This window comes from Sphingomonas floccifaciens, assembly GCF_042681125.1.
GTDB lineage: Bacteria > Pseudomonadota > Alphaproteobacteria > Sphingomonadales > Sphingomonadaceae > Sphingomonas > Sphingomonas floccifaciens.
This window is the reverse complement of the sequence record NZ_JBHUFC010000003.1, coordinates 403170-460086: the sequence shown is the minus strand read 5'-3', so window position 1 is coordinate 460086 and position 56917 is coordinate 403170. Positions and strand designations below refer to the sequence as shown.

The window sequence follows — 56917 nt, the reverse complement described above, 5'->3', positions numbered from 1 at the left end:
AGCCTGTTTGATCGGAACCGAATCGCCAGGGCTTCGAAAACAAGAAGGGCGCGCCGCTCAGCCAGCGACGCGCCCTTCCTGCATTCACAACGCCGGACAGCCTCAGCCCATCCGGGTTCCCGTCATCGGGAAGCTGCCGAAGGCGCCCGCGGTGACCTGGCCGGTCATGCTGTCGCCGTCGACGGTCGCTTCCGCCGTCAGCGTCATCGGCATCGGCACCGTGATGTCGAGGCTCCACTGCAGCGTGTCGCCGTCGACCTTGCCGTTCTTGATCTCGGTCGTGCCCATCGCGCCCGAATATTGCCCGGTGAAGGTGTCGCCCGACGAAGTGATCGTCAGGGTCGCCTTCTGATCGCCCATCGGCGACTTCACGAGCGTATCCCAGCTACCGTCGATATTGGCCATGGTCTCTCCTCACTTCGCCGCGGTGGGAGCTGCCGCGGGGGTCGCGGCGGCCGGAGCGGCGCTTGGTACCACCTCGACAGGGATACCCAGCGTGTCAAGCTGCGGCTTCACCTTGGCGGCGTCGCCGACGACGACCCAGGTCAGCTTCGACGGGTCGATCGCGGCGCGCGCCGCCTGGTCGAGCGCCGCCGGAGTCAGCGCGCGGTAGCGGGCAGGAAGCTTGACGTAATAGTCGTCGGGACGGCCGTACTGCTCCATCCGGATCAGCGCGCCCATCAGTGCGCCACCCGTCTCGAAGCTGCCCGGCAGCGAGCGCACCGAATTGACGATCGCGTTGGTCGCCTCCTGCGGCGTCGTGCCCTGCGCGCCCAGCCAGCCGGTCAGGTCGCCGCGCGCCGCCTTGATCGAATCGCCCGTCTTGTCGGCCTGCACCGGCGCGATCAGGAAGAAGGGCATGCGCTCCTTGACGCCCTGGATCGCGGTGCCGGCGTAATAGGCCCAGCCCTTGGTCTCGCGCAGGTCCGTGATGATGCGCGAGCTCGCCATGCCGCCGAAGACGTCGTTGGCCGTATTGAGCGCCAACGGGTCGGACGTGCCCTTTACGGGCGTTACCTGCCCGGCGATGATCATCGACTGCGGGCTCTGCGGCTTGTCGATCAGCAGGATGCGCTCGGCACCCGCGGCAGCCGGCGCGCTGAACGTCTTGGTGCCCTTGGGCGTCGTGGGCGCACGCCATGACCCCAGCTTGGCTTCGAGCAGCGGCTTGATCTCGGCAAGCGTAGTGTCGCCGATGACGAAGATCGTGCCGTTGTCCGGGCGGATCCAGCGCGCATGATAGGCGACCAGATCGTCCCGCGTCGTCGCCTTCACGCCGGCCGGGGTGCCCGACCCGGTGAAGGGGATGCCGTAAGGGTGGTTCGGGCCGTAGATGATCGGCGGCAGCGTGCGGAAAGCGATGTTCTGCGGCTGGGTGTTCTCCGCCGCGATGCGCGCCAGCTGGGTGCCGCGCAGACGTTCGACGTCGGCGGGCTTGAAGGCCGGGTTACGCAGCACGTCGGCAAACAGGTCGAGCGAGGGGGCGAGGTTCGCCTTCAGCGCCGAGACGCTGACGGTCGACGCGTCCATGCCGGTCGAGGCGTTGAGCGAGGCGCCCAGACGCTCTTCCTCCTCGGCGATCTGCGCCGCGGTGCGGGTCGTCGTCCCCTCGTCCATCAGCGAGGTCATCAACGTGCCCGCGCCCAGCTTCGCGCGGTCGTCGGCAGCCGAGCCGGCGTCGAACGACGCGGCGACATTGACCACCGGCACCGTCGTGCGGCGGGCGAAGACGACCTTCATGCCGTTCGACAGCGTCGTGCGCTCGATCGCCGGGAACTGCAGCGCCGTGACTTCGCCGACCGGCGGCTCCTTGCGCGTCGCGGCGACGGGCGGCGTGGTTGGCGTCTGCGCCTTCACCGCCGGCGCTTCCTTGGCGGCGACGTCGCTGCCGGCCAGCGCCTGATCCTCGGCCGAACGCTCGCCCGGTTCCAGTGTGAGCTTGAAGACCGGACGGCTCAGCCATTTGCGGGTCACCGCACCGACATTGCCTGCGGTCGCCGACGCGATCGTCTGAAGATCCTTCTTATATTCGCCCGGATCGTTCGCGTAGACCGCCCCCTCGGCCAGCGCGACCGCCTTGCCGCCGAAGCCGCCGACCTGTTCCAGGCCCTTCACACGGCTGGCGAGCGCAGTGGTCGCGGCGCGGCGGACCTCGTCCTCGGTCGGGCCGGTCTTGATGAAATCGGCGATGATCTCGTCCATCCGCTTGCCGACCAGGGCCGGGTCGACACCGGGGCGAACGCGAACGTTGATTTCGATGAAGGACAGATTCTCGTGGCTCTGCTGGCCCGCGGACACGCCGACCGCCAGATTTTCCTTGCGCACAAGCGCGTCATACAGCCGCGAGCTGCCGAGACCGCCGAGGATGTCGAGACCCAGGTCGAGAGTCACGTTCTCCGGATCGGTCAGACCCGGCCCGGTCCATTCGCGCGCCAGCCGCACCTGGGCGACACGGTCGCGCATCACCTTTTCGACCGGCGCCGACAGCGTCGGGATGGTGACGGCCGGACGCGGCGTTTCCAGCCCGCGCTTGATGCCGCCGAAATATTGCGCGACCTTTGTCTTCGCGGTCGCCAGATCGATATCGCCGGCTAGCACGAGCACCGCATTGTTCGGGCCGTAATGGTCGCGGAACCAGGTCTTCACATCCTCCAGGCTCGCGGCGTTCAGGTCGGCCATCGAGCCGATCGTCGAGTGGCGATACGGATGCCCTTCGGGCAGCAGCGCCGCGGCTTCGGCATAGGACACCAGGCCGCCCGGCTCGTTCTCACCCATGCGCTTTTCGTTCTGAACGACACCGCGCTGGTTATCGAGCTTCTCCTGCGTCACCGCGCCGAGCAGATGCCCCATGCGGTCGCTTTCGAGGAACAGCGTGCGGTCGAGCGCGCCGGTCGGGACCGTCTCGAAATAATTGGTGCGATCGTACCAAGTCGTACCGTTCCAGTCGGTCGCGCCGATATCCTCCAGACGCCCGAAGAAGCCGCCCGGTGCGTTTTCCGAGCCGTAGAACATCATATGCTCGAACAGATGTGCGAAGCCGGTCTTGCCCTTGGGCTCGTTCTTCGACCCGATGTGATACCAGACCGATACCGCAACAACCGGCGCCTTGCGGTCGGTGTGGACGATGACGCGCAGACCGTTGGGCAGCGTGAACGTTTCGTACGGGATGTTGACCTGCGACACGAGGCTCTGGAGCGAGGCGGACGTCTTCGGGGCCTGGGCGAGAGCCGGTGTCGCCAGCGCGACGAGGGAGACGGCCGCCAGAGCAGAGAATTTGCGCATAAGGTAGAAACATCCATCGGGAGGAATGGGATGGTGTTGATCTAGGCGAAGGTCGGGCGGATCGGCAAGGACGGGGCGTGCAGTTCGTGGGACGCGGCTTGCGTCCGGCGGATTCTTGGCGATCATCGGCGTTCGAAGGTTCATTCCAAGGGGATTTCTCGTTGCGCCACCTGACCGCCCTGCTGCTGCTCTCCACCGTCGCCGCGCCGGTTGCCGCGCAGGACACCACCCCCGCCATCTCGCCGGCGGCGATGCGTGCGCATGTCGAATTCCTGGCCGACGACCTGCTGGAGGGGCGCGATGCAGGGACGCGCGGCTATGACATCGCCGCACGCTATGTCGCGTCACGCTTCGATGCGCTGGGGTTGAAGCCGGGGACGCCCGGTGGCTGGTATCAGACCGTGCGCTTCCAGTCGGCGCGGATCGACCCGGCCAAGCCGGCCGCGATCACCATCGGCGGCTCCCGCTTCGACAATGGCGGCGATGTCGCGATGGCACCGGACGGGCGCTTTCCGGATCAGCAAGTCGACGGCGGCGCGGTCTTCGTGGGCTACGGGCTCGACGCACCCAAGCAGGGCTATCGCGACTATCGCGGGCTCGACCTGAAGGGCAAGTTCGCGGTCATGCTGGGCGGTATGCCCGAGGGGCTGCCGAGCGAGCTCGCTGCGAGTCTGAGCGCCGAGCGGACGCGCGTTGCGATGGCCAAGGGGGCGATCGGTGTCCTGACCATCCCGACGCCGGCGATGCTCAAGCGCTTCCCCTGGGCGCGGGCCAAGGCATCTGTCGGCAATGCCCGCCAGCGCGTCGTCGAACCGAACGGTCAACCGAACCTGCCCGCCCCCGGCATCCGCGCGAGCGGCTATGTGACCGGCGCCGCGCTCGACGCGCTGTTCGCGGGCAGCGGCGCGACCCCGGCTCAGGTCTTCGCTGCCATCGCCAAACCCGGCGGCAAGGTCCGCGGGCGCGCGCTGAAGCCCAGTGTCAGCTTCACCGCGTCCAACCTCGTCACGACATCGCAGAGCCCCAACGTCATCGGCGTCCTGCCCGGCAACGATCCCGCACTCGGGAAGGAATATGTGCTGCTGACCGCGCATCTCGATCATGACGGCATCGACCCCAGCGCGAAGGGCGACGACAAGATCATGAACGGCGCGATGGATAACGCCGCCGGTGTCGCCACGATGCTGGAGGCGGCGCGCGCATTCGTAAACAGCGGGACGCGTCCGAAGCGCAGCGTGATGTTCGTCGCATTGACGAGCGAGGAGGACGGCCTGCTCGGCTCCGACTATCTCGCGCGCCATCCGGTCGTGCCGGCGGGTGGCAAGGTGGTCGCCGACGTCAACCTGGACATGCCGGTGCTGCTCTACAAGCTCGACGACGTGGTCGCGTTCGGGGCGGAGCATTCGACCGTGGGCGAGGCCGCGGCACGGGCGGCGGCGAAGGTCGGACTGACCCTGTCGCCCGATTTCATGCCGGAGGAAAATGTCTTCGTCCGCTCCGACCATTATAGCTTCGTCAAACAGGGCGTGCCGTCGGTGATGCTCGCCACCGGGGTGAAGAACGGGGGCGACAGGATCTTCAAGGACTTCCTCGCCAAGACCTATCACACGCCCGCCGACCAGCCCTCGCTGCCATTCGACTGGGAGTCTGCCGCGAAGTTCGCCGCCGTGAACTACGAGATCGCGCGCGATTTGGCCGACGCTCCACAGGCACCGCGCTGGTATGTGGGGAGTCCGTTCGGCGAGCAATTTGCGAAGGACCAGCCCAAAGCCCCGCGGCCGGGCGCAAAGTGAGGCGTGTCTCCCACCGTTCGTGCTGAGCGAAGTCGAAGCACCTGACTCCCGCCCTTCGACTACGCTCAGTAGACTGAGACATTGAGTTTGGCGCTGACGTGAATACCGGGATTAACCGGGAAAAGGTGGGGATAGCCGGACGTGCCTCACCTCCACATGGGAGGCGCGGCTTCAAGGCGTTGCTCGTCTAGCGTTCCACTCAGCTTCGCAAAGCGTGACGGCCTCGGCGATCGAAACGTAATTACCTTCGCGCATTCGTTCTGACCGGTAGGCGATTGCCCGATCCGCGAGGCTCTTCGCACTCAAAACCGGCTCGCTGGTGGACAGGCTGCTGTGTATCGACGATGGCCCGGAGGTATTAGCAGAGCCGGTTTCAACCGCGCTGACTGCCTCTGCTATCGAAATGTGCACATCGGCGTTTGCCATTTGCGATTGAAAGGCGATCGCCCGATCGGCGAGTTCTTGAGCGCAAATAGCGACCTTTACGGATGGCCGCGCGCTGTGCAGCGAGTGCAAGCCGCTAAAATTCGGCAGGTTCGTCAAACTGGCCCGTAACAGCTTGGTTATAGCACCATCGCGCTTGTGAGCGATTACCGGTGAAACCCCGCGATAGTGACGCCACATGGCGGCAGATGGATCGACCCAATCGACCCGCCCCCAAACTCCGTCATTTCGAGATTGCAGTTCCACGATCCAGCCATGCGCTGGCGCGGCTCCGCCCTTCGGCGCGGCTAAATCGGTGGCGTGATTCACGTCTAAAACGAGTTTCTCACCGCGTCCAAGCGAAGCTGCAATCAGTTCTTGGGGATTGTCCAGCCGATAAGGCCCGCGACCATCGTTGGTCCGAATAGCGCCCGAGGGAATCAGATGGAGCCACTGCGGGATAATAGAGCCGGAGTGACCGATTTCGTTGGCCGCGCACAAGGCGATTGATGGATTAGGGTCAGGACTCATTTATCACAGCCAGAAGATGACGGTGGCAGCGAGGGCGACGGCGGAGAAGAAGGCCGTGGGGCAGCGATCGTAGCGGGTTGCAACGCGCCGCCAGTCTTTGAGGCGGCCGAACATCATCTCGATACGGCTACGGCGCCTGTACCGGCGCTTGTCGTATCTGATCGGTTCGTTGCGTGATCGCCGACCCGGGATGCAGGGCTGGATGCCCTTTGCCTGGAGAGCATCCCTGAACCAATCGGCGTCGTAGCCGCGGTCGCCGAGCAGCCACTGCGCTTTTGGCAGGTCGTCCGGCAGCGCTGCCGCGCCGGTGTAATCGCTGACCTGCCCGGCGGTCATGAAGAAGCTCAAAGGGCGGCCGTTCGCGTCGGCCACGGCATGGAGCTTGGTGTTCATGCCGCCTTTGGTGCGCCCGATCAGGCGGCCGAGATCCCCTTTGCAACCCGCAGGCTCGAAGCCGTGCGGTGCGCCTTCAAGTAGGTCGCGTCGATCATGACGGTCTTCGGCTCGGCATCGCCCGCAGCCAGCCCCTCCATCATGCGCGTGAATACGCCTCGCTCGCCCCAGCGCTTCCACCGGTTATACAGCGTCTTGTGAGGACCATACGCGCTTGGCGCATCTCGCCAGCGCAGGCCGTTGCGGTTGACGAAGACGATGCCGCTCAGCACCCGCCGGTCATCCACCCGAGGCTTGCCATGGCTCTTCGGGAAAAACGGTCGCAGCCGCTCAACCTGCTCATCCGTCAGCCAAAACAGATCGCTCATCCCGGTCTCCTTGCGGAGCCTGAATCAGATCGCGACGCTCGCATCAATGGGTCCTGACCCTAATAAGCTGCGGCCTCCCGCCTGTAATCGAAGCGGGATCGGGATACTTGGCCAAGTTCTCGTTGTTGATGTATTTCGCGAGCGTCTGTTCGAAGCTGGAAGCCGCAGCATTCAAGCCCCTGAGATATGCAGCTATAATATCATCCGAATGCACTGGCACCGCAGAAATCGCGCGTTGGCGCGATAGGCAATCGGCGATTTGGGTGTCCAGCTCTGCAACTCGCGCGCGCATAGCCGCAATGGTCTGAGCGAAATTTTTGATATCCATTGGGTCCCCACCAAGTCCGTGCGCACCCTCGGCTGCTGACACTTTTCGATATCAGCACGGTCGCTCAACCCGACCAATCGCCGCTTACCCAACGATGCCGAGGGTTCGCTTAGCTGTGATGAATGACAGCCGATGGAGTGTCGCCCTGACACACGTCAGGTCTGTCGGTCAGCGAATAAGTCTTGCTGTCGGTCATCCGGCTCGCGCAACAGCCTGTAGACTTGCCGCTCGGAATAGCCTGTTTCCAGTGCGATCCCTGCCACGGTTAGGCTCGACACGCGGCGCAATTCGCGAACTCTTGCGCGCCGTTCCGGCTGCTTTGGGATGCTAAGCCTTCCGCCACCATACCACGCCGAAAGCTTTGCTGCTATTTCCAAGCCCAACGCGATGCGCAAAGGATGATGGTCGCCAACCCTCCGCGGTACATAAATCGTGGTGCCGCCGAGCTTGCGGGCGAGTAGGTAGGCGGCGTCGGCACCGATCGCGTCGACCAGCTCTGCCATCATTTGGTCGCCGGCCGAAGGCATGGTATTATACCTCGCCAGCCGCTGCACGAGCCGCCCGGCCTGTAACCGGGAACGCTTCGGGCGTTAGGTCAAGGGGCGGCTGGCACCCCGCATAGCCGTAAGAAGCCATAAGAAGGCCCCTACAGCTTCGTTTGATCGGGGAGGGTATCTGCCGACCTCAAGGCGTATAGGACGCGTTCTAGCCGCCCCGCTGTGTCATCGACGTGTTTGAGGTAGGCAATGAGCGCGAGCGAGGCGGCGCCGATCGCGTCCGGATCGAGTTTTCTAGTCGGGTGTATCGCCAGGTCGTAGATCGTTTCGACCATCGAACCGGTGTTGCTGATCCCGACCTGAAGTTCGTTGATAAGAAGTTCGTGATCCACGGACTGCGAGCCGACCATTCGCGCGGCAAGGTCTTCCATGTAAGACATCTCAAATCCTTAACGAATATGGTTAATGCTGTAGGGTGCGAATGCCGATGCGTTCGGCCGATCAGGCGAAGGTTAGGACAGTTCGAACGACTTCCCGCGTGACCGGATTTCCGCCGGATTGATCGCGAACCTCGTCTAGGAAATCGGCAAGGCGTCGGAAGCTGCGTTGCGCATTCTGACTGCCGAAGGCTGAACCGATCGCGTCGATCGCCCCCTCGTCAGTAATTCCCCACGCTCGAACGAAGCGTTCAACATCCTCGCGCTCTACGTCGTCGTAGGAGAAGCGCTCGCGGTAAAGCAGTCGATCCTGCATTCCTTCGTCTAGAATACTCATTCCCGAGCCCTTCGCTTCTAGCGATAGCTCGTTATTGCCGACAAAAATCAGTCCGATAGGGAAGTGTCCGGCGCAAAACCCGTGGGGCTCGTTCCAATCACGAAGGGCGTCGATCGCCCCGTTAGTGAGGCGCTGAGCTTCATCAAAGACGATCGTCAGTTTGGGATATGTCGCAGGCAGACTATGTTTTCCCAGATGACCTGCCGCGTTCTGAATTTCGATCGCGATATAGCGCTGGACTTCCGAAGTAGCGTTGGTGACGTACCGCGTTTCCCGACCGGATAGTTGACGTAGGGCCAGAAGCATCGATTGCAGCGCCTGCGGCCCCGTCACTCCCCGCTTGTTGATCCGCGTCACCATCACGCCATCGGGGTTCGCAGCCTTGAACGCCGCCACCGCAGTGGATTTGCCGATGCCGGGCGGGCCAACGAAGAACGAAGCGCGGCGGCGATCGTGAGTCCGCTGCATCCGCGCCACCATGGTGCTCAGCACGCGCGTTTGTATCGGGTTATCCATTGGCCTGTTCCCTCAGCAAATTGCGGGTGATTTGATCCCGGCGAGCCCGGCGGCGCGCGGCCTCGTCCATTTCGTTGGACGCGCGGTCGATTGATTCGAGACGTGCTCCGGCGAATTGCTTCGCTTCGATCGACATGCCGAGGTCGATCAGCGGCGCGGCCGACGCGCGACCGGGCAGCGGCACGACGTTCGGAGACAGCGTTTCGGTTGGCGCGATCGGGCGGAGTTCGCGACGGCGCCGGCCGGCGGCGCGTTCGACATCGCGCTGTTCGCGAGAAGAACCAATCGCGCCCAAAATTTGTCCCGGCAGGAACGGCATGTCTTCCAGCAGCGCGGCCCAGCCAAGGTCCGGCAGGTTGATGAGCGGTGCGGCATCGCGTTGGTATGGCATCGCGATCTCGACCGATTGGCCGTTAAAGCGCGCCAGCTCGGGGTGCCGCCAAGCCGCTCCGTTGAGCGATATCGCGCCCTTGACGACGCGGCGGTCAGTCCGCTTGGCGAACGCAGCCTCCAGCGCGAACGTGTCGACGCGGACCGGACGCCACCCGTTCGCCAGCTTCGCCGAATACCAGTCGGCAGGCGACCGGCCGGCGAAAAAGCCCGTCTTGATTGGGTAGGATTCGAACTGGACGATCCGGGCTTCGGCTTCCGCCACGAAGTCACTGAAACTGCCGGGGTAGGGAGCGGGCGGCTTTCCAACCGTCTGCGTTTTCTTGTTCATGCGGTCGCCGCCGGCCCATCCCCGCATTTGCGAGAAAACGAAGCGGTCCAGCGTCGCGAACTTGCTCTCGATCGGCTTCGACGCGCCGGAATAGGGCTTGGCGTTGACGATCGTACGCGCACCAGGCGTGTTGATAAGTTCGAGGGCGGACCTGATCTTGTCGAAAACGGCGAATTCAGTACCGTTGTCGCGGTAGAGCTGACGGGGAAAGCCCCAATCACGGTGTGACACCATCGCCTTGAAGGCGTCGATGACGTGCTCCTGTCGGACGCCTTCGCCTTGCGCGAGTAGGGCATAGTGGCGAAAGACGCGGTGCGTCCCCCAATCCATGAACGCAATAAGCTTTGGCCAAGACGTTGTGCCGTCCGCGCGGCGAACGATGCAGTCGAGCGGCTTCACGTCCATCACGACGATTTCCATCGGCGATAGGCCAGTGGCGTCGCGACGGATGCGCGGCTTCGTGTCGTCCCAGCGCTTCCGGTCGTTCTCGCGTACGTCCAGGCGGCGATCGGCCTGGAACTGCATGACACGGCGCTGCGAGATCCGGATAGCCGCGTCGGGTAACTGGATGCCGCGTTCGCCGAGATCGCGACGAAATAGCGTCAGAGCGACGCGGCGCACCTGTTCCCATCCAGCCCGTTGCGCCGGGGACGCCCATGCGCGGCAAAGCAAATGATCGACTTCCGAGCCAATCGCCGGCAGCTCCGCCGGATCGAACCCGCATTCGACCCATGCAGCGTCGAATTGGCGAGACACCCAGGCGCGGCGTTGGCCGGCATCGCTCGGCAGCTTCCGCGCCAGCGCATTCATGTCGCCGCCGGCATCTTCCAGCCGCTTGATCCAGTTGTAGATCGTACGTTCCGGCTCGCGCCATTTCTTCGCCGCACGACGGACTTCGGCCTTGCGCTCCGCGGTGCCGGCGGGCGCCTCAATCGCCTCCTGGATCACACGGAAGCGGTATTCGATCCGCGCGGATTGGTTCGGCGCTGGACGATATCCGCAACCGGCGGGAGAGGGTTCAACGGCAACGATTGCCGTTTTATCGGTGCCTCTAAATCGGTTCTGAAGCTCCTCTGAGAGGCTGCTTAGCGCGACTTCATATCGCGCACCCGAGCGACCGCCACGGGCACCGAAAACCTCTCGCACTTGCAGTGGCAGCCCTTTCCACAGTCCGCCCTTGGCCGCTCGGCTTACGCCTTCGTATGCCGACTGTCGGGTTATATCGGCGAGCGCTGCGAACTCAGGGATCGAAAGGTAGACCTGTTTCAATTTAGATCGCCGAGCCGATACTGGCTTGAACAAGGCGATTGCGAAGCCGTCGCGCGCCGGGTCCATTAGTCTTGCCAGTCACAACATGGTGGGCATAGGCCGGGTCGATACCATTCGCTCGGCACCATCCTGTCATGGTAGTACCTTGAAGGATGAAGCCCGCTCGAACTTGAGGGAGTAGACTGACTTGAAGCGCCACGAGTTACCCGCCTTTCATGCCATTTGATAATGCGGGATATCTCAGAATATCAAACGGGGCAAGCGCTGACTGAATGGTCGGGCGACACTGCGTCATTGCTTGCAGAGATGAAGCGACGGGCGGGCGTCCGGACCGATCAGGAGCTGGCCCGCTTCATGGGTGCGGCCCAAAGCACCGTGTCAAATTGGCGGAAGCGTGACGCGATTCCGGAGGCTGCCATCCTCCAGTTTGAGAAGGCGGCATCTGATCCAGATGGTAATGGATTCTCACGGTCGCTTGCAGCGCGCACCATTGCTCTACGGCTTCCGGAACTTTGGTTTGCGCGGTTCCAGACCAAAGGTGCGTTGCCGGGCCGGTATGTTCCGTACGCTGCGATATCCTATAATCTCAATGCGATCGTGGCGGAGATTGCACGTCAAATGGAGTCGTTGGAAACGACGCACAACCTAAGCACCCATGAACTGGCAATGCTGCTTATTGAGGACGAGAAGTTTTTAAATGGCGTGCTTGATCGGGTTTCATCGACATCGATGTCGGACATGCTGACCCTTGAAATCGACGCCGAGCGTCGTGCCAGGCGAACCTGACCAATGACCTTACCAATCACATTTTCAGCGGCGAAAAATCCCAGATTCGCGTCACTTTCTATTGGTAAGGTCTTGCGCATTAGAGATTGGCAACAAGCTATCTCATTATCGCAGATTTCTGCGGTTTGTTCGCGTCTGACGCTGGATCAGGGGAACCGACCTTAGCGCCAATCTCTGAGTCTCGCTCCAGCGAACGGTGGATTTGTGGCCCGCCCCTTGTGTTGCCCAAAAGTCACACCATCTTCGTCGGCGTAACGAACAGGGGATGATATGAACCTCGAGAAATTCACCGACCGCGCGAAGGGCTTCCTGCAATCCGCGCAGACCGTCGCGATCCGAATGTCGCACCAGCAGATCGCGCCCGAGCATCTGTTGAAGGCGCTGCTGGAAGACGAACAGGGCATGGCCGCCGGCCTGATCCAAGCCGCAGGCGGCGACGCCAAGAAGGCGGTCGCCGAAACCGATCTGGCGCTGGCCAAGGTGCCGGTCGTGTCGGGTGGCGGTGCGCAACAGACGCCGGGCCTGAACAATGATTCCGTCCGCGTGCTCGATCAGGCCGAGCAGATCGCGCAGAAGGCCGGTGACAGCTATGTCACCGTCGAACGGCTGCTGGTCGCCCTCGCGCTCAGTCTCCACACCGCCGCGGGCAAGGCGCTGCAAGCCGCGGGTGCGTCGGCCGACAAGCTCAACGCCGCGATCGTCCAGATGCGCGGCGGCCGTACGGCTGACACTGCGGGCGCCGAGGATCGCTACGACGCGCTGAAGAAGTTCGCTCGCGACCTGACCCAGGCGGCGCGTGACGGCAAGCTCGACCCCGTCATCGGCCGCGACGAGGAAATTCGGCGCACGATCCAGATCCTCGCGCGCCGCACAAAGAACAACCCCGTCCTCATCGGCGAACCCGGCGTCGGCAAAACCGCGATCGCCGAAGGCCTCGCGCTGCGCATCGCCAACGGCGACGTGCCGGATACGCTCAAGGACCGCACGCTGATGGCGCTCGACATGGGCAGCCTGATCGCGGGTGCCAAATACCGTGGCGAGTTCGAAGAGCGGCTGAAGGGCGTGCTCGACGAGGTGAAGGCCGGCGAAGGCGACATCATCCTGTTCATCGACGAGATGCACACGCTGGTCGGCGCCGGGAAAACCGATGGCGCGATGGACGCGTCGAACCTGTTGAAGCCCGCGCTTGCTCGCGGTGAGCTTCATTGCATCGGTGCGACCACGCTCGACGAATATCGCAAGTATGTCGAGAAGGACCCCGCGCTCCAGCGGCGGTTCCAGCCGGTGTTTGCCGACGAACCGACCGTCGAGGACACAATCAGCATCCTGCGCGGGCTGAAGGAGAAGTACGAGCTTCATCACGGCGTACGCATCACCGACGGCGCGATCGTGGCGGCGGCGACGCTCAGCAACCGCTACATCACCGACCGCTTCCTGCCCGACAAGGCGATCGACCTAATGGACGAGGCGGCGAGCCGCATCCGCATGGAAGTAGAGTCGAAGCCCGAGGAGATCGAGACTCTCGACCGGCGCATCATCCAGCTGAAGATCGAGCGCGAGGCGTTGAAGCGCGAGAGCGATCAGGCATCGAAGGACCGTCTGACGACGCTGGAGAGCGACCTCGCGAATCTGGAGCAGCAGTCGGCCGAGCTGACTACCCGCTGGCAGGGGGAGAAGGACAAGATCGCGTCCGAAGCCAAGCTGAAGGAGACGATCGAGGCGGCCAAGCTGGAGCTCGAACAGGCGCAGCGATCGGGCGACCTCGCGAAGATGTCGGAGCTCAGCTACGGCACCCTCCCCGCCCTCCAGAAGCAGCTCGACGAGGCCCAGGCCCAGACGGGTGCCGCGATGCTGCGCGAGGAAGTCACCGCCGACGATATCGCCGGCGTGGTCGGCCGCTGGACCGGCATCCCGGTCGAACGGATGCTGACCGGCGAGCGCGAGAAGCTGCTGAAGATGGAAGAGGTGATCGGCAAGCGCGTGATCGGTCAGTCCGATGCGGTGCGCGCCGTCTCCACTGCCGTCCGTCGCAGCCGCGCGGGGCTACAGGACCCGAACCGGCCGCTGGGCTCGTTCCTGTTCCTCGGGCCGACCGGTGTCGGCAAGACCGAACTGACCAAGGCGCTGGCCGAGTTCCTGTTCGACGACGCATCCGCAATGGTGCGCATCGACATGAGCGAGTTCATGGAGAAGCACGCCGTCGCCCGCCTGATCGGCGCGCCTCCGGGCTATGTCGGCTATGAGGAAGGCGGCGTGCTGACCGAAGCCGTCCGCCGCCGGCCGTACCAGGTCGTGCTGTTCGACGAGGTCGAGAAGGCGCATGCCGACATTTTCAACGTGCTGCTCCAGGTGCTCGACGACGGGCGGCTGACCGATGGCCAGGGCCGCACGGTCGACTTTTCGAACACGCTGATCATCCTGACGTCCAACCTTGGCAGCCAGTATCTGGCGAACCTGGGCGACGGCGAGGATGTGGCGAGCGTCGAACCGCAGGTCATGGAGATCGTCCGCGGCCACTTCCGCCCGGAATTCCTCAACCGGCTGGACGAGATCATCCTCTTCCACCGCCTGGCCGCCGACCACATGGCCCCGATCGTCGATATCCAGGTTGGCCGGCTCGGCAAACTGCTGGCCGACCGCAAGGTAACGGTGGACCTGTCGGATGCGGCGAAGGCATGGCTCGGTCGCGTCGGCTACGACCCCGTCTATGGCGCCCGCCCGCTAAAGCGCGCGGTCCAGCGCTACCTGCAAGACCCGCTCGCCGACCTGATCCTGCGCGGTGAGGTGAAGGATGGGGCGACCGTGCGGGTCGACGAGGGCGATGGGAAACTGGCGCTTAGCGTGAGCTGACCCGCTCTCACAGACCCCAAAAAAACGGGGCGGGTTCGTAAAAACCCGCCCCGCATCATTTTGGACGTATGCTGCGATTAGAAGCGCAGACGCGCGCCCGAGTAGAAACGGCGACCGAACACGTCATAGACGCCCGCGGCGGTGTCCGTACCAGTCACGTTGAACGGCGAACCCGACAGGATGTTCGGCGCACGCGTGTCGAGCACGTTGTCCGCACCGACGTAGAACTCGAACGTGCGGCCGGCGCGAATCGTCAGCTGCGTATCGAGGTAGAAACGCGACGGAACCGACACATCGAACCGGCCAACATCATAGCCTGCCAGCGACAGATCGTCCTCGTACGACTTGCCGATGAACGTCCCGGTGAAGTTCAGGCGGAAGTCATTGTTCGAAACGAACGCCGATGCGGTAAAGCGATCCTTCGCTCCACCGATTTCACCGGCGAAGTTGTCGCGATCCGCACCCGGCAGCGGGACCTGATAGCCACGGAACAGGTGAGTATAGCTGACCCGCGTACCGATGGTGCCGCCGCCTACGAAGCTAACCGGCGTGCTCCAGTTGAGAACCGCGTCGATACCATCGGTGAACAGCTCGCCACCGTTGATACCCGGCGCGTTGATGAACTCGATCGAGCCGGCGCTATTGTTCGCCGTTGCGGTCGGACGACGTGTGATGAGCGCGCACGACGCCGCACTATTTTGTTCATAGCACTGTGTAAGCGTGAATGCGCGCGGAGCAGCCGTGATGGTATTGTCGATCTTGATGTTGAAGTAATCGACCGACAGGCTGAGACGCGAGAACAGGCCACCAAGGCCAAATTCGCCCGCCGTCAGCACGGCGCCCGCCGTAAACGACCGCGATTTCTCTTCGCGCAGGTTCGGGTTGCCGCTGTTGAAGCCGCTGATACCCTGCGTGTCGAGCTGCGTCGCGACGAAGCGACCGTTGGCAGCGATATTGGCTGCAACGCCCGGCGCCGCACGGCAATTCGCCGCCAGCGTGCCTGCGGTGGTAGCCGTCACGCCGATGCAGGGATCGATGATCCCGGTCGGAAAGGTCTGCGCCGGTCCTTGGAACAGCTCACCGATGTTCGGAGCACGAACCGAGCGGGCGTAAGTGCTGCGCAAACGTAGACCGTTGACCGGCGCCCAGTCGCCACCGACATTCCACGTGTAGATCGTACCCACAGTCGAATAATCGGAAATACGGCCTGCAGCGCGCAGGTTCAGCTGCTGGAACAGCGTAGTGTCGGCGAGCAGCGGAACGTTGATTTCGCCATACACTTCCTTGACGTCGAACGCGCCGAAGGTGTCAGGCAACGCGTTACCGGCGTTCAGACCAGCATTGGTCAGCGCGTCGTTGTTCTCGTTGCTGCTTTCGCGGCGATATTCGGCACCCACGGCAACGCCAAGACCACCGGCCGGCAGATCGACGAGCGTACCCGACAGGTTCGCTTGCAACTGCTGCTGGGTGATACGGGTCTGCAGCGTCTGGTCGGCCGCGATGTAGCGGACCGCCGCCGGCGAAATGCTGCCGGCACCATAGATGTTAATGGGAACGCAGCCCTGGGCCCGAGCATTAGCATCGGCGCAGACGATCGCACCTGTCGAATCCGTGATTGCGCTCAGCGCGTTCCGGAAGTTCAGGACGTTGACCTGACCGTTCGACTGCTGGGTTTCGGTGGTGCGGCCAAAATTGTAGCTGACGTCCCAGCGGAAGTCGTTGAAGACATTGCCTTCGAGGCCGACGACGAAGCGATAGAAGTCGCGCGTGGTGCTGCCGTTACGGGTGCCGAATTCGTTGATGCGGCGGGCGAACTGGATGTCGCGGATGCCGTCGCCATTGGTGTCGGTCGCCGCGTTGAAGATCGCATCCGGAACGAACGGGTTGCGAACGAGCACGCCGTTGACGTTGGTCTGGAGCGGAACCGCACCGCCGACACCCGGGAAGATGCCACCGACGCCGTTCGAGGCGAGCGGGAACGGCTCGATCTCACGCGCCGCGCGCGTGCTGTTGTACGTACCTTCGGTGATCAGGCGGACGTTGTCGCTGATGTCGTAACGACCACGCGCCGCGAACAGGTAACGCTCGACCGGCACGGCGATCGTGCGGAAGTTCTGGCGGTTGAAGCCGTTGACCGACGACGAGAAACCTTCCTGTAACACACCCGACGGGCTGTATGTGAAATTACGACCACCGGCGGTAAAGCGCCCCTGCGGTGCGAAGCCCGAAAAACGGTTTTCCGATGGAATGCCGTAATCCTTCGGATCTCCGGTCACACCCCAGAACGTATCTAGATCGTCAACCTGGGTGTTCTTGCGCTCACGCGACAGTAGCTGACCTTCGTTCGAATAGCCGAAGTGGATCATCATGTTGCCGCGGTCGTCGGCGAAATTGCCGCCGGCGGTAATGTTCGCCTGATAGTTCGGCGTGTCACCTCGCTGGGTGATGCCGTACTGCGCGTTGGCTTCGATGCCCTGAAAATTGTCTTTGTAGATGATGTTCACGACACCGGCGACGGCGTCCGAACCGTACAGCGACGACGAACCACCGGTCAGCGTATCGATCTGCTGGATGAAGGCCTGCGGAATGACGTTGAGATCAACGGTCGCCGAACCAGCAACGCCGGAGACGACGCGACGGCCGTTGATGAGGACCAACGTACGCGAAGTGCCAAGGTTACGCAGGTCGACCGATGCAACACCCGTACCCGACGTCAGAAACGCAGTGTTGGTGCGCGATAAGGAAGGCGCGCCAAATGCGGGATTCTCGAGCAGCAGTTCCTGGATGTTGGTGATGCCCGAATCGGTGATCTGCTCGACGGTGGTCGACTGGATCGGCGCGACCGAGGTGATGTTCGGCGAAGCGATGCGCGAGCCCGTCACGATGACGTCCCCGGTAGACTGCGGCGCGGGCGCATTCGGATCCGTGCTCCGACCCTCTTCCTGGACCGGCGTCGGCGGAGTCGTTGTCTGCGCGAACGCACTCGTGGCGATCAGCGCGCTGCCGACGAACAACGTCGTGCCGAGCAGCCGCCGAGTGATTGCCTTCTTCATAAACTCAAACCCTTTTTAGTATGAACCGACAAAATAGGGAATTTTGTCTCACCCACCCTGTGCCCCTTCTGTACCAGTGAGCACCTTGCCCGCAATGCATGGCACGCCTGAGGCATGTTGCTTTGCTGGCTAATGTTGTCATTCTGCAACATTAGGATTTTTATGCGGCCGCTCGCCGGACACGTTTATCGCGCGATAAGAATGGAGGTCTAGAATGCCCGTCCTGCTTCCGATCGCGATGATGGCCCTACAGAATGTTTCACAAGCCACGCCTAACACCTTGAGTTCGTGCGTGACGGTCGCCGATGCGATGGCCCGGCTCGCTTGCTACGATGCGGCCGCCGGACGATCGGGGGACGAACCCGTCCAAATGTCCGAAGCGGGCGTAAAGGCGCGGTTCGGCCTACCGGCCATACGATCGTCAAAACGGGAAAAGACGCCCAAGGCGCCGAAAGTCGACCGCGTCGATGGCGTTATCCGATCAGTCGGAACGTCTTCGAACGGCTATTACGTTGTAGATCTGGGAGAGAATGGCGTTTGGGCCTTCAGCTCCGAAATACCGACACTCCCCAAGGTGGGTGACGCCATCCAAATCCGAAGTGCTGCCCTCGGCAGCTTCATGGGGTCGATCGCCGGCGGGCGAGAAGCACGTATTCAGCGCCGACGTTGAACGCCCGTCTCACCCACCCACCCCCATCGCCCCCGCCGCCAGCAACGGGTCGATCCGGTTCCCCCGCCACGTCATGCCCCAATGCAGGTGTGGTCCCGTCGCGCGGCCGGTGGCGCCGATCGCGCCGACGACCTGACCCTGCCGCACGACGTCGCCGGGCTTCACGTCGATGCGGCTGAGGTGGAGGAAGGCGCTGACGAGCCCCATGCCGTGGTCGATCATCAGCAGATTGCCCTCCAGCGTGAAGGGCGCGTCGGCGGCGAGGGCGACGACGCCGTCTGCCGGCGCGACGACCGGCGTGCCGGTGGGGCGGGCGACGTCGACGCCGCCGTGGTAGGCGCCGGGTTCGCCCCGGTAGATGCGCTGGCTGCCGAACAGGCCCGAGATACGGCCGGTCGCGGGCCAGACGAAGCGTTGGCGCCAGCCGTCGGACGCGCGCTCGACCGCGCGGGCGGCGGCGATGCGGGCGAGTTCGGGGGCGCGGCGGCGGGTGAATTCTTCGGTCGGCGCGGTGCCGCGCGCCAGCGTGTCGAGCCGCTCTATCCGCCACGCGCGGGGCGCGACGGTGAGCGTCTGGCGGACGGTGCGACCATCGGCGAGCGTCGCGACGAGGTCGGCCGCCGGCGCGGCATCGCGATCGAACGCAATCAGGAAGCGACCGTCAGGCCCGACCGGAACCGGGGTCGGACCGAGCATCAGCGTAACGGTGCCGGCGGGTGCGGTTCCGCGGGCGATCCCGCCCTGGATCGGCGCGGCGTCGAGCGCGAACGGCGTTGCGTTCGGGGCCTGTACCACCGGCGCTGCCGCCAGCACCGCCGCCAGCAGCACCGTCATTGCGGGCCGAGCGCCTCGCTGGCGATCTCGGCGGTCGCATAGGGCTGTTGCCGCGCCACGTCCCAATAGCGCAGTTCCTCGATCGGAATGCGCACGCCCGACACGGCGCAGACGACATGGTCGCCGGTGCTGAGCACGCGGAAGCCGTTGGCCATATAGTGGAGCTTTGCGGCGCGATCGGATTTGGACATCAACATGATGGCGTGGCCTTCGATTTAGAACAGGTCGGGTTGGGTCGGAGCGGGTGTCGCCGCGACATGGGCCTTGGGCGCCCCGCGCTCAAGCCGCACGTCGACGGTCCCGTCGCGGAAATGCAACGTCATTGCGCCGGCCGCACGCGCCGCCTCGGCGGTGCCGACGACCTCGCCCGCCGGTCGCGCGGCGACCCAGGCATAGCCGCGCTCCAGCGGTTTTTCGGGATTCACGCTTTCGAGCAGCCGGCCGAGATCGCTCGCCCGGTCCCGCGCCCGCGCCAGACGCGCATCGAGGATCGACGGGCGCAGCGCGCCAGCCGAGCGATCGAGCTCGCGACGCGCAGCACCGAGGCGACGTTCGAGCGAAAGACCGAGCCGCCCGGCGAGATCGTCGAGCTTCTGCCGCTGCGGCCCCAGGATCGCATCGCGCCGCGGCAGGACACGGACCAGCGCCGCCAGCCGCTCACCGCCGCGCTCGTGATAGCGGCGCGCGCAGCGTTCGGTGCGCAGGCCATAGGTCTTGAGCGTGTGGATGAGGTCGGCCTTCACCGGCACCGCGATCTCGGCGGCGGCGGTGGGAGTGGGCGCGCGCAGATCGGCGGCATGGTCGCACAGCGAGGTATCCGTCTCGTGCCCCACCGCGGAGATGATCGGGATCGAGCAACCGGCGACCGCGCGGACGACGACTTCCTCGTTGAACGACCACAGATCCTCGATCGAGCCACCACCGCGCGCGACGATGACAAGATCGGGCCGCGGCACCGGCCCGCCGGGCTGGATCGCGTCGAAGCCGCGGACAGCCGCCGCCACTTCGTCGGCCGACCCCGGCCCCTGCACCTTGACCGGCCAGACCAGGACATGGGTCGGGCAGCGATCCTCCAACCGATGCAGGATGTCGCGAATGACGGCGCCCGTGGGCGACGTGACGACGCCGATGACCCTGGGCAGGAACGGCAGCGCCTTCTTGGCGCTCGCGTCGAACAGCCCTTCGCCGCCCAGCTTCGCCTTCAGCTTCTCCAGCAGGGCCATCAGCGCGCCTTCGCCGGCCAGTTCCATCCGCTCGATGACGATCTGGTATTTCGATCGACCGGGGTAGGTGGTGAGCTTGCCGGTCGCGATCACCTCCACGCCATCGGCAGGCTGGAACGGCAGCGCGGAGGCGGCCCCCCGCCAGATGATGCCGTCGATGACGGCCGCGTCGTCCTTCAACGCGAGATAGCAATGGCCGGAAGCGGCGCGTTTCCAGCCCGAAATCTCGCCACGGATGCGGACATGGCCGAACGCGCCCTCGACGGTTCGCTTGAGCCGTGCCGAAAGCTCGCTGACCGACATATCGGGCGCGTTGCTGCCCGGCGCCGCCTCGGCTACCAGCCGGCCGGTTGCTGCGTCGTCGAGGAAGGGATCGGCCATGAATGTCCTGCTGTTGGGATCGGGTGGCCGGGAGCACGCGCTCGCCTGGAAGCTCGTACAGTCGCCCGGCCTGACTCGGCTTTATGCCGCACCCGGCAATCCGGGAATAGCGCAACACGCCGAATGCGTCGACCTGAGCCTGGCCGACCACAGGGGGCTCGTCGACTTCTGCCGGTCGAAGCACATCGGCTTCGTGGTGATCGGGCCGGAAGCGCCCTTGGTCGCCGGACTGGCCGACAATCTGCGCGCGATGGGAGTCGGCGTGTTCGGCCCCGGAAAGGTCGCCGCACAGTTGGAGGGGTCGAAGGGCTTCACCAAGGACCTGTGCGCGCGCGAGAATATCCCGACCGCGCGCTACGAACGCGTCCGCGCGCTCGACGGCGCACGCGCGGTGATCGCGGAATTCGGGCTACCGGTCGTCATCAAGGCCGATGGCCTCGCCGCGGGGAAGGGGGTCACCATCGCCACCACCGCGGACGAAGCGGATGCCGCGCTGGTCGACCTGTTCCGAGCGAGCGGCGCCGAAGCCGTCATCGAGGAGTTCCTTGAGGGTGAGGAGGCAAGCCTGTTCGTGCTGACCGACGGCACGCACCTGCTACCCTTCGGTTCGGCGCAGGACCACAAGCGCGTCGGCGACGGCGATACCGGACCGAACACCGGCGGCATGGGCGCCTATTCGCCGGCGCGGGTCCTGACGCCCGAACTGGAGGCCAGGGCGATCGAGGAGATCGTCCGGCCGACCGTCGCGGCGATGGCGCGGGTCGGGCATCCGTTCCAGGGCGTGCTCTATGCCGGGCTGATGCTGACCGCGGACGGGCCGAAGCTGATCGAATATAATGCGCGCTTCGGCGATCCCGAATGCGAAGTGCTGATGCCGCGACTGGACGGCGACCTGCTGGAGTTGATGATCGCGACCGACAAGGGGACGCTCGACCGGGTGTCGGCCGGGTGGCGGGACGATGTCGCGCTGACGGTGGTGATGGCAGCGAACGGCTATCCGGGGACGCCGGCGGCGGGCGGGACGATCGACGGCATTGCGGCGGCGGAGGCGGACGGCGCCATCGTCTTCCAGGCCGGCACCGCCGCGCGTGACGGCGCATTGGTCGCCGCGGGGGGCCGCGTGCTGGCCGTCACCGCCTGCGCCCCGACCGTCGCCGAGGCTCAGGCCGCAGCCTACCGCGCAGTCGACGCGATCGACTTCCCGACCGGCTTCGCGCGCCGCGACATCGGCTGGCGCGAGGTGGCGCGTGAAGGCGGCGAAACGCGCTGAGCTGCGTTAGACCGGAACGATACCGAACAGAGGGATCACGATGACAAGCGACGCAAGCTGGCTGACGACGACGAACCTGATCCTGATCGCGATCGGCGTGGTGCTGGCGATCATCGTCATCGCCCACGGCGCGAAGTTGAAGCGCCGGCGCAAGGCGGTCGAGACGCAGATCGTCGATCGCGCAGACGACGCGCCCGCCGTCACGAGCGCGCCGCGCACGACGGCGCTGGACGAGACACCGCCGCCAGCCCCGGAAACCGAGCCAATCGCCGTCGCCACGCCCACGCCTGCCCCGCACGCCGTCGCCCCGTCCCCGCCGCTGGCCGGTGACGACACGCCCGTCGTCGCGACCGCCGCGCCGTTCGATCCGGCGCCGGCTACGGTCGCGGCAGACCTGGCGACCCCGCCCGAGCCGCCGGCGACCACTGGCGACGACCTGACCCGGCTGAAGGGTGTCGGCCCGAAGCTGGCCGCGCGGCTGAACGATCTGGGCATCACGACCTATGCTGAGATCGCAGCGCTGTCGGCGCACGAGGCGGAAGCGCTCGACGCCCAGCTCGGCAGCTTCCAGGGCCGCATGACACGGGACCGCTGGATCGAACAGGCGGGCTATCTCGCGAACGACGATCGCGCAGGGTTTGAAGCGGCGTTCGGCAGGCTATGACGGTGACACGCGATTGTTTGGCCTGCCGCACGACGATGCAGCGCGGTTTCGTCGTCGACGAGGGCTATGGATCGCGCAAGGTCGCGCAGTGGATCGAGGGCGAGCCCGAGACGAGCCTGTGGGCCGGGGTCAAGACCACCGGCCGGATGCAGATCGAGATCGAGACGTGGCGGTGCCCGGCCTGTGGTTTCCTGGCGGAATACGCCCCGACCTGACGACTTATCCGTCCCGCGACACCAGCAGCTTGTCGATCTTGCGCCCGTCCATGTCGACGATCTCGAAGCGCCAGCCCTGGCTGTCGAACGTCTCGCCCTCTTCGGGCAGTCGCTTGAGGATAGCGAGTGCAAGCCCCGCCACGGTCGCGAAGTCGCGGTCTTCGTCGAGGTCGAAGCCCAGCCGCTCGGCCAGCGCATCGGCCGGCATCGCGCCGGAGACGAGCAGCGACCCGTCCTCGCGCTCGACGACCATCCGCTCGGTTCCTTCGTCGACATCCGACACGAACTCGCCGGCGATCGCGGCGAGCAGGTTGGCGGGCGTCACCACACCTTCGAAATGGCCGTACTCGTCGTGGACCAGGCCCATCGGCACTTCGGCACGGCGCAGGACGACGAGCGCGTCCATCGCGTCGAGCTGATCGGGCAGCACCGGCGCCGACTTCATCAGCGCCCGCACGTCGAGCCTGTGCCCGCGCACCATCGCCTCGACGATGTCGCGCGCCTGGACGACGCCGATCACCGCGTCGACCGACCCTTCGGCGACCGGCAGCCGGGTATGCGGCGATTCGACGAGGCGCGCGCGCAGGTCCGCATCCGACAGGTCGGCGTCCAGCCATTCGACCGCGGTCCGCGGCGTCATGACCTCGCGCACCGGGCGGTCGGCCAGCCGTACGACGCCGGAGATGATCGTGCGCTCATGCTCCTCGATCACACCCGACTTCGACGCCTCGGCGACGATCAGGTGCAGCTCCTCCGCGGTCACCTGATTTTCCGATTCGCGGTTGAGGCCGAGCAGCTTGAAGATCAGACCGCTGGTCGAATCGAGCAGCCACACCACCGGCTTGGTAACGACCGCGAGATAGGTCATCGGCAGCGCCACGAGCGCCGCGATCGGCTCCGGACTGCGCAACGCGAACTGCTTGGGCACCAGCTCGCCGACGATCAGCGAGGCGAAGGTGGTGAGGCCGATGACGATGGCGAAACCGATCGTCTCCGCCGTTTCCGGCGATACGCCCAACGCCTGGATGCGAGCGGCGGTCGGCATGCCGAGGCTGGAGCCAGAATAGGCGCCGGCCAGGATGCCGATCAGCGTGATGCCGATCTGGACGGTCGACAGGAACTTGCCCGGGTCCGCGGCGAGGCGGATGGCTGCGGTCGCGCCGCGCTTGCCGACCTTGGCCATCGCCTCCAGCCGCGCCTTGCGTGCCGAGACGATCGCCAGTTCGCTCATCGCGAACACACCGTTCAGCGCGACGAGCGCGAGGATGATGACGACATCGATCCAGGGAAAGGGGGGAAGCGCGTTCATGGACGTGTTCTGACCCCTCTTATCCGCGGATGCGTCGCCAGCACAACCGATCATGTCATCTGAGGTTCAGTTCGCTTGCGGAACAAGAGTGCCGAAGAGCGGTTGGGGCCGCCACTTGCAAAGGAGGATAAGATGTTTCGATCGAAATTGCTGCTGGCCGCGGGGCTGAGCGCGATGACATTGACCAGCGCGTGCGTGACCGATCCCGAGACGGGCGAGCGCCGCATTTCCAAGGCCGGGATCGGCAGCATCGGCGGCGCGGTGGGCGGCTATCTGCTCGGCGATCTGGTCGGCGGACGGCGCGACCGGACCGAGAAGATCGTCGGCGCGGGCATCGGCGCGCTCGCCGGGGCGGGTATTGGTGCTTATATGGATAAACAGGAACGTGACCTGCGCGCGCGGACGGCGGGCACCGACGTGCAGGTGATCCGCCAGGGTGACGAGCTGGTACTCAACATGCCGTCGGGCATCACCTTCGGCTACGACCGCGCCGACATCGCGCCGCAGTTCCGCCCGACGCTCGACCAGGTCGCCGATGTGCTGCGCGAGTACCGCCAGACCTATGTCGATGTGTACGGCCATACCGATTCGACCGGGAGCGACGCGTATAACCAGACCCTGTCCGAGCGCCGGGCGACCGCCGTCGCCGACTATCTGGCCGGGCGCGGCGTCGAATCGGCCAGGCTCGGCACGCGCGGCTTCGGCAAGAGCCAGCCGATCGCCTCCAACGCGACCGAAGACGGCCGCGCGGCGAATCGGCGGGTGGAGATCAAGATCGTGCCCGTGACGCGCGAGGGGTAGAAGCGTCGGAGGGGAGCGTCACGCTCCCCTCCCCCCGATTCGCCGCTCAGAACGCGACCCTGACCCGCCCCACGAACCGGTCCCCCACATGATCGGGATCGGCAAGGGGCGACACCATTCGCCGGTCGTCGATGTTCGTCGCGACATAGTCGACCGAGACCGTCACCGGCCGCAGCACATAGGACAGACCCAGCCGCCAGTCGGTATAGTCGCCTGCCGGCCGCAGCCGCGCGGCGCGGACAGGATCGTCGGTACTACCGCTCGTCCGCCCGATTCCAGCAGTCGCGGTCAGCGGCGTGCCGATGATCGCACCGGAGGCGGTGGCATAGAGGTAGAGGTTGTCGCCGCCGATCGAACGCTGGCCGGGCGCGTACTTCGCGCCGGCATCCAGCGTGACGGGGCCGAGCGTGTAGCTGCCCGCCCCGCCCAACTCGACATAATCGGCACCGATCGCCGATCCCGCGAAGAGATGCCCGGTCACCGACGCGCGCAACCGCAGCGCGCCGAGGTCGAAGCCGCCCCCAACGTCCAGATCGACGACGGCATCCGCGCCGGCATGTCGGGCCGAGTCGCGTGTCGTCACCACGCGCGCCGAGGCATCGAATCCGGCAATGTCGGACGCGATATCGGCCGACAGTGCGCCGCGTCCGTCGCTCCAGCTCAAGCCCCGGCGGACTTCGTCGGTGGCAGCCTCGACGCCGACGCTCGGCACCGACTGGGCAAGCGCCGGAGTGCCCGCGAGGACACTCGCGACGCCGGCGGCCAACAATCCGAAACGCCTCACGCGCCGTGTGCCGTGTCGTGGAGGCGGTCGACTTCCGCGGTCAGCACCGCCCGATCCTGCTCGGCCATCGCGACCAGATGATCGCGCAAGACCGTGCCGCGGATCGCCACATCGCGGGCGATCGCAGCTTTGGCACCATCGCACCAGCCGGGGCGCGAGCCCGTCAGCGCGCCGTCGCGCGTCATCGTGCGCGTCATCGTACCGGCGGCATGCCGCGCATCGCGCTCGACCGTCATGTCAGCGCGCCACAGACAGCGCAGCGTCGATCCCGCGCGTCCCGGTGTCACCGCACCGATCTGGCGATGGGTGATCGTCACGCTGCTGCGATACTCGGCGTCGACCGGACCACGGTGATGGTCGATCCGCACATTATGGCTGTGGCCGACGTCGGCCGATACGGCACCGGCCGCGGCCGCTCCGGTGAGCAGCGCGGCGATAATTCCTCCGAACATGTTTGCTCCTTCATTTGCGGCGTCCCCCGCGCTTCCGGCGGGTGGACGGGTGAGAGGATGCAAGACCTACGCGCCGGAGGCAAACCCGTTCCCGGTCAGGATGGTCGAGCAGAAGGTTGGTTCACGCAAAGGCGCGAAGGCGCAAAGAGTAAGAGCTTTCAGGAAGGAGCGGGTCGTTCACAGAGGGTCGGGGGAAAACCCCGCTTGCTCCTGCTGTCTTATCTTCGCGCCTTTGCGCCTTTGCGTGAAAAATCATCGCCTCGCCGCGAAGAACCCCCGCAGCAGGTCGGAAGCCTCGCGCTCGCCGATCCCCGAATAGACCTCCGGCCGATGATGACAGGTCGGCTGACCGAAGAAGCGTGGCCCATGCTCCACCGCCCCGCCCTTCGCGTCGCTCGCGCCGTAATAGAGCCGCACGATCCGGGCATGCGCGATCGCGCCCGCGCACATCGCGCACGGCTCCAGCGTCACCCAAAGGTCGCAGTCGTCGAGCCGGTCCCGTTCCAGCACAGCCGCCGCCCGGCGAATCGCCAGCATCTCGGCGTGCGCAGTGGGGTCGCGCAGCGCGCGCGGCGCATTGGCCGCGACCGCGATGACGTCCCCGCCGCGCACGACCACCGCGCCGACCGGCACCTCCCCCGCCTGCGCGGCTTTCGCAGCGGCATCGAGCGCGGCGCGCATCGGGGGCGGGAGCGGGAACATCGCCCGCCGGTCTAGACGGCGGCGGGCGTTCCGTCACCCGTGCCGCGCAGGACCATCCAGAGCGCGAAGGCCATGCCGGGCAGGAAGCCGACGATGGTCAACACGCAGGCGATCCAGAAGTCGCGGCCGATCCCGTGTCTCAGGAACACCGCTAGCGGTGGCACCAGCACGGCCGCGATCAACTGGCCCGCACTCGCCCTCATTGCGGCGTGACGGTGGTGTTGCCGGCCTTCTTTACGTCGACCACCGGCACCTGCACCGTCTTGTTGACCGTACCGACGTCGATCGTGCCGACATCGACCTTGGGCGCCTGTCCGCCCTCGACCGCGACTCGCGGCAGGCGGCCACCGTCGATGGAGATCATGCCCAGCGACATCAGGATGATGACCACGACCACAGCCAGACCCAGCAGAACCAGCAACGCGCGCATGTACCGTCTCCCCAATTCGAATCGTTCGCGTAACCAAACGTCGCCGCGGCGTGCTAAGTTGCATCGCGTCGGCGTGAATCGGTTGACGCATCGGGCACCCTGCGCTAGGGGCGCGGCCTTTCCGGGTCGTCTTCGACCTTTGGCAGATCAGGATTTACAGCGATGTCGCGCATTTGCGAGCTGACCGGCAAGGGCCGGCAGGTGGGCCACAATGTCTCCCACGCCAACAACAAGACCAAGCGGACGTTCCTGCCGAACCTGCAGAACGTGACGCTGATCAGCGACGCGCTGGGCACCAGCGTGCGCCTGCGCGTGTCGACCCACGGTCTGCGCTCGGTCGAGCACAACGGCGGCCTCGACAACTGGCTGGTCAAGACGCGCGACACCGACCTTTCGCTGCGCGCGCGTCGCCTGAAGCGCGACGTCGTCAAGAAGCTGGGCGAGACCAAGGCCGCGTAACGCGCCTGCGCCGACGCTCGACGTCGGCGCATATCGATTTCTCGAAGCGCCGTCCCGACTCGCGTCGGGGCGGCGCTTCGCGTGTGCGTGAGGTGTGTATCGCGTAGCTGTGCTCCGGGGCAGGATGGTTTGGCTCGTTAGAATCTTAGAGCACCAAGTCTTTGTGCTGACCCGTTCGCCCTGAGCGAAGTCGAAGGGGGGCGGGACTCCTGTGCTTCGACTTCGCTCAGCACGAACGGTAACAGGTGAGCCTGATAAGCCGCTCGATGCTCAAGATATTGCGTTCGTCAGGATGACGATCACCCGTCGAATCGAAACTTGAGCAACAGCGTCCGCTGGATCGGGTTCAGGCCGTTGTCGTCGGACAGTACCCAGAGGATCGTCGCGTCGCCTTCGCGCGTCACTGCCAGCCCTTCGAAATTGTCGTGGATCACGTCGCCGGTGAAGCTGGCGATCTCCCGCCCCCGCACGCTCGCAGCAGTGCGAATCGTTGCCGGGTCGACCAGCACCAGCTTGGCGGTGAACAGGTCGAACAGCGCAAAGCCGCGGACCAGCACCAGCAGGCGACCATCGGGCAAGACCGCGGCATCGGTCGGGATATAATCGTCCGGCGGGACGAAGGTGAAGCGCTCGGGCAACACAGCCGGGTCGGTCGGATCGCCCGCGAAGATCAGCGCCTCCTTGCCGATACCGCCCGGCGCATCCCTATCCTCGGAGAAGACGAGGGTGCGGCCATCGCGCAGCGACGCCATCGCCTCCGCTCCGCCGTTCCTCGGCCAGCGTCCCATCGCGCTCGGGGCGTGGTGGCGAATCGCTCGGGTCAGGCCGGCATCGTATCGCCAGAGCTCGTTGTAGCGCTCGAACCCGACCAGCAACTCGCCGGTCCGCGGATCGGCGATCATCGATTCGCTGTCGCGCTCCTGCTTGCGCCAGCCGGTGCCCGGACCCGCGGGCAGTGTCCCGACGCTGATGGCGTGCGGTCGCCAGTCGTCACCCATCGTGAACCGCAGGGTCAGCCCGCCGTCGCTCAGCAACAGGAAGCGATTCCCCCGGACCAGCAGCGACGAGTAGCCGCCGAACGCCCAGGTGCGACTGCTCAGCTGGACGCCGCCCAGATAGGTGAGCGGGCCCAGGCGTCTAAGCGTCGGCCGTGCGGTCGATAGCGGGACCGGGGTTGCGGTGACGTCCGGGACACGGTCGAACAGCGGCAGCCGCTCGTCACCGCTCCACGACGGAAGCAGTACCAACACGGCCAGGACGATCAGCAGGATGCGCACCGCCCCTCCTACCGTGCGCGGGCGCGGGCGGAAGCCCGTTTCGCTGAACGAACGATAACAGCCGCATTCAGCGAAGCGCCACCGCCGATATGCGAATCACCTGTCTGTCGAAGGCGACGATCCGAATCGAAAGCCGCCGGACGAGAGTGAAGACGCGAGGAGAAACATGATGTTCAAGAAACTGACGCTCGCCGGTGCCGCGTTCGCAACCCTGGCCGGCGGCCTGGCAGCCACCCCCGCGATGGCCCAGCGCTACGGCGGCTACGGTTATGACCGCGGCTATAATGACGGTTACGGCTATGATCGCGGCTACCGCAACTATCGTGGCAACGATCGCCGCTATGCGACCCGCGGTTCGCACCCGTGCAAGGACGGTGACGGCGGCACGGTGATCGGCGCGATCGCGGGCGGCCTGGCGGGCAATGCGCTGGCGGGTCGCGGTGACCGGACGCTGGGTGCGATCCTGGGCGGTGCACTGGGTGCGGTCGCGGGTCGTGCGATCGACAAGGCGGACCCGCCGCGCGGTTGTGTCCGCTCGCGCTAAGGCGCGTCGGCGCTAGCGACGGCGCCGGTTCGCGCAGCGAGTAGCGCGAACCGGCCGGCGGGCCGCCATCGGGCGGCCCGACCGACGACAGCGGCTTTGCCGCTGTCCGCCTAGCCCCTCACGAAATTCCAGAGCTTTCCCGTGCGTTGCGTAGCAGCGGGAAACGAACCCCCGGGTGGCGTATCGGGGGCGGGGGCCGGTTCCGCGAGGAATCGGCCCTCGAACCGTGTCGGCGCGCAGGCGCGGCTACGTCCGCGCCGGTGCGCGAAGCGCGGCGCGCCGACCGGCCGGCGGGGTCGGCATCCGCCGAGCCCGTTCGACGTGGGGGCAGCGGCTTTGCCGCTGTCCGGGGGTGTGTGACCCGGTTTTCCCGACCCACCGGCCCCGACGCGGGAGTAAATCCCGCGTCGTCGGACGAGCCTGGCGGCTCGCCGGCCGTGCCGGGCGCTGCTTGGCTGCACGCAGCCTTGCACCGGCGCCGTCCCCCGGCTCGTGCCGGGGCGACGCGCCTGCGTCCGTCAGTACATATGTTGCCCGCCATTGATGCTCAGCGTCGATCCGGTCACGAACCCGCCCTCTTCCGAGCACAGGAAGGCAACGCCGCGCGCGATTTCCGTCGCCTGGCCCAGCCGGCCGACCGGGATTTTGGCGACGATCTTCTCGAGCACGTCCGCCGGCACCGCCGCGACCATGTCGGTGTCGATATAGCCCGGTGCGATCGCGTTGACCGTCACGCCGACCCGCGCGCCTTCCTGCGCCAGCGCCTTGGTGAAGCCATGGATACCGCTCTTCGCCGCGGCATAGTTGACCTGGCCATATTGACCGGCCTGCCCGTTGATCGAGCCAATGTTGACGATCCGGCCCCATTTGCGCTCGCGCATGCCGGGGAACACGGCCTTCGCCATGTTGAAGCAGCCGCCGAGGTTGGTGTCCATGACCTCCTTCCACATCTGGTAGGTCATCTTCAGGATCGTGCCGTCGCGGGTGATGCCGGCGTTGTTGACGACGACGTCGACCGGGCCGAGGTCGTCGGCCACCTGCTGCACGCCGGCCTGGCACGCGTCATAGTCGGCGACGTCCCATTTGTACGCCTTGATGCCCGTCCGCTCGGTGAAGTCGCGGGCGCGCTCTTCGTTGCCGGCATAGTTGGCGGCGACGGTCATGCCCATGTCCTTGAGGGCAAGGCTGATGGCCTCGCCGATGCCGCGGGTACCTCCGGTAACGATTGCGACGCGTGCCATGCAGTCCTCTCCTTTTTATGATCGACGTTTACGCTACGGTAGCGATACCCAGCCCGCAAGTTCCCGCGACAAGATGCTGCGCAACATAGCCATGCCGACGTCGCTGCTGTTGAGGCACGGCAGATAGGCGAAATGGGTGCCGCCGGCGCCCTCGAAGCTTTCGCGCCCGCGGATGCTGAGTTCCTCCAGCGTCTCCAGGCAGTCGGCGGAAAAGCCCGGTGCGACGATCGCGACCTTGCGCTTGCCTTCGCCCGGCAGCGCCTCCAGCGTGGTGTCGGTCGCCGGCTCCAGCCACTTGGCCCGGCCGAAGCGCGACTGGAAAGTCACACGAAGTTCACGCCCAAGTGCCGCCCCGAGCAGTCGCGCGGTCTTGCGGCAGTGGCAGTGATAGGGGTCGCCGAGTTCGAGCGTCCTCTGTGGCATGCCGTGGAAGCTCGCGAGCAGAATATCTGGTTCGAAATCAATAGCTTGTAATCCAGCCTCGACCGATTGGCGCAGGGCATCGATGTAGAGCGGATCGTCATGATAGGGCGGCAGCGTGCGCACCGCGGGCTGCCAGCGCATCGCGGCCAGTGCGGCGAACGCCTTGTCGTTGGCGGTGGCGGTCGTCGCGGCGCAATATTGCGGATAGAGGGGGGCGAGCAAAATGCGCTCGCACCCCTGGCTCTTCAGCGCCGCGATCCGGTCGGCGATCGCCGGATTGCCGTAGCGCATCGCCCAGTCGACGATTACGCCATCCCCGAAGGCGCCCTGCAATGCCGCAGATTGCTGCGCGGTGATCGCGGCGAGCGGCGAGCCGGCATCGGTCCAGACTTGACTATAGGCATGCGCCGACTTCTTCGGGCGGGTCGTCAGGATGATGCCGCGCAGGATCGGCTGCCAGACGATCTGCGGAATCTCGACGACGCGGCGGTCGGACAGGAATTCGCCGAGATAGCGCTTCACCGCGCGCGCGTCGGCGCCGTCGGGCGTGCCGAGGTTGATGAGCAGCACGCCGACCTTCGCGGGCGGGATCGGCGGATGGCCGGCAGGGATCATAATGGGAGTGTCCTGATGCGCCGCCCGGTGGCGGCGAAGATAGCGTTGGCGAGCGCTGGCGCGACGACCGGCACGGCGAGTTCGCTCGAACCGCCGGCGTCGGCGCGGCTGTCGATCAGCTCGACCGTGATGTCGGGGCTGGAAGCGAGGCGCGGCAGCTGGAGGTCGCGCAGCGATCGAACGTCGGCCAGCCCGCCCGAATAGCCGGTCGACGCCCCCACCGCCGCCGCCAGGCCGTAGATCAGCCCGCCCTCGATCTGTTGCCGGACCAGATCGGGATTGATCGCATGGCCGACATCGACCGCGGCCACCATCCGCTCGACCCGCGGCACCCCGCCGTCGCCCAGACCGCCCTCGACCATTAGTGCGATATAGGAACCCGCCATCGCATGGCAGGCGATCCCCTGACCGCTGCCCGGCGTCCCGCCCTGCCAGCCCCCCAGCGAAGCGACGGTCGAGAGGCATCGCGCCAGCCGCGGCGCGCCGCCGAGCATGGCGATGCGATAGGACAGCGGCTCCGATTCGGATCGGCGTGCGAGTTCGTCGACGAAGGATTCGGTGAAGAAGCAGGACGCGATATGCGCGCCGCCGCGGGTATAGCCGACGGGCACGCCGATGTCGGCCGGGTGATGCGCGATGGCGAGCGCGGGAATGCGATAGGCCGGTGCCGCGCCGTCGATCGCGACCGGGTCGGCGATAGCGCCGGGGGCCGCGGTCCCCGTCAGCCGGCTGCGAAGCGCAGGACCGACCGGCGGCGTCGCGATCTCCGTCCGCCATGCAGCGACCATCCCGCCCGCGCCGAGCCGCGCGGTCATCCGGGCCCGTGCGGGAGCGCGGACCGGCGTGTGCATCAGGCTCTCGGCCCGCGACCATGTCAGCTGGACCGGCCGCCCGAGTTCGCGCGCCAGGTGCGCGACCTGTTCGGCGACCGTCACTTCCAGCGCCGCGCCGAACGATCCGCCCGCCATCATCGGGTGGAGCACGACGTCGCCCGCCGCGATCCCCAGCGTTCGCCCAGCAGCGGCGCGGGCCAGGCCGGGCGCCTGCGTCGCCATCCACAGCACCAGCTTGCCATGCTCATAGCTGGCGGTCGCGGTCACCGGTTCGAGCGCGGCGGGCACACCAGCGGCGACGCGATACTCGGCCCGGAATGCGCGCCCTCCTGCCAAAGCCGCGGCGACGTCGCCCGCCCCGGCCAGTTGCTTGCCCTCCCCGGCGAGGGCGGCATCCAGAGCGACGGCGATGCTGCGATCGTCGACGAGCGGCCCCGGCGTCTCGAACCGCGGGGCAAGCGCCTCGAGCGCGCGGTTGGCCGCCCACCAGGTATCTCCGATCGCCGCGATCCAGCGATCGGTCGCGATGACGCGCGACACGCCCGGCACCCGGTCGGCCGCGGCGGTGTCGTAGCGGACCAGCCGGCTGTCGCCGAACGGCCCCTGCCGAACGCTGGCGAACGCCATGTTCGGCAGGCGGATGTCGCCGGCGAAATTGACGCTGCCGTCGACCTTCGACGGGGCATCGAGCCGCGGCGCCGCCGTACCGGTCAGCCGCCCCTCGTCACCGACGCGCAGTTGCGGCGTCGCGGGCAAGGCTTCGCCCGCCGCCGCCACCGCCAGGTCGCCGAACCGGGCACGGCGATCACCTGCCACGACGAAGCCGTCGCGGGTCAGGCAGGTCTGCCAGTCGACCCCCCACTCCCGCGCCGCCGCCTTGCACAACAACGACCGCACCCCCGCCGCGGCCGTGCGCACCGGGCGTTCGAACTGGCGAATCGACGTCGAGCCGCCGGTCAGCATCGGTGCCGCCTGCGCGAGCCAGCCGCCGTCCTTGCCCAGCACAGCCTCCGCCCCCAGCGGATTGGCGTAGAGTGCAGCTTCGGGCGACGCTTCGACGCCGACCGTCCGCCAGTCGGCACCCAGTTCGTCGGCCGCGATCTGCGCGAGTGCGGTGTACACGCCCTGTCCGTGCTCGCATTGCGGCACGGCGACGACGACATGCCCGTCCTTGCCGATCTTGATCCAGCCGCCGAACGCGGTCTCGCCATCAGCCGTCGGCAGCGCAGCCTGTTCCGCGCGCGGCCAGACCTGCCACGCGACGGCGACACCGACGACCGCGCCACCGGCCAGGATCGCGCGGCGGCTAAGCTGCATCACATCGTGCTCCCGCGCAGGCGGGAGCCCAGGGCCACGAGCGATCACCTTCATTACCCTGGGCTCCCGCCTGCGCGGGAGCACGGTGGGTTGTGTTGAAGGTGCGGACCAGCATCCACCCCGCTCTATCGCCCGCCGCCCGCGCTCGCTAGGGTCCAAACCCAATCAATCCAACGGCCGTGACGGAGCCGATTTTGGTTCAGGGCAAGAAGCGAGGAGTGGAGCGATGCTATTGCATCGTGACCGACGAGCGACGCAGCCCTGGGCCAAAATCGGCCCGCCGCTCCCGGGTCCCATCAAAGTAATACTTTGATGGGTGCCCTACGCGGTTGCCCTATCGCGTCCGCCGGTCTGCGTCGGGGTACCCCGCAAAGTACTACTTTGCGGGGGCCCGGCCGCGAGCCTTGCAGGTAGCGCCGCTACCTGCTGCACCACGCTTCTTGCCGGACGAACACGATAGGGCAATCACGGCCATTGGATTGATTGGGTTTGGACCCTAGAGCACCCACAACAACAATTCTCCGGGAATGCATCCCCTTGCTGCTGCCCATGCTCGCCAACGCCGCCGCCGGTCATATCCGGTACGAGGACCTGGGATTGAGCCCGATCGCGCTCGACCTCGGCTTCTTCACGCTGAAATGGTATTCGCTCGCCTATATTTCGGGCATCCTCATCGGCTGGTGGTATCTGATGAAGCTGGTGCGCCAGCCCGGTGCGCCGATGGCGGCACGGCATGTCGACGATCTCGCCTTCTATGCGACGCTCGGCATCATCCTCGGCGGGCGGATCGGTTATGTGCTGTTCTATGCGCCGAAGATGCTGCTGGAGCCGGTCAGCATCCTGCGCCTGTGGGACGGGGGCATGTCGTTCCACGGCGGGCTGGTCGGGCTGATGACCGCCATCTGGTGGGTGTGCCGGCGCGAGAATCTGCAGATGCTGCGCGTGCTCGACTATGTCGGCTGCGTCGCGTCGATCGGCCAGTTCTTCGGCCGGCTCGCCAATTTCGTGAACGGCGAATTGTGGGGCAAGCCCACCGACGTGCCCTGGGCCATCGTCTTCCCGCGCACGGTCGAATTCGGCGCCGATCCGGCGCGCCACCCCAGCCAGCTGTACGAAGCGTTCGGCGAGGGGCTGATCCCCTTCCTGATCATGGCGTATCTCTTCTGGCGGACCGATGCGCGCTACAAGCCCGGTTTCCTGACCGGCTTCGGCCTCGCCTTCTTCGGCACCGCGCGCCTGCTGATCGAATTCTTCCGCGAACCCGACCGCCAATTCGAAGGTACCTTCTTCGCCAATGTGCTGCACATGGGCCAGATCCTGTGCCTGCCGATGATCGTGATCGGCATCTACCTGATGTGGACCGCCAAGGGGCGCCGCACCCGCGTCGAGCCGATCGCGGGCGGGCCGAGCATCGCGTGAGCGAGCTGACGCCCGATCCTGCCGCCCGCGCGCAGAACGCGGCGGAGGAGTTGCTGCCCGAGCGGCTGGCGCGCGCGATCACTTTGGGTGGCGCGATTTCGCTGTCGCAGTTCATGGGTGCGGCGAACGCGCATTATTATGCGACGCGCGATCCGCTGGGGACGCGTGGCGACTTCACGACCGCGCCCGAGATCAGCCAGATGTTCGGCGAGCTGGCCGGCGCCTGGATTACCGACCTGTGGACACGCGCCGGGAAGCCGGCGGCGGACTATGTCGAGTTCGGTCCCGGACGCGGCACGCTGGCGGCCGATGCACTGCGCGTGATGGGGAAGGCAGGCTTCACGCCGGGCGTGCAGTTCGTCGAAACCTCGCCCGTGCTCCGCGCCGAACAGGCGAAGCGGGTGCCGGCGGCCGAATGGTGCATGGACATCGTCGGCCTGCCCGACGACCGCCCGCTGATCTGCGTCGCCAACGAATTCTTCGACGCCCTGCCGATCCGCCAGCTGGTGAAGACGCTCGACGGCTGGCGCGAGCGGCTGGTCGCCTGTCAGGACACGCTGTTCTTGCCGGTGGTCGGCAATACGATTTTCGATCCGATCATTCCCGAACCTTTGCGCGATGCGCCGGACGGGTCGATCCTCGAAATCTCGCCCGCCGGGGTGGCGACGATGCGCGCGCTGGCGCAGCGGATCGTCCAGCAGGGCGGCGCGGCGCTGGTCATCGACTATGGGTATGAAGGCCCCGCGATCGGCGAGACGTTGCAGGCAGTGAAAGGCCACGCCCCCGCCAACCCGTTCGACACGCCGGGCGAGGCCGACCTGACCGCGCATGTCGACTTCGCGACGCTGGCCGAGGCGGCACGCGCGGAGGGGGCCGAAGTGCATGGCCCGGTCAGCCAGGGCGATTTCCTCCGCGCGCTCGGCATCGACGGCCGCGCCGCGACCTTGTCGGTCAAGGGCGGTGCCGACGTCATCGTCGCGCGCAACCGATTGGTGAACGAGGGCGAGATGGGCGACCTGTTCGGCGTCATCGCCGTCACCGCGCCCGGCTGGCCCAAACCGGCGGGGTTCGCGTGATCGACTATCGCGATGCCGTCCCCGGCGACGGCCCGGAACTCGCCGCGATGGCGCGGGCGTGCTTCACCGAGACGTTCGGGACGCTCTATTCGAGCGAGAACCTCGCGACGTTCCTGCACCAAGTGTTCGGGCCGAACGGCCTGCCGAGCCAGATCAGCGACCCGGATTTCACCATTCGGCTCGCGACTGATGCCGGGCGGATCGTCGGTTTCGCGAAGCTCGGCCCCAACGCGCTCCCCTTTCCGCAGGCGGACGATGCGAACGCGGTCGAATTGTACCAGTTGTACGTATCGTCCTCGCACCACGGCGACGGCGTCGGGCCGGCCCTGCTCGACTGGGCGATCGCGACCGCGCGGGGGCAAGGCGCCGATACGCTGGCGCTGTCGGTCTATGTCGACAATCACCGGGCGAAGGCCTTCTACGCCCGACGCGGCTTCGTCGATGTCGGCCGCTACGACTTTCCGGTCGGCGACCAGATCGACGAGGATCGGCTGATGGTGCTGGCGCTGTGAGCCCACCCCAAACCCGTCATGCCGGGCTTGATCCGGCATCCAGGGTCACGGGCCGTGTCGCTGTTGGCTCTGGATGCCGGATCAAGTCCGGCATGACGAAGGGAAACCCATGACCGACGTCCCCGTCATCCGCACTACCGCCCTTACGGGCGTCGCGCACGGCTTCCTGACGCGTGCCGGCGGTGTGTCGGACGGTGCCTATGCCAGCCTCAATTGCGGCATCGGCTCGCACGACGATGCGGCGAAGGTCACCGAGAACCGCCGCCGCGCGACCGAGGCGGTGGTGCCGGGCGCGCAGCTTGCCGGGCTGTACCAGGTCCATGGTGCCGATGCGGTCGCGGTGCTCGACGCCTTCGATCCCGCCGTCCGCCCCAATGCCGACGCACTGGTCACCAATCGTCCCGGCATCGCGCTCGGCATCCTGACCGCGGACTGCGCGCCGGTACTGTTCGCCGACGTGACGGCCGGCGTCGTGGGCGCGGCACATGCCGGGTGGAAGGGCGCGCTCGGCGGCGTCACCGACACGACGCTGCTGACGATGGAAACATTGGGCGCCGACCGCGACCGCATCGTCGCCGCGGTCGGTCCGTGTATCGCGCAAGCCAGCTACGAAGTCGACGACGCCTTCCGCCAGCGCTTCGCCGCCGAGGAAGCAGAGGCCGACCGCTTCTTTCGCGACGCGACCGCCGGCCATGCGATGTTCGACCTGGCCGGCTATGTCGCCTATCGCCTCGCCCGCGCCGGGGTTCGCACGGTCGAGATCGTCGGGGCGGACACCTATGCCGACGAAGCCCGCTTCTTCAGCTACCGCCGCGCGACGCACCGTGCCGAAGGCGACGCGGGCCGGCAGATCAGTATCATCGGGCTAACTGGTAACGATTGATACGATCGGCTAGGCTCGCTCAGAATTAAATTCGGAGAGAATGCATGGCCGACAAGACCGAAGCCGACGTGACCGGCGCTCCCGCCCCGCAGGGCAAGGGCGATCCTGGCCCGAAGACCATCGGCGGCCGCAAGCTGAAGCCGGCGACGATGATGATGGGCCACGGCTATGACCCGATGCTGAGCGAAGGGTCGCTCAAGCCCCCGATCTTCCTGACCTCCACCTTCGTCTTTCCCAATGCCGCAGCGGGCAAGCGCCATTTCGAGGGCGTGACGGGCAAGCGTCCGGGCGGTGCCGAGGGTCTCGTCTATTCGCGCTTCAACGGCCCCAACCAGGAAATCCTGGAAGACCGGCTGGCGATCTGGGAAGAGGCGGAGGATGCGCTGGCGTTTTCGTCGGGCATGTCGGCGATCGCGACCCTGTTCCTGGCGATGGTCAAGCCGGGCGACACGATCGTCCATTCCGGACCGTTATATGCGGCGACCGAGACGCTGATCGGCCGCATCCTCGGCAAGTTCGGGGTGAAGTGGCTCGACTTCCCGGCCGGTGCGACGCGGGAGGAGATCGACCGCGTGCTGAGCCAAGCGAAGGCCAGCGGCGACGTCGCGCTGATCTACCTCGAAAGCCCGGCCAACCCGACCAACGCGCTGGTCGACGTCGAGGCCGTGGCGGCCGCGCGCGATGCGATCTTCACCGGCGAGAACCGCCCGCCGATCGCGATCGACAATACCTTCCTCGGCCCGCTGTGGGCACAACCGATGAAGCAGGGCGCGGACCTGGTCGTCTATTCGCTGACCAAATATGCCGGCGGCCACTCCGATCTGGTCGCGGGCGGCGTGCTGGGGTCGAAGGCGCACATCAACACCATCCGCCTGATGCGTAACACGATCGGCACGATCTGCGACCCGAACACCGCCTGGATGCTGCTGCGTAGCCTCGAAACGCTGGAACTGCGCATGAGCCGCGCGGGCGAGAATGCGGCGAAGGTCTGCGCTTTCCTGCGCGATCATCCGAAGGTCGACCGCGTCGGCTATCTCGGCTTCCTGGAGGATGGCCCCGACGCCCGCCAGGCCGACATCTACCGCCGCAACTGCACCGGGGCGGGCTCGACCTTCTCGCTCTACCTGAAGGGCGGCGAGCGCGAGGCCTTCGCCTTCCTCGACAACCTCAAGATCGCGAAGCTGGCGGTGAGCCTCGGCGGTACCGAGACGCTGGCGTCGCACCCGGCGGGCATGACCCATCTGTCGGTCCCGCAGGAGCGCAAGGACGCGCTGGGCATCACCGATTCGCTGGTCCGTATCTCGATCGGCGTCGAGGATGCCGACGACTTAATCGCAGATTTCGAGGCCGCGCTGGACGCGATCTGACCCGCCCTTTCCACTGTCATTCCCGCGAAAACGGGGATCCAAAGTCGCGAGCGATGTCGCTCTTGGCTCTGGATGCCGGATCAAGTCCGGCATGACGGTGGTGAGGATCGAAATAAGCCCCTATACCCCCGCCCTAAACCTCTCAGGACACGACCAAAATGCTCGACACCCCGATGGCCCAGGTTCCGCTGCTCGACATGAGCGAACAGGCCGCCGACCCGCAAGGATTCGCCCGTGCGCTCGGCGAATCGTTCGAACGGTTCGGCTTTGCGATGGTGTCGAATCACGGCGTGCCCGATGACGTCGTCGAGCGCGCCTGGGCGATGACCAAGGCGTTCTTCGACCTGCCCGAAGACGAAAAGCGCAAGTTCTTCGTCGAGGGCGGCGGCGGCGCGCGCGGCTATACGCCGTTCAAGACCGAGATCGCCAAGGGCGCGACCCACGTCGACCTCAAGGAATTCTGGCACGTCGGCCGCGAACTCGCGAAGGGCCACCGCTTCGAAAGCCACATGCCGGCCAACCTGTGGCCGGACCGGCCGGAAGGCTTCCGCGACACCTTCCTCGACCTGTTCAAGGCGCTGGACGATGCGGGCCTGCGCCTGCTGTCGGCGATCGCGCTGCACCTGAACCTCGACAAGGACTGGTTCGAACATGCGGTGGAGGACGGCAATTCCGTGCTGCGCCTGCTCCACTATCCGCCGGTCCCCGCCGACGCGCCCGAAGTCCGCGCCGGGGCGCATGAGGACATCAACCTCATCACCCTGCTGCTCGGTGCCGAGGAAGCAGGCCTGGAACTGCTCGAAAAGAACGGCACCTGGCTGCCGGTCAAGCCGCCGGCGGGCGCGATGGTCGTCAACGTCGGCGACATGCTCCAGCGGCTGACCAACCATGTCCTGCCCTCGACCACCCACCGCGTCGTCAATCCGGCGCCCGAGCGCCGCGGCTTCTCGCGCTACTCGATGCCCTTCTTCCTCCACCCCGCGCCCGATTTCATGATCGAGACGCTGCCGGGCACGATCACCGCCGATCGTCCTAATCGCTATGAAACGCCGATCAGCAGCCATGACTACCTGCACGAGCGGCTGGTCGAGATCGGGCTGATCAAGAAGTAATTCTATGGCGGCCCGGACTTGGCCGCATGCGGCCGAGGCGCTAGGCGCTCCCTCACGAGCGGGGGCGACGCCGTCCCCATAACCGTCATGCCGGACCTGATCCGGCATCCAGGGCCACAGGCAGTATCGCTTGCGGCACTGGATTCCGGCTTTCGCCGGGATGACGATCGTGACTGGGGGATTTTGACGTGACCGAACCGCTTCGCGTAGCACTGGCCGGCCTGGGAACCGTGGGCGGCGGCGTCATCCGCCTGCTCGACGCGAACCGCGACCTGATCAAGCGTCGCGCGGGCCGTGCCATTGAAGTCGTCGCCGTCTCCGCCCGCGATCGCGCAAAGGACCGCGGCGTCGACCTGACCCGCTTCGACTGGATCGACGACACGACCGCGTTGGCGGAATATGAAAGCGCCGACGTCGTCGTCGAACTGATCGGCGGATCGGACGGCCCCGCCCTCACCCTCGCGCGCAAGACGCTGGCCGCCGGCAAGGCGTTCGTTACCGCGAACAAGGCGATGCTGGCCCACCACGGTCTGGAACTCGCCGAAGCCGCCGAGGCACAGGGCACCGCGCTGAAGTTCGAGGCAGCCGTCGCCGGCGGCATCCCGGTCATCAAGGGTCTGCGCGAAGGCGCCGCCGCCAACGCGATCGAGCGCGTGACCGGCATCCTCAACGGCACCTGCAATTTCATCCTGTCGAAGATGGAAGCCGAGGGCCGCGACTTCGCCGAGGTGCTGAACGAGGCCCAGGCGCTGGGCTATGCCGAGGCCGACCCCAGCTTCGACATCGATGGCGTCGACGCCGCACACAAGCTGTCGCTGCTCGCCGCGCTCGCCTTCGGCACCCAACCCGCGTTCGGCGACGTTGCCGTGACCGGCATCCGCCACGTGCTCGCCGCCGATATCGCCGAGGCCGCCGCGCTCGGCTACCGCGTGCGGCTGGTCGGCGTGGCGGAGGCGGACGCCCACGGCCTGTTCCAGCGCGTTCACCCGCATCTGGTCCCGGTCGACCATCCGCTGGCGCACACCACCGGCTCGCTCAACGCCGTGGTCGCCGATGGCAATTTCGTCGGTCGCCTGTTCTTCCAGGGCCGCGGCGCCGGCGACGGGCCGACCGCATCGGCCGTCGTCGCCGACCTGATCGACATCGCCCGCGGCGAGTTCGGCTCGGCCTTCGCCATGCCCGCCTCCGCGCTCGCCAAGCCGGCCCCCGCCGACACCGGCGAACGCCGCGGCCGCGCCTATCTGCGCTTCGCGGTCGTCGACAAGGTCGGGGTGCTGGCCGAAATCGCCGCCGCGATGCGCGATGCCGGCGTGTCGATCGAAAGCCTGATCCAGCGCGGCGCCAACAGCGACGGCCATGTGCTGGTCGCGATCGTCACGCACGAAGGTCCGGAGCGCTGCGTGGCGCAGGCGCTGGAGAAGCTGCGGGGCTCGCAGAGTCTGGCGGGCGACCCGATGTGGATGCACATTCTGGGGTAAGGCGCCGGCGCGGCGGGATTTACGATAGGCTAAGCAATTCCGCCTAACCCTTCCGCATGCGACGTCGGGCTACTCCGTCCGTTTCCGCCCGGAGATCAATCTGGTCGATACCGCCCTGCACACGGTGCTGACGCTGCCGCAGGCCAAAGCCTATATGGACGAGCGTCAGGCAGGCTATGCCGCGCACCGTGTCGGCCCGGGCCATCTCGTGCGGATGGATATGGGCGACGATCCCGTCCAGACCGCCGAGGTCGTCTCCTATATGGACCAACGCGTCCGCGACTTCCCCATTCCGGGGAGGATCGCTGTCGTCACGTCCAGCGCGATCGCCCGCCTTCAGGTCCGCCGCGTCGTCTATTCGATCGACGGCAACCGTCGCCTGTTCGAAGACCCAACCGCCGCACTCGCCTGGCTTCTCGAACGGCCTGCGGCGGCCTGACCGCGGCGCGACCGTGGACACGCGGTGATGAGCCGCGATCTTTCTGCCGATAGCGCCACTTTGCCTTATAGGGCCGGCGGCTGCATGAACTCTATCGTGATATGGTCGGGACCTGAAACATAGGCGGTCAGCGTCCCTTTCCTTGGACCGGCAGGGATCGATTGCGGCCTTCCCCAGGCTTTCCATCCTGCCGCCTCCACGCGAGCGATAGCCGCATGAATATCCGTCACCGTCAGCGCCAGATGGGCCGCTCCGATCGATCCGGCGCAGTTGGGTATCACCCCGTTCCGGCGCCCCTGAGAATATTGCAACAGTTCGACCGCATAGCCGTCCGGTCCGGTGACGATCGCCGTTTTTACACTCGGATCATCGACACCGGTCACCTGATGCAGGAAGTCGCCCCCCATTTCCGATTGCCGCTCAAGAGTGAAACCCAGCGCCTCCGTCCAGAACCGAACGGCGTCGTCCAAAGAAGATACGGCGAAGCCGGTGTGGTCCACGGCGATTACGTCGGCGGCGTCTGTCATGACCGGACTCTCACGCTACCACGGGCGCAACCGCCTCAATGAACGAACCGCGCCACCACGTCGCGATAGGACCGGCTGACCTTCACCTGCCCGCCGGAATCGAGCACCAGGAAGCATTCGCCATTAGTGTGCGGCTTCACCTGGCGCACCAGGTCCAGGTTGACGATGGTCGAGCGGTGGACGCGCTGGAAGCGGCGTGGGTCGAGGCGCTTTTCCAGATCCTTCATCGTCTGGCGCAGGATCAGCGTGTTGTCGCCGGTCTTGATGCACATGTAATCGCCGGCGGCCTCGACGACCTCGATCGTATCGACATCGACGCGGAAGATCTTGCCGCGGTCCTTGATGTTGATGAGCTTTTCGAACCGGTTCGAGGAGGGCTCGATCGCGCCACCGTCGGCCATCGCGTCGACCGACTCGGGGGCGACCTCCGCCAGCACTTCCTTCAGCTTCTCGACCTCCTCGACGCCACGCTTCTCGGACAGCCGCTGCCGCACACGGTCGAGCGTGTCGGCCAGCCGCGCCTCGTCGACTGGCTTCATAAGGTAATCGACCGCCTGCGCCTCAAACGCCTTGAGCGCATGATCGCTATAGGCGGTGACGAAGACGAACAGCGGCGGTTCGACTTCCATCAGGCCCTGGATGACCGAAAAGCCGTCGAAACCGGGCATCTGGATGTCGAGGAAGACGAGGTCGGGCTTATGCGTCTTGATCGCGCTGATCGCCTCACGCCCGTTCTGGCACTTGTCGATGATCTCGACGTCGTCGAATTCCTGGAGGCGCAGCTCTAGGCCCTGGATCGCCAGCGGTTCGTCGTCGACGAGAATGGTGCGGATAGTCATGCGTCGCGGTCTTTCATCATGCGAAAACGTATCAGTTGCCCCCTGATCGATTCCCCCCTGATTGGTCTCAGGCTCCCTCGCGTGCCGGCTCCTCCAGCTGATATGGTATCTCGATCACCACAGAAAAGCCGCCTTGCGGCATCGCGCGGATCTCGAACCTGTGATCGGGGCCGTACGCCTGCGCCAATCGCTCGCGGATATTGGCGAGGCCGACCCCCGTGGACAGGCTTGGCCGCTTGTTTGCGCCGTTCAAGCCGGGGCCGGTGTCCGACACGGTGATGCGAACCCGTTCGGCGGCGAGTTGAGCGAGGACGGAGATGTCAGCCCCCTCCTCCTGCGGCGTCACGGCATATTTGATCGCATTCTCGACCAGCGGCTGGAGCAGCAGCGAGGGGAGCCGCGCGCGCTCGACCGCGGGGTCGATCTCGAAATGGGTGCGCAGTCGCTTCTCGAAGCGCATCTTCTCGATCTCGAGGTACAGCTTCAGCGTTTCGACTTCCTGCACCACGGTCACATGCGCAGTCGGTTCGTTGGCGAGCGTATAGCGCAGGAAGGCCGACAGCCGGCTGAGCATCGCATTGGCGCGCTGCGTTTCTTTCAGCAGCACCAGGGTCGAGATCGAATTGAGCGTGTTGAACAGGAAATGCGGGTTCAGCTGGTATCGCAGCATCGCCAACTGTGCCGACGAAGCCTCGGTCTCCAGCAGGTGCATCCGGTCGACCTGTTCCTCGACGATCAGATACCAGTTGATGCCGAAATAGAGCGAGGTCCACCCGGTCAGCACGGTGAAAGGGATGAAGCTCGACCCGATGACCAGCGCCCAGCTGATCCCCAGGTCCGCCCCGCGCGCCAGGCCGGGCCGCAGGAAGCTGATGTTGAACGCCTGGATGACCGAATAGACCAGCGTCGCGATCAGCAGCGTCGCCACGGTCAGCGCGATCGCCCGCCACCGCGGCTGGCGCCGGTAATAGCCGTAGAGGGTGGAGAGCAGCAGCGTCAGGCAATAGCCGACGATCGCCTCGATGAAGATCGGCGGATAGCCCTCCACCGACACGCTGTTCGACGCGGCGACGACGACCCGCAGCAGCAGATAGCCCGACCAGCCGAACGCCTGGAGCATCCAGAACGCGCGGCTTTTCTGTTCGAAGAAGGGCCGGGAAAAGATCGTCTGCTGCTGCACGGGTCAGGCGTGTAACGGTTCGTCGCACGACGCGCAAAGAAAAGGGCCGCCGTCCCTGATGGAACGGCGGCCCGGAAGAAGTGTGTTGGTTTCAGTGATTAGAAACCGACGACCAGCGAACCGATGAAGGTCCGCGGATAGCCCAGCTGTGCGTTCGGCGGGCTGCCGTAGTTGGTGATCGCGCCGGTGGTGCTGTTGATCGTCGGGCCCTGGTTCAGGTTGGCCTGGAAGCCGCCGACGAAGGTTTCGTTGAAGGCGTTCAGCAGGTTGAACTGGAAATAGGTCTGCTTGCCGAGACCAGCCCAGTCCAGACCCACGCGGGCGTTGAAATCGACCAGCGTGTAGGCAGGAGTCTTCGCCGGGAAGATCTCATAGGTCTGAGTAACACCGTTGACGCTCAGAGCCTGACGGACCGGCTCGTTCGTGTCGTACACGTAGCGCGGGCCGGTACGCTTGGCGTTCACGCCGAGTTCGATCGGGCCGAGCATCGCGTTGGCACCGCCGCCGAAGGTGTAGACCGGCGAACCGCCCTCACGCTTGCCGCGGGTCGGAGCGAAGACCGCAGTGCCATTGGACAGACGACCGATGAGCACATCGTCCTGGATTTCGGATTCGAGGTACGAACCGAAGGCATAGACATTGAACTCGCGGATCGGCTGATACTGGATGCTGCCGTCGAAACCGTACTTCTTCACGCGACCCAGGTTGCGGTACAGCGTGCGGTCCAGATCGGGATCATAGGACTGGGCCAGACGGTCCTTGTAATCGGTGTACCAGCCCGACAGCTGCGCCTGCAGCTTCGACGACGTGAAGCGTACACCGGCGTCGAAATTGTCGGTCGTCTCCGGCCGCGGGTTGGCCTGCTCGACCGTCAGCGGGAAGAAGAACGAATTGTACAGGTTGTCCGTACCCGGGACCTGAAGACCCTTCGAATAGTTGCCGAACACCTGGAACTGGCGAGTCAGGTTGTAGGTCAGACCGACGTTCGGCAGAACCCGGTTGTACTTGAACACGCGACGCTGCGGACCCTGGATCGGCGCGGTGACGGCGCTGGCGCCGGTGCCCGAGATGGTCACGGTCGGATTGCTGGCGAGATAGGCCTGCAAGCCGGCGGTGTTGCTGCCGAAGCACTCGACAAAGCCGGCCGCGCTGGACGTGGCGCAATAGTTGTTCAGATCACGCTTGAAGAACGGCGCACGCACACCGAGGTTCACGACCAGCGTCTCGTCGAAGAACTCGCCGCGATATTCGCCCGACACCTGGTTCAACAGAGCGTAGGACAGACGGTCGCGACGCTGCAGAACGGCGCCCGAGCCATCCTTGACCTGATCGTTGATCGGGAAGACGTCGAACGGCACGCCGTTCGCCTGCAGGAAGTTCACTTCACCGGTCTGACGGTGACGCGCACGATCGAAGGTGTAGTTCAGGCGCAGCGTCTGGGTGTCCGACACATCCCAGCGCAGGCCCGAGATCAGACCGAAGCGACGCGTACCCGTCTGGTTCGGCGCGAGAACGCGGACGGTATCGAACAGATCGCCGTCGCCGTTCAGGTCGCGGCCGAAATACGGCGTGCCACCGATATAGCCGACCTGGCAGCTGTAACCAGAGGTCGCCGGTGCGTTGACGCACTGCGCGGTGGTCGCCGTGCCGCCCGTCGGGTTGACGTCACGGAAGCCTTCCTGGGCGACGGCGGTGCCGCCACCATTCGCCTTAACGAACTGATAGGAAGGATCGAAGGTGAAGACGAGGCCTTCTGCCAGCGTGAAGCGCGATGCACCGCGGAAGTTGCCGGTGTTCGACGGATTATAGCGCTCGTCGAAGGTCGAACCGCAGGTCGTGGCACCGTCCGGATCGTTATAGCCGCTCGCGCTGACCTGCGCGAACGTCTCGCGAACCGCGGCCTGCTGGGTCTGGCAGCGGGCGATTTCGTAATAGGGCCGCTCGTTATCGAGGACGAAGCGGTTGTTGCTTCCCGACCCGACGATGCGCTGATTCGATTCAGAAACCGTCTGGTTCGGCGACGTGCCGGTGACCGAACGCTGTACCAGGTCGCGACGCAGCGGCAGCGAACCCTGGAAGTTGTTGCGGTTCACGTTGTAATGCCCCGACAGCGAGACGAAGTCGCCGTCCGAGCCGATGTCCTGCCAGATGCGGGCGTTATACTGCTGCTTGCGGATCTTGCCGATGTTGTTGAACACGACGTTGTTGCGCGCCTGACTGGCCGACACGAACATGCGTGGGCCGCCGGCGAAGATTTCGCCGGTCTGGATCAGGCCGAAGGTACGGAAGAAGTCGTAGTCGCCGACGCTGCCGACCATCTTCACGCTGAAGTCCTTCGACGGACGGATCGTGCGATAGTTGACGGTCGAACCGGTCGCACCTGCGGTCGGCGAATCGACGTCGGTGGAACCCAGGTTCACGTTGACCTGCTCAATCAGTTCCGGGTCGAGCTGCTGGTTCGAATAGATCGAATAGTTGCCCGAGTCGTTCAACGGAACGCCGTCGAATGTCTGGCTGATGCGGGTCGAGTCGAAGCCGCGGATCGTCAGAGTACCGCCGGCCGAACCGAAGGGGTCGTTGTTCTGGAAGCTGACGCCCGGCAACGCGTTGATCGTTTCGTTGATCGACTGGCCCGGCGCGGTGCGGCTGATGAATTCCTGCGTCAGGACAGCCTTTGCCTTGGTCGTGGTCGGGTTCTCGAAACCGGCGACGTCGGTGTCACGCGAGCCGCGAACGACGACTTCGTTCGGTGTTTCGTCTTCGAAGTCGATCGAACCGGTCGACTGGGCGTATGCCGCGCCCGGGATCAGGAGCGCGGCAAACGCCACGCTGGCAAACAACTGCTTCCGCATGAAAAATACCCCTCTGAGCATGCTGCTCGGACACGGCACCCGCGCCGTTCGCGGTGCGCCCTGCTCTCGATTTGTGACTAATAAATGACGGCACCCCGACTCGTCGAGTCGGATGCTAATTCACCTTTGTTGCGTTGCAAAAAGGCATCACTTTGAAGCAGCTAAACCCTCGCACAATCTTGAAATGACCCAGCCTCCCTCTGAGAGCACAAGCTAGAGGAGGACAAGCTAACTCGACCCATCTCTGGCCGATACAAGTTGGAACGACCCATCGAATGGCAAGGAGGGGCTCGGCGGCAGGATAGGACTAGATCAGAGCGGGAGGTCAGACGACTCGATGACAGCTCGATCCCAACCGACCGCCGTCCTGCAGCCCCGGAACGGAGCTAGCCGCCACTTGGCCCGCCGCTGATTCCACCCAGTACGAGCGCAGATTTCCGCGACGGAAATCGTCTGCTCCGCCAACTTCAGAATCGACTTCATGCTGACCGATACCCGAGGTCCAATCTGACGACGACGGGATATCTCGTCATTTAGAATGGAACGCAGATCGGCGTGCGGAATTCCTTGGAGGTTGAGAATCTCCCGAGCGTCCGTGAGCGAACAATCTTCGCCAGACTCGAAGACCCCGCCGCCGGGTAGCTCGAGCGCAGCCTGATCAAACGCCTTCATATCCTCAGGGCGCACGAGGATCATGCGCATCCAGTTCGTTTCGATGGTGATCGGCTCTTCGCTCCAGAAAGGCAGGGCGCCATTTCGGATAGCCTCGAAGATCGTGGCCCAAGGCTTCAGACGACCGCCGATCCGTCGTGCCGCGGTGCCGATAGGTTCCACCGCGCCCGACCTGTCCGCTTCGTTACGCATCTTCTCTAGTTCGGTCGCCATCGCGGCCACCGATTCGATGGTGATGCAATCGGCACCTCTAAGGAATAGAACGCCGGCATGCGTTTCGGACGTAAGCGCGCCAGTCACGCGTAGCTGCTCGATTGCATAGAATGGCAGCCCGTTCGTCCTGTTGATCAATGCACTCGACCGCGATCCCGTCAGGCGCTTTTGAAGATCAATGATCTCAGACCTGCGGAAGCGGATGTGTTTCTCGCTATCACCTATCTTTTCAATGGACACTACGCTGTGCGCAACAAGGTCGTCCAATCTATTTGGAGTGATGCCGAGCAGTCGGCCCGCTTCTATGCGAAGTATGATGTCGTCGTTTTTGGCGAAGCTGCGCCTCACGTTGGCGAAGAGGTCCGGGAACGCGCGCTTCACCGTTTCGGCCTGCATGTCGGATACGAGGAAGCGCCGTCCCAGCCGACGGATGTCCTTCCTGTGTCTGATAAGGCCTCTGTAATCGCCTTTCAGCCGTTCAGCTTTCTCGTCAGCCCAGTTGCGGATCCCATGCGGCCAACTCCGCAACATCGCCGTGCCTCCTGCGCAGATGCGGGCGACCCGATCCGGCGGCAACTTATGAACCATCTTCCTCGAAACTTGCCGATCGGCTGCTTCGACGCATAAGCCCACTGCGATAATCATATCGATGAGTTCCAGCGGACCGAACAGCCTGACTTCGTCCGACAGTTCATGGAGCGCCGCGTTTCGACGGTCGGTCAAAGAGGAGAACAGGTCGGCGAAGAGCCGATAGTCCTCGGCCAGCGACTCCTCCAGCAGCGGTGCTACCGTCGGCTGAATCCTTTCATCGCACTCTTCGGAATCGCATCTATCGACACCCCGTGTCACCTTCCAGCGAAGCGGCCTGCCGCATTTCGAGCAGTCAGACCTCAGAAGCTCCAGGCTTACCGGACAGTATGGCAGTAGCTTGATCAGCCAAGCCTCGCGGTGATGCGGGCTCGCCTTCAGGGATAGTGGCGAGATCCGTCTGCGATGGGTTTCGAGCTCGAAGGGCTCGACGATCGCGTCGCCGAACCTGGCAGGACTGTTCAACGCGCTCGGGTTCGTCGGCGGCGTGACGCGAGCGAGGATTGCCGCCTCGCTGCAGCCGAGGATGGGGGCGAGCTTCGCAAGCATCGCCGGGTCGACCTTCGAGAGCGATCCGGGGTAGTCCATGCTGATCCCCGCCCGCCTGAGCACGCCGTTGATGTTGCCTAGAACGTGGAACGCCACCCGATCGGCGACCAAGCCGATGAGGGTCTGATCGGCGGCGACCGGCTCGCCGGGGAAGCGAAGCGCGCGCCCCGTCAGCATATTATGTGCGGACACGTCATATCCGCCGCGGTATCGATGGGTCCGCGAGGTCGCCCCCGTCGTATTAGTCATGCCGAGAACGGATCGCAGTCGACCCACTTGGACGGAATCGCGAGCTCTCGGACTACGCAGCTCAGATCATAGTCTTCGATGCCCTTCGCGCCGCGGGCCGCGGCGTGGGCCGCGGCTGCCTTCAGAATGCGCGAGACCCTGCCGAAGTAGCCGGTCGACGCTATGCGCAGAGCCTCCAACGTCGTCGCCTCGATGAGGTTCTGCGAGCAGGTGACGGCTTTGCAGTTCTCCAGCTGAATGCCGAAATTCAACACGAAGTTGCGGAAATGGATCGCCTCCGCGTCGTTTTTCGGGTTGATTGCGGGCAGGTACATCGGCAGGCCCAGTCTGGCCCTGAGCTGCGGGTTCCGGTTGAAGACCGCCTTGGCATCGAAGTTGCCGACGAGCACGAGCGGCGCCACTCCCAGATCGAGCAGGCGCTTGAGGGCGTCCGTCACGTCGGCGACGTCGTTGCCGTCCTTGTGCAGGTGCTGGCACTCGTCGATCACGATGAGCTCCACGCCCAACTCCACGACGAAATTGCGGATCCGCTCGCGAAGCTGCTTTTCCGTCCCGATCATCCAGTCGGGATCCTTCATCTGAATGAGAATGTCCTGAAGCACGCTCTTGAGCGTCGTCTTCTTGTCCAGTCCGACGATGACGACCTGGAACGGGTTCGGGGGCAGTCCTTTCCTCATGCGCTCGTCGGCGAGCTCACGCTTCCGGTCGACCGGAGTCGCTCGAGGTCGTCGATCACGGCCGTCAGCGACGGCGGCTGATCGAGGTCGATCGAGACGCGAAACGCCACGATCCGCCGTTCAGGAAGCAGCACCGCGGCGAGCAGCGAAGGCATCGCGTCCGTTGGTTCGTTTGCAACCGGCAGCGGGAACCATAGCCTACCGATGGCGATCCTCGGGGACCCTGTCATCTGCGCCCTCCCGTCCGCGCGCGCCTTCCGCAACCAACTCCAGATCGTGGGGCGCGAGGGCGGACGGACGTTTTCCCGGGCGCACTCCTCTTCGATCAGGACTGCAATGGCCGTCGCGCTGCGAGCCGTCCCATTCTCCCGGCCGATGATTGCGTGCCCGATCTCGGCCGCCCGGTGATCGATGCCGTAGTCTCGCGTGGTCGTACCTCGCGATCCGAATACGAGCAGCTTCGGGTCGCGATGATCGCGCCATGCCGTCGCCAGCCGCTGGAGCTGCCATCGGCTGAGCCCGATCGACGCGGCGATGCGGATCGAGTCACTCGTATTTGGTGCCTGAAGCGCGAGATACTCGGTGATGGCCGCGATCCGCCGGCGGGCCTCGGGCACACGCAAGGGATCGATGCCCGAGAAATCGGGATCGCTCATGGGAATTCTCCTCAAAGATGCTGTGGGACGCCGTCAGCTCAGCTGTCCGTCTCAGTTTCCTCCGAACGCGCGCTCGACGAACGCCGGCGAGCGACCTTCGCGACCGCAATGGAGGGGTACACGCGCATGCCGTGTCAGTTCGGCTTGCTCGCGATTCTGAACGCGCCGCGGTTGCGCGCAACCGGGCCGCGCAATCGTCGGTCGCCGCTCCGTCGGCAGACCGGCTTCGCCGTGAAGATACCGAGATGCGGGAAATCGACGGGTTGGCCGGCTTCCGCTCGCCGTTTCGCCAGTTGGTCGATCGGGTCTGAATTTTCCGGCAAATCGGTTTGATCGGCCAGCCGCTCCAGGCGCCGGCTTCTTGAGCGCCGGGTCGATGCCAAGACCAAAATCTCAGCAGCGCGCAAGCCGCAACCGGCCACGTCCCGCTCCTCGAGGGGTCAGACCCCCTCGTCTTCCTTCAAGACCGCAAGACCTCGGGCCCGGATGTTCCTGGCAGCGTTGAGGTCGCAATCGATGGCCAGGGGCGGCGGGGCACGCTTGGGCGCTCGCCCGGTGGCTGAGGCGAGTTCGAAACGCGGAATGCGCGCGCCTAAGGCGCGGGCGACGGCGGGGTCAGCCGCGCACGCAACGCCTTCTTGTCGATCTTGCCCACGCTCGTTCGGGGAAGCGCATCGACGAGCGCGATGCGCTCCAGTCGTGCGTACCGGCTTAGCGCACCGGACGCGATGGCTTGGCCGATCGCCGCGTTCACGTCTTCCAGCGTCGGCGTCGCGTTTTCGTCGGGGACGACGACAGCCAGCTGTACCGCGATGACGCGTACGTCGTGCGGGAGATCGTTCATCTCGCAGCGCAGCTCCGCGCTATCGCAAACGGTGAGGATGTGCCGGATCGGTCCGGATCGCCCCCTCCGCCCATTGGGCTCGACCCCCGTCGCGGAGGGCGCTCGTGATGGGGGACGGCATCGACCATGATCTGCCGTGGGGTTGGTGGCTCCGCGCCCACGGTGGGAAGTTGCAGGATGAGCACGGTCGCCTCTGGTTGAGCGTCAGGGACGCCTTCTGGCAAGGCCGCCTTTGCTTTCCCGAGGTGCACTTCGCGCCCGAGCAGCAGGAACTCATGCTCCGCACTCTGTCGGCGTTGAGGCGTCGCTGGCTCAGCGGCGCCGAGAACAGGCACGACCTGTTCAACGGCGACATGATGATCTGGCGCTTCTACATGTGTTGGCTCGCATCGATTGGCATGCTCGAGCTGACCGTTGGACGTAGCGCGCTTGAAGCACCGCTCAGCGCCGAGGGACGGTCGGTGCTGCTTATGCTGCAGGCGACGCGGGACCCGGAATGGGAACGGCTCCCGATCGACGAACTGCTCGAAACGGTCTCATACGCGCGCAGCGCCGAACAAGATGAGAAGGAGCGGCGGCTCGTCGCGTTCGAGAAGGAGACGAGCTTCCGGCGTCACCAGTTCGCACGGGAACGCGTAGGTCGATCCTACGTCGTCACGCTGACGAGCGTGGCGGTCGACGCCCGCATGCCGACCCGTCGCGTCACCTGGTCGCAGGCCTTCGTGGATCCGAATGTCCGTGACGCTCTGTACGAATGGCTGGCCGAGCGGGTCGACTGCTGGGAAACGTGGGGTGGAATTGCCTACCGGCGGGGGGCGGACGCCTTCAACAGCCACCTGTTGTCGCTCGTGATCGCGTCTGGAAACTTCCCGGCGTGAAATCGACGAACAGAAGCAGCCTGCCCGTCGCGGTCGGTTTCGAAGGAACCGACCGCGACGCTGCGACTTTGCGGACCGCCCGTCGGATCGCTGAGCGCCGGATGCGCGCGATCGACGAAGCTAGGGACTTTCTGAAGTTGAACGCATTCCGAGCCGAGCTGGGTGCGACGATCCGCTGCGTCACTCCACTGCTCACCCCGCTGCTGGCGCTGCAGGACACGACCTTGAACGACGCCGTGTGGACCATCCAACCGCCGACCGGCTGGCCGCAGCACCCTCGCGTGGGCACCTTCGTCGCGGGGCAATCATGCGGATGCCGATTGACCCGACGCCATTTCGATTTCGCCGGTGGCGTGAGGACGAGATGTCCGTTCTGCTCCCACGACCGTGGCTCCTTCTTCAGCATTACCAGAGGAAGCTGGTTTCGACTCGACGTTTTCCGCCATTCGCTGGAAGTAGCCGGTCGCCTCGGTCCGATCCGCTTCGCATCCGAATTGGGCAGACTGAACATTGAACCGGGTATCGACCTGCCGATCGCGGTCCGGAGCGCATGCGTCGGAAAACTGATCGAAGAGGTCATCGATCACGAGATTTTCCTTGGTCGAGGTTGGAAGATCGTCGACGTCGCAGAAGCACCTCTGGACTCCGGCCGGACGGTTCTGATCGCTGATACGGAATTCGTGGCATATCGGATGCCGTGGGCGCGTTGATGGAGGCGAGCCGCTGCTAGTGCCCCCTCTGCGCACCCACTTGCGCACTGACGCTCTTATGGGAAGGGTCTTGGATTAGACCTTCGACTTTCCCTCCGAGCAAGCAGTCTACAGTGGGACGCTTCGCTTGAAGGATGTCTATATCCGCAGGGTGTTTCCGGCCACTTCGCCAACAAATCCACGTTTAGTCGCCAGCCCGCGCCACAGGCGCGCCCTTAACACGTGAAATAATACATACACAATTAATCCAAAATCTTCACTTCAGACCATTCAACTGGTACATTTCCTATCAAAGGACTGATCGATTATTCTGAAGCAATAGATATATAATATAACTAACTTTTCAAAATCAGGCGTCACTATGCCTTCATTTAACTCCGTAAGAAATTGTCAAAATATTTCGACACCATTCATAATTTCACGCTATGGATCAAGATGTATATTGAAAGTTTATTGTTAGCTAAATTTTTTGGCTAAGGTCATTAACCTTGTAATGGGTCAAGGTCAGCTGGTCAGAGGGCTAAAGCCTCTGCAACGATAGCTGCCCACCCTTCCTCGTCAACCACCGCCACACCCAGATCGGCAGCTTTCTTCAGTTTCGATCCCGCGCTGGCACCCGCGACGACGAGGTCGGTTTTGGCCGACACCGAACCCGCGACGCGGGCACCGAGCGATTCGGCCTGCGCCTTGGCTTCGTCGCGGCTCATGGTTTCCAGCGTGCCGGTGAAGACGACGATCTTGCCGCTGACCTGCGACGCGCGCGATTCGACGACGAACGGCGGCGGCGCAACCTCACGCAGAAGATCGTCCCACACCGCGACATTGTGCGGTTCGTGGAAGAAGTCCGCCAGCGCATGGCCGACAGCCGCGCCGACATTCTCGACGCCGATCAGTTCGGCAACGGCCTTGTTCACGCGGTTGTGGAGCTTGGCGTCGTCCTCGCCAAGCGCCGGCTGCATCGTATCGCGCAAGTCTCCGATCGCCCGCGCCAGGTTCGCGATCGCCGGGAGGGTTTCATACCGCTTCAGCAGGTCGCGTGCCGTCACGATGCCGACGTGACGGATGCCGAGGCCAAACAGCAGGCGCGCGGCGTCGGGCGCGCGGCGCGCCTCGATCGCGGCGAAGAGCGCATCGATCGACGTCGCCTTCCAACCCTTCATCGCCAACAGGTCGTCGCGGTGGGCGTGGAGGCGGAAGATGTCGGCCGGTTCGGCGATCCAGCCGAGATCGAGGAACAGCTTGAGCCGCTCGATACCAAGCGAATCGATATCCAGCGCCCCGCGGCTGACGAAATGGCGCAACCGCTCCAGCCGCTGTGCCGGGCAGATCAGTCCGCCGGTGCAGCGCACATCGACTTCGCCCTCCTCCGCCACCGCCTCGCTGCCGCATTCGGGGCAGTGCGTCGGGAAGACGTACGGCTCTCTCGCTTCGTCGCGGGTCAGGTTCTCGACGATCTGCGGGATGACGTCGCCGGCGCGTTGCAGCACGACGCGGTCGCCCTCGCGCACACCCAGCCGCGCGATCTCATCGGCATTGTGCAGCGTCGCGTTGGACACGACGACGCCGCCGACCGTCACCGGCTCCAGTCGCGCGACCGGGGTCAGCTTGCCGGTTCGCCCGACCTGGATGTCGATCCGCTCCAGGGTCGTCTGCGCGCGTTCGGCCGGAAATTTATGCGCCAGCGCCCAGCGCGGGGCACGGCCGATGCTGCCCAGCCGCTCCTGCCAGTCGAGCCGGTCGACCTTGTAGACCACGCCGTCGATGTCGAACGCCAGATCGGCGCGCTTCGCCTCGATCGCGCGATAGACGGCCAGCGCCGCCGCGACATCGTCGCAGCGCTGGAATTCGGCGGCGACGGGAAAGCCCCAGTCCGTCAGTGTCGCGACGACGCCGGCCTGGGTATCGCCCGGCACCGCACCGACCTCGCCCCAGCCATGCGCGAGGAACCGCAGCGGCCGCCCCGCGGTGACCGCGGCGTCCTTCTGGCGCAGCGACCCGGCGGCGGCGTTGCGCGGGTTGGCGAACTGGCGCGCGACCTTGCCCGCCGCATCCGCCTCCGCCAGAAGGCGCGCGTTGAGCGCAGCGAAGGCGGCCTTTTCCATATAGACCTCGCCCCGCACTTCGAACACGTCGGGCGCGCCGGCGGGCAGGGTGCGCGGTATGTCGTAGTCGGGGATCGTCAGCACGTTCGCCGTCACATCCTCGCCCACTGCCCCGTCGCCGCGGGTCAGCGCGCGGACCAGCCGGCGGTCCTCATAGCGCAGCGAGCAGGACAGGCCGTCAATCTTGGGTTCGGCGGTCAGCGCGACGGGCGTGTCGTCGGACAGCTTCAGGAACCGCCGGACCCGCCCGACGAAGTCGCGCACGTCCTCGTCCGAAAAGCCGTTGTCGAGGCTCATCATCGGCCGCGCATGGGCGACCTTGGTCAGGTGCGACGCCGGGGCCGCGCCGACCTGTCGCGACGGGCTGTCGGCACGGACCAGATCGGGAAACGCTGCCTCGAGCGCGGCATTGCGGCGCACCAGCGCGTCATAGTCGGCGTCGCTGATCTCCGGCGCGTCGTCGGTATGATAGAGGCGGTTATGGTGCGCGATCTCGCGCGCCAGGCGATCGAGTTCCTCGGCCGCGGCGGCTTCTGTGGTCGGCAGGGCGCTGGTCATGACGATCGACTAGGGTCCGGCCCCGGAAACGGCAATGGCCGTGACGGTGGCTCGGGCGGGCAGATTGCCGAACGGGTGGATCATCATCCGCGTCCTGCACTCTTCGCGGCGTGTCGGTAGGCTTTGCCCAACCGTTCGTGCTGAGCGCAGTCGAAGCACCGAGGCCCGCCCTTCGACTTCGTTCAAGGCGAACGGTGAAGATCGGAGCGGTAAGCCGACCTAACCCGCCCTTGCTCGCCCTGCGGCGGAGCGTGCCGCATGGCTGTCCAGCGCGACTGGGTGCGCGAACTCGACACCCGCGCGGCTTCCCTCCGCCCAGCGCACGATGCCTTCGACGCGGCGACCGTCGCCCAGGTCAAGCCGGACCGCCATGCCGGTCGCGCCCGCGGGGAATTCGATCCCGTCGATCATCACGCCGTTCGGCGACAGGTTGCGGATGCGGACCTCGCCGCTCGATCCGCCGACTTCCAGCATGGCCCAGCGCAAGACCTTCGACCGGGCCGCGCGAC

Annotated in this window: 53 protein-coding genes (1 of these 53 running past the window's edge); 20 read left to right on the top strand and 33 right to left on the bottom strand. The window is 65.4% G+C overall.

Annotation, left to right across the window (positions count from 1 at the left end):
- Positions 1–102: 102 nt before the first annotated feature.
- The gene (locus ACFSC3_RS09225; RefSeq protein ID WP_380940114.1) at positions 103–405 is read right to left on the bottom strand and encodes a hypothetical protein; all 303 of its coding nucleotides are present in this window, start codon (positions 403–405) and stop codon (positions 103–105) included.
- Positions 406–414: 9 nt separating this feature from the next.
- Positions 415–3282: a M16 family metallopeptidase gene (locus ACFSC3_RS09220; protein ID WP_380940113.1), complete on the bottom strand. Its 2868-nt coding sequence runs from the start codon at positions 3280–3282 to the stop codon at positions 415–417.
- A gap of 161 nt (positions 3283–3443) precedes the next feature.
- Between ACFSC3_RS09220 and ACFSC3_RS09215 the strand changes: the two genes are divergently transcribed.
- The gene (locus ACFSC3_RS09215; RefSeq protein ID WP_380940112.1) at positions 3444–5075 is read left to right on the top strand and encodes a M28 family metallopeptidase; all 1632 of its coding nucleotides are present in this window, start codon (positions 3444–3446) and stop codon (positions 5073–5075) included.
- Positions 5076–5246: 171 nt separating this feature from the next.
- On the opposite strand, the gene ACFSC3_RS09210 is transcribed toward ACFSC3_RS09215, so the two are convergent.
- From ACFSC3_RS09210 to ACFSC3_RS09185, 6 genes are all read right to left on the bottom strand, one after another.
- Entirely contained in the window at positions 5247–6029 is a 783-nt protein-coding gene (locus tag ACFSC3_RS09210) for a phage protease (RefSeq protein WP_380940111.1), read from the bottom strand.
- A gap of 3 nt (positions 6030–6032) precedes the next feature.
- Positions 6033–6790, bottom strand: a protein-coding gene (locus tag ACFSC3_RS09205) for an IS5 family transposase (RefSeq protein WP_380940110.1) whose coding sequence is annotated in 2 segments (ribosomal slippage) — positions 6033–6466 and positions 6466–6790 — 759 coding nt in all. Because the reading frame shifts where the segments join, the coding sequence is not laid out codon by codon here.
- A gap of 483 nt (positions 6791–7273) precedes the next feature.
- Complete coding sequence (locus ACFSC3_RS09200) at positions 7274–7624, bottom strand: hypothetical protein (RefSeq protein ID WP_380940109.1); 351 nt, start codon at positions 7622–7624, stop codon at positions 7274–7276.
- Between the two features lie 140 nt (positions 7625–7764).
- Positions 7765–8046 carry a hypothetical protein gene (locus tag ACFSC3_RS09195; RefSeq protein WP_380940108.1) on the bottom strand — a complete coding sequence of 94 codons (282 nt, stop codon included), beginning with the start codon at positions 8044–8046 and terminating at the stop codon, positions 7765–7767.
- Positions 8047–8116: 70 nt separating this feature from the next.
- Positions 8117–8881, bottom strand: a complete 765-nt coding sequence (locus ACFSC3_RS09190) for an AAA family ATPase (RefSeq protein WP_380940107.1) — start codon at positions 8879–8881, stop codon at positions 8117–8119.
- A gap of 16 nt (positions 8882–8897) precedes the next feature.
- Positions 8898–10574 (bottom strand): Mu transposase C-terminal domain-containing protein, encoded by a 1677-nt coding sequence (locus ACFSC3_RS09185; RefSeq protein WP_380940106.1) that lies wholly within the window; start codon positions 10572–10574, stop codon positions 8898–8900.
- A gap of 549 nt (positions 10575–11123) precedes the next feature.
- On the opposite strand from ACFSC3_RS09185, the gene ACFSC3_RS09180 reads away from it, so the two are divergent.
- Entirely contained in the window at positions 11124–11681 is a 558-nt protein-coding gene (locus ACFSC3_RS09180; protein ID WP_380940105.1) for a helix-turn-helix domain-containing protein, read from the top strand.
- A gap of 270 nt (positions 11682–11951) precedes the next feature.
- Positions 11952–14531: an ATP-dependent chaperone ClpB gene (gene clpB / locus ACFSC3_RS09175; protein WP_380940104.1), complete on the top strand. Its 2580-nt coding sequence runs from the start codon at positions 11952–11954 to the stop codon at positions 14529–14531.
- A 77-nt stretch (positions 14532–14608) separates the two neighbouring features.
- On the opposite strand, the gene ACFSC3_RS09170 is transcribed toward clpB, so the two are convergent.
- Positions 14609–17584, bottom strand: coding sequence for a TonB-dependent receptor domain-containing protein (locus tag ACFSC3_RS09170; RefSeq protein ID WP_380940103.1), 2976 nt, complete (start codon positions 17582–17584; stop codon positions 14609–14611).
- 214 nt (positions 17585–17798) lie between these two features.
- Here ACFSC3_RS09170 and ACFSC3_RS09165 point away from each other — a divergent pair, with 214 nt between their 5' ends.
- The gene (locus ACFSC3_RS09165) at positions 17799–18254 is read left to right on the top strand and encodes a hypothetical protein (RefSeq protein WP_380940102.1); all 456 of its coding nucleotides are present in this window, start codon (positions 17799–17801) and stop codon (positions 18252–18254) included.
- Between the two features lie 9 nt (positions 18255–18263).
- On the opposite strand, the gene ACFSC3_RS09160 is transcribed toward ACFSC3_RS09165, so the two are convergent.
- The 3 genes from ACFSC3_RS09160 to xseA are packed head-to-tail and all read right to left on the bottom strand — an operon-like array spanning position 18264 to position 20692.
- Entirely contained in the window at positions 18264–19088 is an 825-nt protein-coding gene (locus ACFSC3_RS09160; protein WP_380940101.1) for a M23 family metallopeptidase, read from the bottom strand.
- Positions 19085–19285 (bottom strand): DUF2093 domain-containing protein, encoded by a 201-nt coding sequence (locus ACFSC3_RS09155; protein ID WP_380940100.1) that lies wholly within the window; start codon positions 19283–19285, stop codon positions 19085–19087. The genes ACFSC3_RS09160 and ACFSC3_RS09155 overlap by 4 nt, the downstream gene beginning before the upstream one ends.
- 18 nt (positions 19286–19303) lie before the next feature.
- Positions 19304–20692, bottom strand: coding sequence for an exodeoxyribonuclease VII large subunit (gene xseA / locus ACFSC3_RS09150; protein ID WP_380940099.1), 1389 nt, complete (start codon positions 20690–20692; stop codon positions 19304–19306).
- Between xseA and purD the strand changes: the two genes are divergently transcribed.
- Genes purD through ACFSC3_RS09135 form a run of 3 tightly spaced genes read left to right on the top strand, consistent with a single transcriptional unit; the run spans position 20691 to position 22841 of the window.
- Entirely contained in the window at positions 20691–21962 is a 1272-nt protein-coding gene (gene purD, locus ACFSC3_RS09145) for a phosphoribosylamine--glycine ligase (protein WP_380940098.1), read from the top strand. The genes xseA and purD overlap by 2 nt on opposite strands.
- 40 nt (positions 21963–22002) lie before the next feature.
- Complete coding sequence (locus tag ACFSC3_RS09140) at positions 22003–22626, top strand: helix-hairpin-helix domain-containing protein (RefSeq protein WP_380940097.1); 624 nt, start codon at positions 22003–22005, stop codon at positions 22624–22626.
- Positions 22623–22841, top strand: coding sequence for a PF20097 family protein (locus tag ACFSC3_RS09135; protein ID WP_380940096.1), 219 nt, complete (start codon positions 22623–22625; stop codon positions 22839–22841). Before ACFSC3_RS09140 ends, ACFSC3_RS09135 begins: the two co-directional genes overlap by 4 nt.
- Positions 22842–22845: 4 nt before the next feature.
- Here the strand turns inward: ACFSC3_RS09135 and ACFSC3_RS09130 are convergent, their stop codons facing one another.
- Positions 22846–24150 (bottom strand): hemolysin family protein, encoded by a 1305-nt coding sequence (locus ACFSC3_RS09130; protein ID WP_380940095.1) that lies wholly within the window; start codon positions 24148–24150, stop codon positions 22846–22848.
- A 132-nt stretch (positions 24151–24282) separates the two neighbouring features.
- Between ACFSC3_RS09130 and ACFSC3_RS09125 the strand changes: the two genes are divergently transcribed.
- Positions 24283–24951 carry a YiaD family glycine zipper/OmpA-like lipoprotein gene (locus ACFSC3_RS09125; protein WP_380940094.1) on the top strand — a complete coding sequence of 223 codons (669 nt, stop codon included), beginning with the start codon at positions 24283–24285 and terminating at the stop codon, positions 24949–24951.
- A gap of 46 nt (positions 24952–24997) precedes the next feature.
- Here ACFSC3_RS09125 and ACFSC3_RS09120 read toward each other — a convergent pair whose 3' ends face one another.
- The 5 genes from ACFSC3_RS09120 to ACFSC3_RS09100 form a co-directional block, all read right to left on the bottom strand.
- Positions 24998–25735, bottom strand: coding sequence for a TorF family putative porin (locus ACFSC3_RS09120; RefSeq protein WP_380940093.1), 738 nt, complete (start codon positions 25733–25735; stop codon positions 24998–25000).
- Positions 25732–26187: a hypothetical protein gene (locus tag ACFSC3_RS09115; protein ID WP_380940092.1), complete on the bottom strand. Its 456-nt coding sequence runs from the start codon at positions 26185–26187 to the stop codon at positions 25732–25734. Before ACFSC3_RS09115 ends, ACFSC3_RS09120 begins: the two co-directional genes overlap by 4 nt.
- Positions 26188–26439: 252 nt before the next feature.
- Entirely contained in the window at positions 26440–26889 is a 450-nt protein-coding gene (locus ACFSC3_RS09110) for a nucleoside deaminase (RefSeq protein WP_380940091.1), read from the bottom strand.
- Positions 26890–26900: 11 nt separating this feature from the next.
- Positions 26901–27092 (bottom strand): YqaE/Pmp3 family membrane protein, encoded by a 192-nt coding sequence (locus tag ACFSC3_RS09105; RefSeq protein ID WP_380940090.1) that lies wholly within the window; start codon positions 27090–27092, stop codon positions 26901–26903.
- Entirely contained in the window at positions 27089–27319 is a 231-nt protein-coding gene (locus tag ACFSC3_RS09100; protein WP_380940089.1) for a hypothetical protein, read from the bottom strand. Before ACFSC3_RS09100 ends, ACFSC3_RS09105 begins: the two co-directional genes overlap by 4 nt.
- A 162-nt stretch (positions 27320–27481) precedes the next feature.
- Here ACFSC3_RS09100 and rpmB point away from each other — a divergent pair, with 162 nt between their 5' ends.
- On the top strand, positions 27482–27778 hold the full coding sequence (gene rpmB / locus ACFSC3_RS09095; protein WP_380940088.1) for a 50S ribosomal protein L28: 297 nt from the start codon (positions 27482–27484) through the stop codon (positions 27776–27778).
- 299 nt (positions 27779–28077) lie between these two features.
- Here rpmB and ACFSC3_RS09090 read toward each other — a convergent pair whose 3' ends face one another.
- Entirely contained in the window at positions 28078–29055 is a 978-nt protein-coding gene (locus ACFSC3_RS09090; protein ID WP_380940087.1) for an esterase-like activity of phytase family protein, read from the bottom strand.
- A gap of 166 nt (positions 29056–29221) precedes the next feature.
- On the opposite strand from ACFSC3_RS09090, the gene ACFSC3_RS09085 reads away from it, so the two are divergent.
- Entirely contained in the window at positions 29222–29599 is a 378-nt protein-coding gene (locus ACFSC3_RS09085) for a glycine zipper 2TM domain-containing protein (RefSeq protein ID WP_380940086.1), read from the top strand.
- Between the two features lie 518 nt (positions 29600–30117).
- On the opposite strand, the gene phbB is transcribed toward ACFSC3_RS09085, so the two are convergent.
- Genes phbB through ACFSC3_RS09070 form a run of 3 tightly spaced genes read right to left on the bottom strand, consistent with a single transcriptional unit; the run spans position 30118 to position 34028 of the window.
- On the bottom strand, positions 30118–30840 hold the full coding sequence (gene phbB / locus ACFSC3_RS09080; protein WP_380940085.1) for an acetoacetyl-CoA reductase: 723 nt from the start codon (positions 30838–30840) through the stop codon (positions 30118–30120).
- Between the two features lie 33 nt (positions 30841–30873).
- On the bottom strand, positions 30874–31878 hold the full coding sequence (hemH, locus tag ACFSC3_RS09075; RefSeq protein ID WP_380940084.1) for a ferrochelatase: 1005 nt from the start codon (positions 31876–31878) through the stop codon (positions 30874–30876).
- Positions 31875–34028: a xanthine dehydrogenase family protein molybdopterin-binding subunit gene (locus ACFSC3_RS09070; RefSeq protein WP_380940899.1), complete on the bottom strand. Its 2154-nt coding sequence runs from the start codon at positions 34026–34028 to the stop codon at positions 31875–31877. The genes hemH and ACFSC3_RS09070 overlap by 4 nt, the downstream gene beginning before the upstream one ends.
- A 537-nt stretch (positions 34029–34565) precedes the next feature.
- Between ACFSC3_RS09070 and lgt the strand changes: the two genes are divergently transcribed.
- From lgt to ACFSC3_RS09030, 8 genes are all read left to right on the top strand, one after another.
- Positions 34566–35447 (top strand): prolipoprotein diacylglyceryl transferase, encoded by an 882-nt coding sequence (lgt, locus tag ACFSC3_RS09065; RefSeq protein ID WP_380940083.1) that lies wholly within the window; start codon positions 34566–34568, stop codon positions 35445–35447.
- Positions 35444–36523, top strand: coding sequence for a class I SAM-dependent methyltransferase (locus ACFSC3_RS09060; RefSeq protein WP_380940082.1), 1080 nt, complete (start codon positions 35444–35446; stop codon positions 36521–36523). Before lgt ends, ACFSC3_RS09060 begins: the two co-directional genes overlap by 4 nt.
- Positions 36520–37035 carry a GNAT family N-acetyltransferase gene (locus ACFSC3_RS09055; RefSeq protein WP_380940081.1) on the top strand — a complete coding sequence of 172 codons (516 nt, stop codon included), beginning with the start codon at positions 36520–36522 and terminating at the stop codon, positions 37033–37035. Before ACFSC3_RS09060 ends, ACFSC3_RS09055 begins: the two co-directional genes overlap by 4 nt.
- A 109-nt stretch (positions 37036–37144) precedes the next feature.
- Positions 37145–37918: a peptidoglycan editing factor PgeF gene (gene pgeF / locus ACFSC3_RS09050; protein ID WP_380940080.1), complete on the top strand. Its 774-nt coding sequence runs from the start codon at positions 37145–37147 to the stop codon at positions 37916–37918.
- A gap of 44 nt (positions 37919–37962) precedes the next feature.
- Entirely contained in the window at positions 37963–39285 is a 1323-nt protein-coding gene (locus ACFSC3_RS09045) for a cystathionine gamma-synthase family protein (RefSeq protein WP_380940079.1), read from the top strand.
- A gap of 158 nt (positions 39286–39443) precedes the next feature.
- Positions 39444–40397 (top strand): isopenicillin N synthase family dioxygenase, encoded by a 954-nt coding sequence (locus ACFSC3_RS09040; RefSeq protein WP_380940078.1) that lies wholly within the window; start codon positions 39444–39446, stop codon positions 40395–40397.
- 188 nt (positions 40398–40585) lie between these two features.
- Complete coding sequence (locus tag ACFSC3_RS09035; RefSeq protein WP_380940077.1) at positions 40586–41875, top strand: homoserine dehydrogenase; 1290 nt, start codon at positions 40586–40588, stop codon at positions 41873–41875.
- Between the two features lie 124 nt (positions 41876–41999).
- The gene (locus ACFSC3_RS09030) at positions 42000–42314 is read left to right on the top strand and encodes an STAS/SEC14 domain-containing protein (RefSeq protein ID WP_380940076.1); all 315 of its coding nucleotides are present in this window, start codon (positions 42000–42002) and stop codon (positions 42312–42314) included.
- A gap of 65 nt (positions 42315–42379) precedes the next feature.
- Here the strand turns inward: ACFSC3_RS09030 and ACFSC3_RS09025 are convergent, their stop codons facing one another.
- The 9 genes from ACFSC3_RS09025 to ACFSC3_RS08985 all read right to left on the bottom strand — a co-directional run bounded on the left by ACFSC3_RS09025 (position 42380) and on the right by ACFSC3_RS08985 (position 52160).
- Positions 42380–42841 carry a VOC family protein gene (locus ACFSC3_RS09025; RefSeq protein ID WP_380940075.1) on the bottom strand — a complete coding sequence of 154 codons (462 nt, stop codon included), beginning with the start codon at positions 42839–42841 and terminating at the stop codon, positions 42380–42382.
- A gap of 35 nt (positions 42842–42876) precedes the next feature.
- A complete protein-coding gene (locus ACFSC3_RS09020; protein ID WP_380940074.1) occupies positions 42877–43680 on the bottom strand; it encodes a LytR/AlgR family response regulator transcription factor in 804 nt (267 codons plus the stop codon).
- Positions 43681–43747: 67 nt separating this feature from the next.
- Positions 43748–44800 carry a sensor histidine kinase gene (locus tag ACFSC3_RS09015; protein WP_380940898.1) on the bottom strand — a complete coding sequence of 351 codons (1053 nt, stop codon included), beginning with the start codon at positions 44798–44800 and terminating at the stop codon, positions 43748–43750.
- Positions 44801–44958: 158 nt separating this feature from the next.
- The gene (locus ACFSC3_RS09010; RefSeq protein WP_380940073.1) at positions 44959–47712 is read right to left on the bottom strand and encodes a TonB-dependent receptor; all 2754 of its coding nucleotides are present in this window, start codon (positions 47710–47712) and stop codon (positions 44959–44961) included.
- A gap of 312 nt (positions 47713–48024) precedes the next feature.
- Entirely contained in the window at positions 48025–49983 is a 1959-nt protein-coding gene (locus ACFSC3_RS09005) for a hypothetical protein (protein WP_380940072.1), read from the bottom strand.
- Positions 49980–50660, bottom strand: a complete 681-nt coding sequence (locus ACFSC3_RS09000) for a TniB family NTP-binding protein (RefSeq protein WP_380940071.1) — start codon at positions 50658–50660, stop codon at positions 49980–49982. Before ACFSC3_RS09000 ends, ACFSC3_RS09005 begins: the two co-directional genes overlap by 4 nt.
- Positions 50657–51316 carry a hypothetical protein gene (locus ACFSC3_RS08995; RefSeq protein WP_380940070.1) on the bottom strand — a complete coding sequence of 220 codons (660 nt, stop codon included), beginning with the start codon at positions 51314–51316 and terminating at the stop codon, positions 50657–50659. The genes ACFSC3_RS09000 and ACFSC3_RS08995 overlap by 4 nt, the downstream gene beginning before the upstream one ends.
- Before the next feature lie 134 nt (positions 51317–51450).
- Positions 51451–51738: a hypothetical protein gene (locus tag ACFSC3_RS08990; protein WP_380940069.1), complete on the bottom strand. Its 288-nt coding sequence runs from the start codon at positions 51736–51738 to the stop codon at positions 51451–51453.
- A 170-nt stretch (positions 51739–51908) separates the two neighbouring features.
- The gene (locus tag ACFSC3_RS08985) at positions 51909–52160 is read right to left on the bottom strand and encodes a hypothetical protein (protein ID WP_380940068.1); all 252 of its coding nucleotides are present in this window, start codon (positions 52158–52160) and stop codon (positions 51909–51911) included.
- 107 nt (positions 52161–52267) lie between these two features.
- Between ACFSC3_RS08985 and ACFSC3_RS08980 the strand changes: the two genes are divergently transcribed.
- Both ACFSC3_RS08980 and ACFSC3_RS08975 read left to right on the top strand, forming a co-directional pair.
- On the top strand, positions 52268–53038 hold the full coding sequence (locus ACFSC3_RS08980; RefSeq protein ID WP_380940067.1) for a hypothetical protein: 771 nt from the start codon (positions 52268–52270) through the stop codon (positions 53036–53038).
- Positions 53035–53748, top strand: coding sequence for a hypothetical protein (locus ACFSC3_RS08975; protein WP_380940066.1), 714 nt, complete (start codon positions 53035–53037; stop codon positions 53746–53748). The genes ACFSC3_RS08980 and ACFSC3_RS08975 overlap by 4 nt, the downstream gene beginning before the upstream one ends.
- A 512-nt stretch (positions 53749–54260) precedes the next feature.
- Here the strand turns inward: ACFSC3_RS08975 and ligA are convergent.
- The gene (gene ligA / locus ACFSC3_RS08970) at positions 54261–56408 is read right to left on the bottom strand and encodes an NAD-dependent DNA ligase LigA (protein WP_380940065.1); all 2148 of its coding nucleotides are present in this window, start codon (positions 56406–56408) and stop codon (positions 54261–54263) included.
- A 219-nt stretch (positions 56409–56627) separates the two neighbouring features.
- Positions 56628–56917, bottom strand: partial view of a putative bifunctional diguanylate cyclase/phosphodiesterase gene (locus ACFSC3_RS08965; protein ID WP_380940064.1) — the 3' portion only. 1777 nt of this gene lie beyond the right edge of the window; 290 of the gene's 2067 nt are visible here — the last part of the coding sequence; its start codon lies off the right edge, out of view; its stop codon occupies positions 56628–56630.

Excerpts from the sequence above, each read along its gene's own strand:
- ACFSC3_RS08995 (WP_380940070.1), bottom strand. The coding sequence starts at position 51,316 with ATGAGCGATCCCGATTTCTCGGGCATCGATCCCTTGCGTGTGCCCGAG.
- ACFSC3_RS09115 (WP_380940092.1), bottom strand. The coding sequence starts at position 26,187 with ATGTTCGGAGGAATTATCGCCGCGCTGCTCACCGGAGCGGCCGCGGCC.
- ACFSC3_RS09000 (WP_380940071.1), bottom strand. The coding sequence starts at position 50,660 with ATGAGGAAAGGACTGCCCCCGAACCCGTTCCAGGTCGTCATCGTCGGA.
- ACFSC3_RS09010 (WP_380940073.1), bottom strand. The coding sequence starts at position 47,712 with ATGCGGAAGCAGTTGTTTGCCAGCGTGGCGTTTGCCGCGCTCCTGATC.
- ACFSC3_RS09045 (WP_380940079.1), top strand. The coding sequence starts at position 37,963 with ATGGCCGACAAGACCGAAGCCGACGTGACCGGCGCTCCCGCCCCGCAG.
- ACFSC3_RS09210 (WP_380940111.1), bottom strand. The coding sequence starts at position 6,029 with ATGAGTCCTGACCCTAATCCATCAATCGCCTTGTGCGCGGCCAACGAA.
- ligA (WP_380940065.1), bottom strand. The coding sequence starts at position 56,408 with ATGACCAGCGCCCTGCCGACCACAGAAGCCGCCGCGGCCGAGGAACTC.
- rpmB (WP_380940088.1), top strand. The coding sequence starts at position 27,482 with ATGTCGCGCATTTGCGAGCTGACCGGCAAGGGCCGGCAGGTGGGCCAC.
- ACFSC3_RS09100 (WP_380940089.1), bottom strand. The coding sequence starts at position 27,319 with ATGCGCGCGTTGCTGGTTCTGCTGGGTCTGGCTGTGGTCGTGGTCATC.
- ACFSC3_RS09165 (WP_380940102.1), top strand. The coding sequence starts at position 17,799 with ATGCCCGTCCTGCTTCCGATCGCGATGATGGCCCTACAGAATGTTTCA.
- ACFSC3_RS09155 (WP_380940100.1), bottom strand. The coding sequence starts at position 19,285 with ATGTTGATGTCCAAATCCGATCGCGCCGCAAAGCTCCACTATATGGCC.
- hemH (WP_380940084.1), bottom strand. The coding sequence starts at position 31,878 with ATGATCCCTGCCGGCCATCCGCCGATCCCGCCCGCGAAGGTCGGCGTG.
- xseA (WP_380940099.1), bottom strand. The coding sequence starts at position 20,692 with ATGGCCGATCCCTTCCTCGACGACGCAGCAACCGGCCGGCTGGTAGCC.
- ACFSC3_RS09015 (WP_380940898.1), bottom strand. The coding sequence starts at position 44,800 with ATGCTCCAGGCGTTCGGCTGGTCGGGCTATCTGCTGCTGCGGGTCGTC.
- ACFSC3_RS09105 (WP_380940090.1), bottom strand. The coding sequence starts at position 27,092 with ATGAGGGCGAGTGCGGGCCAGTTGATCGCGGCCGTGCTGGTGCCACCG.
- ACFSC3_RS09130 (WP_380940095.1), bottom strand. The coding sequence starts at position 24,150 with ATGAACGCGCTTCCCCCCTTTCCCTGGATCGATGTCGTCATCATCCTC.
- ACFSC3_RS09040 (WP_380940078.1), top strand. The coding sequence starts at position 39,444 with ATGCTCGACACCCCGATGGCCCAGGTTCCGCTGCTCGACATGAGCGAA.
- ACFSC3_RS09020 (WP_380940074.1), bottom strand. The coding sequence starts at position 43,680 with ATGACTATCCGCACCATTCTCGTCGACGACGAACCGCTGGCGATCCAG.
- ACFSC3_RS09070 (WP_380940899.1), bottom strand. The coding sequence starts at position 34,028 with ATGCAGCTTAGCCGCCGCGCGATCCTGGCCGGTGGCGCGGTCGTCGGT.
- ACFSC3_RS09110 (WP_380940091.1), bottom strand. The coding sequence starts at position 26,889 with ATGTTCCCGCTCCCGCCCCCGATGCGCGCCGCGCTCGATGCCGCTGCG.
- ACFSC3_RS09025 (WP_380940075.1), bottom strand. The coding sequence starts at position 42,841 with ATGACAGACGCCGCCGACGTAATCGCCGTGGACCACACCGGCTTCGCC.
- phbB (WP_380940085.1), bottom strand. The coding sequence starts at position 30,840 with ATGGCACGCGTCGCAATCGTTACCGGAGGTACCCGCGGCATCGGCGAG.
- ACFSC3_RS09225 (WP_380940114.1), bottom strand. The coding sequence starts at position 405 with ATGGCCAATATCGACGGTAGCTGGGATACGCTCGTGAAGTCGCCGATG.
- pgeF (WP_380940080.1), top strand. The coding sequence starts at position 37,145 with ATGACCGACGTCCCCGTCATCCGCACTACCGCCCTTACGGGCGTCGCG.
- ACFSC3_RS08985 (WP_380940068.1), bottom strand. The coding sequence starts at position 52,160 with ATGAACGATCTCCCGCACGACGTACGCGTCATCGCGGTACAGCTGGCT.
- ACFSC3_RS09170 (WP_380940103.1), bottom strand. The coding sequence starts at position 17,584 with ATGAAGAAGGCAATCACTCGGCGGCTGCTCGGCACGACGTTGTTCGTC.
- ACFSC3_RS09200 (WP_380940109.1), bottom strand. The coding sequence starts at position 7,624 with ATGATGGCAGAGCTGGTCGACGCGATCGGTGCCGACGCCGCCTACCTA.
- clpB (WP_380940104.1), top strand. The coding sequence starts at position 11,952 with ATGAACCTCGAGAAATTCACCGACCGCGCGAAGGGCTTCCTGCAATCC.
- ACFSC3_RS08980 (WP_380940067.1), top strand. The coding sequence starts at position 52,268 with ATGGGGGACGGCATCGACCATGATCTGCCGTGGGGTTGGTGGCTCCGC.
- ACFSC3_RS09085 (WP_380940086.1), top strand. The coding sequence starts at position 29,222 with ATGATGTTCAAGAAACTGACGCTCGCCGGTGCCGCGTTCGCAACCCTG.
- ACFSC3_RS09005 (WP_380940072.1), bottom strand. The coding sequence starts at position 49,983 with ATGACTAATACGACGGGGGCGACCTCGCGGACCCATCGATACCGCGGC.
- ACFSC3_RS09160 (WP_380940101.1), bottom strand. The coding sequence starts at position 19,088 with ATGACGGTGCTGCTGGCGGCGGTGCTGGCGGCAGCGCCGGTGGTACAG.
- ACFSC3_RS09135 (WP_380940096.1), top strand. The coding sequence starts at position 22,623 with ATGACGGTGACACGCGATTGTTTGGCCTGCCGCACGACGATGCAGCGC.
- ACFSC3_RS09195 (WP_380940108.1), bottom strand. The coding sequence starts at position 8,046 with ATGGAAGACCTTGCCGCGCGAATGGTCGGCTCGCAGTCCGTGGATCAC.
- ACFSC3_RS09180 (WP_380940105.1), top strand. The coding sequence starts at position 11,124 with ATGCGGGATATCTCAGAATATCAAACGGGGCAAGCGCTGACTGAATGG.
- ACFSC3_RS09125 (WP_380940094.1), top strand. The coding sequence starts at position 24,283 with ATGTTTCGATCGAAATTGCTGCTGGCCGCGGGGCTGAGCGCGATGACA.
- ACFSC3_RS09220 (WP_380940113.1), bottom strand. The coding sequence starts at position 3,282 with ATGCGCAAATTCTCTGCTCTGGCGGCCGTCTCCCTCGTCGCGCTGGCG.
- purD (WP_380940098.1), top strand. The coding sequence starts at position 20,691 with ATGAATGTCCTGCTGTTGGGATCGGGTGGCCGGGAGCACGCGCTCGCC.
- ACFSC3_RS09140 (WP_380940097.1), top strand. The coding sequence starts at position 22,003 with ATGACAAGCGACGCAAGCTGGCTGACGACGACGAACCTGATCCTGATC.